Raw genomic sequence first — 56766 nt, forward strand, 5'->3', positions numbered from 1 at the left:
CGTCCACTTGCTTGAGCGTCACCATCAACCGGCCCCGCTCGCCTTCCACCGCGTACATCACCCGCCTGTAGCCCGGCGAGTTGTACCCCGGATACGCCACCACCTGCTTGACCTGCGTCATGCCCAGCACCGTGCCGACCTGCGCGGCGACTTGCTCCTGGGCACGGATAAATGCCTCAAGCACGAGGTTTTCCGGAACTGATTCATCGTGATTGCTGATGAGGTAAGCAGCCACGCACCCTACGGTCACCAGGACCAGCAGTTGCTTGACCGTTACCCCGAGAACTGTCGAGGGCAGAGGCATATGAGACCAGACCTGTTTTTGTTGTATGTGCCGGTAATCGGCATTGGTCGTTGATGATCAGACTCGCCATTCTAGTGAGGTCCTGGCTGAACGCCAGCGACATACGCGACCCGCACTGTCTTTTTTGCGCACGACGGCATGCGCCATTGAATCCCCACTGCGCTGCACATAGACTCCGGCCATGCGTTTACGTCATATCGAAGTGATTCAGGCCATCCTGCAGACCGGACACCTCGGCACCGCCGCCGAATGGTTGCAACTTCCCGTGGGCGATGTAGACGCGGCCCTCAAGGAGGCCGAGCAGCAATTGGGCTTCATGCTGTTTGCCAGTGTGCGCGGGCGTTTGCAGGCGACACGGGAAACCCTGGAACTGCAGGCAGAAATCGCCCATGTGTACGAAGCCCTGGAACCGGTGCAACGCCTGGCCAGCCGCTTGAAACACCATCACGCCCCCACGTTGCGCGCCTTGTGCACGCCGCCCCTGGCCAATCAACTGCTGCCCCAGAGCATCGCGCTGCTGCGCCGGCGCTTCCAGGACACGCCGTGCAACCTGTCGAGCCAGCCAACCCGGGAAATCGTGCGCAGCCTGCTGCTGCACGAGGCCGAGGTGGGCCTGAGCCTGCATGACCCGGAACATCCGCAAATCCACAGCACGGTGCTGGCCCAAGGCAAATTGCAATTGCTGGCGCCCCACGGCTGGCTCAAGCCCAAGCAGAAGTACATTGCGCTGCAGGACCTGGCCGGGCAAGCGATGATCGGGCTCGAAGGACACGACCCGCTCAGCCGCCTGCTGGACGCCAAGCTGCAAGCATTGCGCCCGCTGCCGGTGGTGCAGACGCGGGTGCAGACCTACCAGATGATGCGCAGCATGGTGGAAGCCGGCGAAGGCCTGGCGATTGTCGACCCGTTCACCGCCTTTGGCGCACGCGAGGCGGGCCTGGATACATGCCCGGTGTCGCCGCCGATCCTGGTCAGCCTGTATGCGCTGACACTCAAGGATGGCGTGACCTCGCCTGCGCTGAATGCGTTACTGGAGATCGTCACGCAAAAGGCCCAGGGCCTGCTGGAAAGTTAACGCCGCTCGGCATCGGTCTTGAACAACCGATACCAGAAAATCGCCACTTCACGGGTTTGCGGGTCGATGCCGCGATAGCGCAGGTGGTCGATCCCGCCCATCACGTAGCCGCAACGCTCATATAGTCGGCAGGCGCCCAGGTTGTTGTTCTGGGTCTCCAGCATCATGCCCGGCAGGTTTTTCTTGCGGCTCCAGAACTGCGCCACATCCAGCAGCGCCTTGGCCACCCCGTGCCGACGGGCAGGCAAGGCCACCGCCAGTTCGTCAACGTGGGCAAAGCCGTTCCAATTGGTGCTGACCACAATATGCCCGACCGCACGATCATCCAGGTAGGCCATGAAGATCGCACTGTCCGGCGCATCGCGAAAACTGGCGAATTCTTCCGGGTCGATGCCATAGCACTTGCGATACGGCACGATGCGCTCCACGGGCCATTGATCGACCCGCCTGCCCATCTCCGGTACGCCATAGGCACTGACCTCAAAGCTGAAATCATTGCCCCACACGTAGGCGTCGAAGCCCTCGTCGGCGACCCGCACACTGAGCCCTGGATACTTCGGGTTCATTACAGCTTGCATAAACATCCTTAACCCTTGATGCAATCGACGGTGTAACAACGACCACTGCCGTCATCTTCGTGTTGTAGCCCGTGAACATCGGCAACAAAACCGGGGAAACTGCTATCGAACGTCCGGGCAAACGCCAGGTAGTCGATGATCGACCGGGTCGACTCGGTAAAGCGCTCGCCTGGCATGATCAACGGAATCCCCGGCGGATAAGGCACCAGCATCACGGCTGCAATGCGTCCTGGCAAGGCATCAATGGACACGGCCTCCACCTCGCCCCTTACCAATTGGTCATAGGCGTCGGCCGGTTTCATCGCGATTTGCGGCAACACCGTGTACATGCGCTTGAGGTGCCTGGCGGTGGCGTTGCTGCGGTAACAGCCGTGCAATTGATCGCACAGGTCGCGCAAACCCAAGCCTTGATAACGCGCCGGGCCCTGGGCAAACACCGATGGCAAACAACTGGCGAGGCTGACATTCCCGTCGTAACTGCGCTTGAACTCCAGCAACTCGGTGAGCAAGGTACTCCATTTGCCCTTGGTGATGCCCATGGAAAACAACACGAGGAACGAATACAGCCCGGTCTTTTCCACCACCAGCCCACGTTCCCAGAGGAATTTGCTGACCACCGCGGCGGGAATCCCGCGCTCGCTCAAGGCGCCGCCGGCGGTGAGGCCGGGCATCACCAGGGTCACTTTGATCGGGTCCAGCAGCACGTAGTCTTCGGCCACGTCACCAAAGCCGTGCCAGTCATCCTGCGGCAGCAACAGCCAATCCGCGGTGGCGACGCGGTCGATGCCCGCCACCGACGGCGGCTGCCAGATGGAGAACCACCAATCTTCGGCGGCAATGTGTTGGCGCAGGTTAGCCAGGGCGCGGCGAAAACTCAGGGCCTCGTCGAACATTTCCTGCAGCAGCGAGCGCCCGGCCGGGCCCTCCATCATCGCCGAGGCGACGTCCAGGGAGGCGATGATGCTGTACTGCGGCGACGTGGAGATGTGCATCATGAAGGCTTCATTGAAACGGTCGCGGTCCAGTTGGCGCGCGCCGCAGTCCTGCACATGGATCATCGAGGCCTGGCTGAACGCCGCCAGCAGCTTGTGGGTGGAGTGGGTGGTGAACACCAGCGGGCTGTCCGGGGTACGGGAGGTGCCCATGCCGTAGCGCCCGGCAAAGAACTCGTGGAACGCCGCGTAGGCATACCAGGCTTCGTCGAAGTGCAGCACCTCGACACTGCTGCCCAATTGCTGCTTGATCAGCTCGGCGTTGTAGCACAGGCCGTCGTAGGTGGAGTTGGTGACCACGGCCAACTTCACCTTGGGGGGCCGGCCACGGGTCAAGGGGCTGGCGTCGATCTTGGCGCGGATCGATTCCGGGCTGAACTCGCTCAGGGGAATCGGACCGATGATGCCCAGTTCGTTGCGCGCCGGGCACAGGTACAGCGGGATGGCACCGGTCATGATGATCGAATGCAACACCGACTTGTGGCAGTTGCGGTCCACCAGCACCAGGTCATCGCGCCCGACCATGGAGTGCCAGACGATCTTGTTGGCGGTGGACGTGCCGTTGATCACGAAAAAGGTATGGTCGGCGCCGAAGTTGCGCGCGGCACGGGCTTCGGCTTCAGCCAGGGGCCCGGTGTGATCCAGCAGCGAGCCCAGCTCGGGCACCGAGACCGACAAGTCCGAACGCAGGGTGTTCTCCCCGAAGAACTGATGAAACGCCTGCCCCACCGGACTTTTGCGATAGGCCACGCCACCGCCATGGCCGGGGGTGTGCCAGGAATAGTTGGAGTCGGCGGTGTGTTGCACCAGCGCCTTGAAGAATGGCGGCAACAGGCCATCCAGGTAAGTGCGGGCAGCACGGGCCACCTGGCGGGCGAGAAACGGTACGGTGTCTTCGAACAGGTAGAGAATGCCGCGCAGCTGGTTGAGTTCGCTCATGGCATCGGCCGGGGCGTTTTCCAGGGTGACCTGCTCGCCCAGGGCAAAGATCGGCAGGTTCGGCGCCCGCAGGCGCGCCAGGCGGATCAGCTCGACCATGTTTTGCAGCAGGTGGGTATTCTCACCGGCGCCTTCGGCGGCGATCAGCATGCACGCCAGGCCGTGATGGGTCGACGCCACCAGCCGGCCTTCGGCGTAGTCCACGGCGGAAAAGATACTGAAGCCCTCTTGTTCCAACTCCCGGGCGATGCCGCGAACCCGGTCGCCGGCAACGGTGTCGGCCTTGATGTCGCGGTGCACGATAAGCACGGGGAACTTCAGGTCTTTGTACATGAGGGCGTGTAGTCCTGAGGGCTATGCACTCAAGGGTAGAAGCTCGGGGACGATGACGCGAATGAAGATTCTGAAAGCAACGGAGATCAACTGTGGGAGGGGGCTTGCTCCCGATGTCGGTATGCCAGCTCATATTTTATTGGCTGATACACCGCTATCGGGGCATGGGTATCTACACAACTTTGGTGTGGCCCTGAGCCTGTGGCGAGGGAGCTTGCTCCCGTGACGGTTCGGGAGCCGAGGACTATCTAACTGATGCACCGCGACATAAATGTGGGAGGGGCGGTGCGACGATTCGACTTGCCCCCGATGGCGGCCTCTGGGCCGACTATTTTTTGGATTGGACCGGGTACATATCCGTTGCTGCGGTAACGGCGGCTATGGGTTCCGCCCTTACGGCGGCTCACTTTTGAAAAGCGCAAAAGTAAGCAAAACGCTTCGCCCCACCACTCGGCACCTCGCCCAGGCTCGGTGTACCCGTAATCCGACAGTGATTTGGGGGGCCGCCGCCACGCGCCATCCATGGCGCGGGGCGGCTAAACCGGCATCCCTGCCGGTTTACCCCCCAAATCACTATCGAATTCCGGCCAGCGTGGTTTAACGGGGCGCATGAGATCAAGATCAAAAGCAAGATCAAGATCAAGATCAAGGGCGGCTCGCTTCGCATCGTGGTTACCGTTGGCGGCTACAACGTTGTGTAGATACCCATGGCTATCGGGGGCAAGCCCCCTCCCACATTTTGATCATACCTACGCAGGGCTATTGTTGTGTTAGCTGGGTCCACAACGCCGGCGCACCCGCCGACTTGGCGATAGCCTCCAACCGCGCCGCATGCTCGGCCAGATCCTGCTCGCTGGCGCGAATGATGGTGGTGGGCTTGCGATCGGCTGGCAGGCGGCGGATTTCCGAAGGGCGGTTGCCCGAGCCTTCCGCCGAGCCACTGCCGTCGGAGGCGTTGCCGGCCAGGGACAGGCTGGTCTGCCCGCCGGTCATGGTCAGGTAAACGTCGGCGAGAATCTCGGAGTCGAGCAAGGCGCCGTGGAGTTCACGGCCGGAGTTGTCGACGCCATAACGCTTGCACAAGGCATCGAGGCTGTTGCGCTGGCCCGGGTGACGCTCACGGGCCATCATCAGGGTGTCGAGGATCGAGCAGTGCTGGGAAATGTCCGCGCGATCCATCTGCCCCATCAGGGCAAATTCGTTATTGATGAAGCCGACGTCGAACGCCGCGTTATGGATGATCAACTGGGCGCCGTTGATGAACTCGAAGAACTCATCGGCCACTTCGGCGAAACGCGGCTTGCCCTTGAGGAACTCGTCGGTGATGCCGTGGACGCCGATGGCGCCTTCGTCACTGTCGCGGTCCGGTTGCAGGTAGACGTGAAAGTGACGACCGGTGAGGCGCCGACCCATGAGTTCGACACAGCCGATTTCAATGATCCGGTGGCCGTCGGTCACCGGCATGCCGGTGGTTTCGGTATCGAGTACAACAGATCGGATCGCCATCAGGGTTCAGCTCTCAACGGTGTGGTGTGCAGTGTGGTGTGAGTCAAGGAGCGCGATGTTAACACGTCGGCCAGCATCAGCTCTGCTTGTAGCCCCGCACTTCGTCCACACCTCTATTGGCAAGCTGGTCGGCGCGCTCGTTCCCCGGATGGCCGATGTGCCCACGCACCCATTTCCAGGTGATGTCATGGCGGTTGCATTGCTCATCGAGCAATTGCCACAGGTCGGCATTCTTGACCGGCTCCTTGGCCGCGGTCTTCCAGCCGCGCTTCTTCCAGTTGACCATCCACTCGTTGATACCTTTCATCACGTATTGCGAGTCGGTGACCAGCAGCACGTTGCAGCGGCGCTTGAGTTCTTCCAGGCCGCGAATGGCGCCCATCAGCTCCATGCGGTTGTTGGTGGTGTTGGCTTCGCCGCCCCACAACTCCTTCTCTACGCCCTTGCACACCAGCAAGGCGCCCCAGCCGCCGGGGCCGGGGTTGCCCTTGCAGGCGCCATCGGTGAAGAGTTCTACGCTATCGGTCATCGGTTACATCCATCAAGACGGGCAGGTCTGAAATCAAAAAAGTGCTACGGTTCGCTTTGCGTGCGGTTGACCTTGGCCATCGGCATCGGCACCAGTTTGCCCATGGGCTGGCGCAGCACCTGGCGCACCGGCCGCAGCCCGACCACGATCTTGCGCGCCACCAATAAATAGAAGCCGCCACCCGACAGTTGCCAGGCGCCCGCGCGACGTTCCCAACCGGCCAGGCGGCCTTGCCACTTGGCCGAGGCAAGCGGCGGACGATAGCACCCGAAGCGGCGTTTCTCCAGCGCGAAGCCCAGCAGGTTCAGCCAGTCCCCGACCCGTGATGGCGAGATGCAGCGCGCCTGGCGCAGGCCATCATGGGCGAACACATGGCGCAGGCCCCAGCTGCTCCAAGGGTTGATGCCGATAATCAGCAAATGGCCACCAGGGCGCACGCTGCTCGCCGCTTCACGCAGCAGACCGTGGGGTGACAGGCAGAAATCCAGGCCATGCTGCAACACCACCACATCGGCGGCGTGCTCGCTCAATGGCCAGGCCTGTTCTTCGCAGACAATCTCCACCCCCGGCAACGGCGCGCCCAGGCGCACATTGCGTTGCACCTGGGGCGCGGCAGGCGGGGTCTGGGCCGACGGACCGTAATGCACCAGGTAGCCGCCAAAGAAACGACCCAACTCGTCTTCGAGCATGCGCCGTTCTTCATCCAGCAGAAATTGCCCGATGGGCCCGGACAGCCATTCACGGGCTGCGCCGATCAGGGCCAGCCACTCAGGATCGGCCTGGGCGAACGCTTTATCAGTCATTGCATTCTCCAACTCGCCTAGACGTTCTAAGATGCACCAATGTGTTCAGCTTGGCGAATCGAAGAATGATACAGATCAGTGCCCTGCCCGCCTTCACCGATAACTACATCTGGTTGCTGCAGGACCCGCAGACCCAACGTTGTGCCGTGGTCGATCCCGGCGATGCCGCGCCGGTACTGGCCTGGCTCGAGCAAAACCCGACGTGGACCCTCAGCGACATCCTGATTACCCACCATCACCACGACCATGTCGGCGGTGTCGAGCAACTCAAGCGGGTGACCGACGCCAAGGTGTATGGTCCGGCCAACGAGACGATCCCGGCGCGGGACATCGCGCTGCAGGATAACGACCGCATCAACGTGCTGGGCTGGGACTTCGACGTCTATGCCGTGCCCGGCCACACCCTGGGCCATATCGCCTTCTACCACCAGGGCATGCTGTTCTGTGGCGACACCCTGTTCGCCGCCGGTTGTGGCCGCCTGTTCGAAGGCACGCCGGAACAGATGCACACCTCCCTCGAGCGCCTGGTCGCCCTGCCCGCCGATACCCTGGTGTACTGCACCCACGAATACACACAAAGTAACCTCAAGTTTGCCCAGGCGGTGGAACCGCAGAATGCCGACATCTCCGAACGGGTGGAAAACGTCCGTCAGCTGCGGGCCCGCGGCGAGATGACGCTGCCGTCCAACCTGGCCCTGGAAAAGCGTACCAACCCCTTCCTGCGTACCTCTGAAACATCCGTTAAACAAAAAGCGGACGAACGGAATGGCCGTGACAACCGCTCTGGGGCCGAGGTATTTGCTAGCTTGAGGGCGTGGAAAGATAAGTTCTAAAGGGATGCAATCTGATACGTAATTTCTGAATGGTTGACCGGAACCAAAGTGCTTTCTAGAATCGCCCGACATTTTTGCCCGGAACTTACTTCCAGCCAATGTCGTCATCTATTCGTAAAGCCAACCATTCAGACGCATTGACCCGCCTGGCTCAAGCTGTGGCGGTGGCTGTGTCCGCCACGCTGGCGGGCTGCCAATCGACAAATTTCGCCGCACAATCCACCGTGCAACCCAAGCCCAACCTTGCCGCCAAGATCAAACAGAAACCCGTCATCTGGCTTTCAGAGAAACCTGCTCCAGAAGTGCCCCAGGATGTCTGGGAACGCATGCGCCGGGGCTTTCAATTGCAGGACAACGTGGGTGTCAACCCGCGCATCGAGCAACAGCGCCTGTGGTTCGCCAGCAACCCGTCCTTCCTGGAGAACGCCGGTGAACGCGGCAGCCTCTACATTCATTACATCGTCGAACGCCTTGAAGAACGCAACATGCCCCTGGAGCTGGCGCTGCTGCCGGTGATTGAAAGTGCCTACAACCCGATGGCGTATTCGCGCAGCGATGCCGTCGGCCTGTGGCAGTTCATCCCCTCCACCGGGCGCTACTTCAACCTGCGCCAGACCCGCGCCTACGACGGCCGCCGCGACATCACCGCCTCCACCACAGCCGCCCTGGACTACCTGACCCGTCTGCACGACATGTTCAACGGCGACTGGCTGCTGGCCCTGGCCGCCTATAACGCCGGCGAAGGCACGGTGAGCCGGGCCATCGAGCGCAACGAGAAGCTTGGCCTGCCCACCGACTACTGGAACCTGCCCCTGCCCCAGGAAACCAAGGACTATGTGCCCAAGTTCCTGGCGCTGTCCCAGGTGGTGCTGGCCCCCGAGGCCTATGGCGTCAACCTGAACCCGATTGCCAACACGCCGTACTTCGAAGTGGTCGAAGTCAAGCAAAGCATGGACCTGTCGCGGGTTGCCGCGCTGGCCGAGATCGACGAAGACGAACTGTTCCAGCTCAACCCGGCGCTCAAGCAACGCACCACCCTGGATGGCCCGCAACACCTGCTGGTGCCGAGCTCCAAGGCACAATTGCTCACCAGCACCCTTTCGACGATGAAGCCGGAAGAATTGCTGGCGATGCGCCCGAAAAAGCAGGTGTTCGACGAAGTCGAGACCGCCCGGGTGGCCGGCCGCACCCGCAGCTACAAGGTGCGCAGTGGCGACAACCTCACGCTGATCGCCAAGGCGAACAAGGTCGACGTGCATGACCTGCAGCGCTGGAACAAACTCAACGGCCAGGCCCTCAAGGTCGGCCAGACCCTGGTGATGCAGGACACCCGCAAGCTGGTGGCCAAGGCCGACAGCAAGAAGCCGGTGCAGTACAAGGTCAAGAAAGGCGACTCGCTGTACATCGTCGCCAAGCGCTTCAACGTCGAGATGCAACATCTCAAGCGTTGGAACCCCCGTACTGGCCAGGCGCTGAAGCCGGGGCAGATGCTTGTAGTGTCTGGGCCGCGCTAAGGTTTTAAGAACACTGCAGAACCAATGTGGGAGGGGGCTTGCCCCCGATAGCAGTTTATAAGCCACCAGATTCATTGGCTGATCCACCGATATCGGGGCAAGCCCCCTCCCACACTGAATCTCCAGTGTTCCCAACTGGCTTTTTCCATCCGGAACAAGCTGTTACTGTACCGATCATAAAGCCCAAGCCGCCTGGATCGGATCCCTGACTTGAAGCGTCCCCTCCTTCTACTAATAAGTCTGGCCTTGAGCTTTGGTGCGAACGCGACAATAACCGAGAGCCACGGTTACACGCAGTTCGGCACGCTCAAGTACCCGGCCAAATTCACCCACTTCGATTGGGTAAACCCTGCAGCGCCGAAAGGCGGGACCTTGCGGGTCATGGCATTTGGCACCTTCGATACCCTCAATCCCTACACGTTCAAGGGTTCAAGCCCGGTTTCCACCCCCAACTTCCTGCAATACGGCGTCAATGAGCTGAACGAGCCGTTGATGGTCGGCACTGGTCAGTACGCGCCTTCCGGCGACGAGCCCACCTCCAGCTACGGGCTGATTGCCCAGTCGGTGGAATACAGCGAGGACCGCAGTTGGGTGGTGTTCAACCTGCGTCCGCAGGCGCGCTTCCACGATGGCAAGCCGATCACGGCCTATGACGTGGCATTTTCCTATCGCACCCTGCTGACCGAAGGCCATCCCCAGTACCGCACCAACCTGCAGGAAGTGGCGCGGGTGGACATCCTCAACCCTCACCGCATCCGCTTTGTGTTCAAGCGTGCCGGCAACCCATTGCTGATCCTGCGCCTGGGCGAATTGCCGGTATTGCCTCAGCACTATTGGAAAAACCGCGACTTCAAGGCGACCACCTTCGAGCCGCCCCTGGGCAGCGGGCCGTACCGTATCAGCAAGGTCACCCCTGGACGCCAGCTGGTGTTCGAACGGGTCAAGGATTACTGGGGCAAGGACTTGCCGGTCAACCAGGGTTTCTATAACTACGACAAGGTCGAAGTGGAGTTCTACCGTGACAGCGATGTGGCCTTCGAAGCGTTCAAGGCCGGCGAGTTCGACATTTATATCGAGCACCAGGCCAAGAACTGGGCCAATGGCTACAACTTCCCGGCGGTGAACCGTGGCGAAGTGATCAAGGCGCAGATCGCCCACCAGATCCCGACCCAAAGCCAGGGCCTGTTCATGAACACCCGGCGCCCGACCTTCAGCCAGACCAAGGTGCGCGAAGCCCTGGGGTTGATGTTCGACTTCGAGTGGACCAACCGCACCCTGTTCAGCAGCGCCTACAAACGCACGCTCAGCTATTACCCCAACAGCGAATTCGCCGCTACCGGGGTTCCAACCGGCCATGAATGGCTGATGCTCTCCCCCTACCGCGACCAGCTGCCGCCCAACCTGTTTACCCAAGCCTTCAGCCTGCCCCAGACCGACGGGCGCGGCATCCCCCGCGAAACCCTGCGCCGCGCCCTGGCGCTGCTGGGCGAAGCCGGCTGGAAGCTGTCGGGCCAACGCCTGCTCAACAAGGACGGGCAACCGCTGCGCTTCGAGATCCTGCTGGTCAACCCGAACCTGGAGCGCATCCTGCAGCCCTATGTCGAGAACCTGATCAGCATCGGCATCGACGCACGCCTGCGCACCGTCGACCGCGCCCAGTACAAGCAACGCCTGGATCAATTCGATTTCGACATGATCCTGATCACCCTCAACCAGACCTTGAGCCCCGGCCTCGAACAGTGGCAGTACTTCCACTCCAGCCAGGCTGCAATCAAGGGCAGCAAAAACTATGCGGGCATCGCCAACCCCGTTGTCGATCACCTGCTGGAACAACTGCTGGCGGCGCAGACCCGCGAAGAACAACTGGCCGCCGGCCGCGCCCTGGACCGGGTGCTGCTGTGGCAGCACTACAGCATTCCCAACTGGTACCTCAACTATCATCGCCTGGCGTACCGCAACCGGTTCGCCTTTGTCACCACGCCGCCCTACAGCCTGGGCCTGAGCGCGTGGTGGCTGAAAGCTTCGGAGAAAGCCCAATGATGTATTTGCGCAATGTACTGCTCGGCAGCCTGTTGCTGTGCACCACGGCCCACGCCGCGCCGCAACACGCACTGACGCTGTACAACGAGCCGCCGAAATACCCCGCCGACTTCAAGCACTTCGACTACGTCAACCCGAATGCGCCCAAGGGCGGCACCTTCCGCGAGTCGAGCATGGGCGGCTTCGACAGCCTTAACCCGTTTATCAGCAAGGGCGTGCCGGCCGACAACATCAGCCTGATCTACGACACCCTGGCCATGCAGAGCCTGGACGAACCCATCACCGAATACGGCCTGGTCGCCGGCAAGATCGAAAAAGCCCCGGACAACAGCTGGGTGCGTTTCTACCTGCGGCCCGAAGCGCGCTTCCACGACGGCCACCCGATCCACGCCGAAGACGTGGTGTTCACCTTCCAGGAACTGATGAAGGAAGGCTCGCCGATCTACCGCACCTACTACGCCGATGTCGATGAAGTGGTCGCCGAAGACCCATTGCGGGTGCTGTTCAAGTTCAAGCGCACCAACAACCGCGAACTGCCGCTGATCCTTGGGCAACTGCCGGTACTGCCCAAGCATTGGTGGGCCACGCGGGACTTTGCCAAGGGCAACCTGGAGGTGCCCCTGGGCAGCGGGCCGTACAAGGTGGCCGAGGTCAAGGCCGGGCGCATGATCCGCTACGAGCGGGTCAAGGACTACTGGGCCAAGGACCTGCCGATCACCAAGGGTTTCTACAATTTCGACAACCGCATCACCGACTACTACCGCGACAGTACCGTGTCCCTGGAAGCGTTGAAGGCCGGGCAGTTCGACTACTGGCTGGAATTCAGCGCCAAGAACTGGGCCAACGCCTACAACATTCCGGCCGTGACCGAGGGCCGGCTGATCAAGGAAGAAATCCCCAACGGCAATCCTACCGGCATGCAAGGTTTTGTGTTCAATACGCGCAAGCCGATGTTCCAGGATGTGCGCGTGCGCAAGGCCATCAGCCTGTTGCTGGACTTCGAGTGGAGCAACAAACAGCTGTTCAACGGCGCCTACACCCGCACCCGCAGCTACTTCGAAAACTCCGAAATGGCCGCCACCGGCCTGCCCGGCCCGGATGAGCTGAAGATCCTCGAGCCCCTGCGCGACAAGATCCCCGCCGAAGTCTTCACCCAGGCCTTCGAGCCGGCCAAAACCGACGGCAGCGGCATGATCCGCACCCAGCAACGCGAGGCCTACCAACTGCTGCAGGAGGCCGGCTGGCGCATCGTCGACGACAAGATGGTCGACACCACGGGCAAACCGGTGACCATCGAGTTCCTGCTGGCCCAGACCGAGTTCGAGCGCATCCTGCTGCCGTTCAAACGCAACCTGGCGGACCTGGGCATCGACCTGGTGATCCGCCGGGTGGACGTTTCGCAGTTCGTCAACCGTGTTCGCTCGCGGGACTTCGACATGATGGTGGGCAGCTTCCCGCAATCCACCTCGCCGGGTAACGAACAACGGGAATTCTGGAAGTCCTCCAGTGCCGACAAACCCGGCAGCCGCAACTACATGGGCCTCAAGGACCCGGCGGTCGACCAGTTGGTGGAAGAACTGATCGACGCCGACTCGCGCAACAGCCTGATCGCCCATGCCAAGGCCCTGGACCGTGTGCTGCAGTTCGGTTACTACGTGATCCCCAATTGGCACATCAAGACCTTCCGCGTGGCGTATTGGGACCACCTCGGCCATCCGAAAACCCCACCACGCTATGACGTGGGCACCGCCACCTGGTGGGCAAAACCCAACGTAAAACCTGCCGTCACCCTGGAAACGGCTACCGACACGAGCGCCGATGCGGCGAGCGGAGGCGATTAAATGCTGGCCTATATTGTTCGCCGCCTGTTGCTGATCATCCCGACGTTGTTCGGGATCCTGCTGATCAACTTCATTATTATCCAGGCCGCCCCCGGGGGGCCGGTGGAACAGATGATCGCCAAGCTCGAAGGCTTTGAAGGCGCCACCAGCCGCATTGCCGGCGGCGGTGCCGAAGTCTCGGTGGCCGGTTCCAGCAGCTACCGTGGCGCCCAGGGCCTGGACCCGGCGCTGATCAAGGAAATCGAAAAGATGTACGGCTTCGACAAGTCGGCGCCGGAACGCTTGTGGATCATGGTCAAGAACTACGCCCGGCTGGATTTCGGCGACAGCTTCTTCCGTGACGCCAAGGTCATCGACCTGATCAAGGAAAAGATGCCGGTATCGATCTCCCTGGGGTTATGGAGCACGCTGATCATGTACCTGGTGTCGATCCCCCTGGGGATCGCCAAGGCCACGCGACACGGCAGCCACTTCGATGTGTGGACCAGCTCGGCAATCATCGTCGGTTATGCGATCCCGGCCTTCCTGTTTGCGATCCTGCTGATCGTGGTGTTTGCCGGCGGCAGCTATTTCGACTGGTTCCCCTTGCGCGGGCTGACGTCCAACAACTTCGATGAGTTGAGCTGGGGCGGCAAGGTGCTCGACTATTTCTGGCACCTGGCGCTGCCGATCACCGCGCTGGTGATCGGCAACTTCGCGACCATGACCCTGCTGACCAAGAACAGCTTTCTCGACGAGATCAACAAGCAATACGTGATCACCGCCAAGGCCAAGGGCCTGACCAACCACCGCGTGCTCTACGGCCATGTGTTCCGTAACGCGATGCTGCTGGTGATCGCCGGCTTCCCGTCGGCGTTCATCGGGATTTTCTTCACCGGCTCGTTGCTGGTGGAAGTGATCTTCTCCCTCGACGGCCTGGGCCTGATGAGCTTTGAAGCGGCGATCAACCGCGACTATCCGGTGGTGTTCGGCACGCTGTTTATCTTCACCCTGCTGGGGCTGGTGGTGAAACTGATCGGCGACCTCACCTACACCCTGGTCGATCCGCGTATCGACTTCGCCAGCCGGGAGCATTGAGATGAATCTATCCCCCCTCAATCGCCGCCGGTTCGAGCGGTTCAAGGCCAACAAGCGTGGCTGGTGGTCGCTGTGGCTGTTCCTGATCCTGTTCGGGCTGAGCCTGGGCGCCGAGCTGATCGCCAACGATAAGCCCCTGGCGGTGCACTACGACGGCGACTGGTATTTCCCGGCGCTCAAGCGCTACCCGGAAACCACCTTCGGTGGTGAATTCCCCCTGGAAGCCAACTACAAGAGCCCGTATATCCAGGAACTGCTCAAGGCCAAGGACGCCTGGACCCTGTGGGCGCCGATCCCGTTCAGCTACCAGAGCATCAACTACGACCTGAAGGTACCGGCCCCCGCGCCGCCTTCGCGCGTCAACCTGCTGGGTACCGATGACCAGGGCCGCGATGTGCTCGCGCGGGTGATCTATGGCTTCCGTGTGTCGGTGCTGTTTGCCCTGACGTTGACGGTGCTCAGTTCGATCATCGGCGTGATCGCCGGCGCCTTGCAGGGCTTCTATGGCGGCTGGGTCGACCTGGCCGGGCAGCGTTTCCTGGAAATCTGGTCCGGTTTGCCGGTGCTCTACCTGCTGATCATCCTCGCCAGCTTCGTGCAGCCGAACTTCTGGTGGCTGCTGGGGATCATGCTGCTGTTTTCCTGGATGAGCCTGGTGGACGTGGTGCGCGCCGAGTTCCTGCGCGGGCGTAACCTCGAATACGTGCGTGCGGCGCGGGCACTGGGGATGCAGAACGGCGCGATCATGTTCCGCCATATCCTGCCCAATGCCATGGTCTCGACCATGACCTTCATGCCATTTATCCTCACTGGCGCCATCGGCACCCTGACCGCCCTGGACTTCCTCGGCTTTGGCCTCCCGGCCGGTTCGCCGTCCCTGGGCGAACTGGTGGCCCAGGGCAAATCCAACCTGCAGGCACCGTGGCTGGGCATGAGCGCGTTTGCCGTGCTGGCGATCATGTTGAGTTTGCTGGTGTTTATCGGCGAGTCCGCTCGCGATGCCTTCGACCCGAGGAAATGAGATGAATCAGGACAATCTGATCGAAATCCGCGACCTCTCCGTCGAGTTCGTCACGGGCGCGCATCACCACCGTGTGGTCAACAACGTCAGCTTCGATATCAAGCGCGGCGAAACCCTGGCCCTGGTTGGCGAAAGCGGCTCCGGCAAATCGGTGACCGCCCACTCGATCCTGCGCCTGCTGCCCTACCCGCTGGCCCGGCATCCGTCCGGCACCATCACCTATTCCGGCCAGGACCTGCTGACCCTGAAGGAAAAGACCCTGCGGCATATTCGCGGCAACCGCATCGCGATGATCTTCCAGGAGCCGATGACGTCGTTGAATCCGCTGCACTGCATCGAGAAGCAGATCAACGAAGTGCTCGGCCTGCACAAGGGCCTGACCGGCAAGGTCGCGACCCGGCGCACCCTGGAACTGCTGGAACTGGTGGGTATCCCCGAGCCGCACAAACGGCTCAAGGCCCTGCCCCATGAACTGTCGGGCGGCCAGCGCCAGCGGGTGATGATCGCCATGGCCCTGGCCAATGAGCCGGAGTTGTTGATCGCGGATGAACCGACCACGGCCCTCGACGTCACCGTGCAGTTGAAGATCCTGGAGTTGCTCAAGGAATTGCAGGCGCGTTTGGGCATGGCCTTGCTGTTGATCAGCCATGACTTGAACCTGGTGCGGCGCATTGCTCACCGCGTCTGCGTGATGCAGCAAGGCTGCATCGTCGAGCAGGCCGAGTGCGAGACGCTGTTCCAGTCGCCCCGACACCCTTACACCCAGGAACTGCTGGCGGCCGAGCCCAGCGGTGGCCCGGCCAGCAACGACGTCGGCCCGCCGTTGCTGGAAGTCGATGACCTGAAAGTCTGGTTCCCGATCAAGAAGGGCTTCTTGCGCAACACCGTCGATTACGTCAAGGCGGTGGACGGGATCAACTTCAGCCTGCCCCAGGGCCAGACCCTGGGCATCGTCGGCGAAAGCGGCTCGGGCAAATCCACCCTGGGCCTGGCGATCCTGCGCTTGATTGCCAGCAAGGGCGGGATTCGTTTCGAAGGCCAGCAGCTGGACACACTGACCCAGCAACAGGTACGCCCGTTGCGCCGGGAAATGCAGGTGGTGTTCCAGGACCCGTTCGGCAGCCTGAGCCCTCGCATGTGCGTCAGCGAGATCGTCGGCGAAGGCCTGCGCATCCACAGGATGGGCACGCCGGCCGAGCAGGAAGCGGCGATTATCGCGGCGCTCAAGGAGGTGGGCCTGGACCCTGAGTCCCGTCATCGCTACCCCCATGAGTTCTCCGGCGGCCAACGCCAACGCATCGCCATCGCCCGCGCACTGGTGCTCAAGCCGCGCCTGATCCTGCTGGACGAACCGACCTCGGCGCTGGATCGCACCGTGCAACGGCAAGTGGTGGAATTGCTGCGCAGCCTGCAGGCCAAGTACAACCTGACCTACCTGTTTATCAGCCATGACCTGGCGGTGGTGAAGGCGCTCAGTCACCAACTGATGGTGGTCAAGCAGGGGCAGGTGGTGGAGCAAGGCGATGCGCGAGCGATTTTCGCTGATCCGCAGCATGGGTATACGCGTCAACTGCTGGAAGCGGCCTTTCTGGTGCCCTGCCCGGAGCGCCTCTGAGCGATGAACACGCCCACCTCCTGCGTGGGCGTGCCTCGCCATTGGATCACCGTGGCCGCCTACTCGACCTACAGCAACTCGGGATGACGCAGGCTATCAAGCTCAGGTAAAAACCCCCGACCATGAAGTTCCGCTCAAGAGCGTTTTCTTGGGCAACCTTGAAACGGAACTTCATTCATGTACGAATTTGCCCCGCTGATTGCCGCTGCGGCGACCGAGCCACTGCCTGCCAGCCCCGTCTTGTTTGCCACCCAGGATGATCTGAAGCTGATCAACAGCCTGGTTGCACTGCTGTCCCCCGCCTTACCGCACAATTGGACGCTGCTGGGGCCTCCCCCGTTGATCGCGGTCGACCGCAACTCCAGGCTTGGCCAATGGATGGTGCTGTTCGGCAAGGCTATCAACCAGAGCGTGTTCCTGGCATGGGCCGACGCGCAGCACCTGGAGTATCGAAGCATCAAGGTCATGGGAGGCTCCCTGCACGCCAATGTCATTCACGAGGACCAACTGACTTCCAGGGCCTTTCATCTTCATGACGACCCAGGCTGGCTGGAAGTGTCCGCGCCGATCCTGGGCATCTGCGAGATCATTGATCCCAACCAGCTGGGCGTGCCCTATATCGACTTGCCAAACGGGCACAGTACGTTTGAATTGCCACTCGAGTTGACGCTGGCGTTCTACGGCTACACATTGCCCAAAAACCAGATCCAGGCGCGGATGATTGTCGATGAGCTGCAGGCCTACCATGCCTTTCCAACGATGGGTGACAATGGCCGCGCGCAGTCGGCGACACGCCATGAAATGCACGCCCAGCACCTGGATTTGCTGCAACTGGCCGATAACCTCGAGCAATGCATGGCCAGCGCGGCAGCCACGGATGAACCCCATGACAGCTACCTCGCTTACCGCCAGCGCCTCACGCTGAGGTCTGACTCTTTCGTAGCGCACACCTTGAAAGAAGCCGCGCAATTACTGCAGAGCGTGATCAATTCGATCGAGTTCACGCAGACGTTCCCGACTGCGCTGGGTCCCGATGAATACTTTATTTATTCCGGCGAGGATCATTCCCTGCGGGCCTCATCCGCGCAGATCCAGGGGACCAGTATCAGCCTGCGTACGCACCTGGGCGGTGCGCCAGTGGCGGGTCGGCTGATTCGCCTGGCGCAATATGCGTCGTTGCTGGGAGAACAGGTGGCCTCCAATAACAGCCTGAGCCTGGCGCAGCTCATGCACTTCTACGCCATCGAGGTCCCCCTCCAGGCCAGCGAGGTGCACGCCCTGATCGCGCGCCTGCGCCAGTCATCCGTGCCTGGGCAGCCGTACTGCAGTGAAGCGGCCCAGGATGCGCAATGGCTCAAGCGCAAACAAAACAGCCTGAGCGCCCTGAATAACTTCAATCGGCTGCAGACAGAGCTGGAGCGAGTCAGCGCTGGCAAACAACCCGATGAAAAGGTTGAGCTCGACGATACGGTCGAGCTGGACACTGACTCGATGTTCTACCAGTTGCTGGAGGAGAGCGCCGAAAAACTGCTGATGATGATCAAGCACAGATCATTTGTCGCCATTTGCGTGAAACGCGGTATCGACGACGAAAAGGCGCTGGTACTGCTGACTGAAGAGGGGTACGTGGGCGCGGACGACAGGGACGGCAGGCGCAGAAACCTCACGGACGATATCGTCTCCAGTCCAGCGCTCAAGCGCTGTCTCACGCCCTTGCAGGAGCTGGCCAAACAATTGGGTGGCGAGCTGCGCAGTGATATGAAGGCCACCCTCAAGCAGTTGATGAAGTTCCTGCGCATGCCCGAAGTGAAGACAGCGGAGCAGGCCCGGCAGGCGGCGCACTACCTGAGGGCCGTCAGGGCTGCGACACCACGGCTGGGCAACTACTGGCAGGGCCTGGGCCAGCCGCAGCCGTCATTGCTGACCTTATCCAGCACACAACGCCGACAGGTATACGAAGCGCAGCAGGCATTTGCACAGGCGCAGGGAGCGCCCCTGTTCAAGTGGCTCGGCGAACCTTGTTGGGCGGGCAAGAGTGCCCCCAGGATCCGTGCCGAAGCGGACATGCTGCTGAACCAGATGGTGCAGAGCCCGCGCAGCCAGCTATTGGTCGAGCGCCTGGACACCCTCGTCATCTGGTCCGATGCAGCACTGCATGGCACAACGCCGCAACAGCGCCGGCAGACGCTGCTGCTCAGCGCGCTGATCCTGAGCCTGGACGAACAGGCCGGCACACAACGCAACCTGGTCGGCGGGCTGGCCATCGACACCGATTACTACTGGGGTGACAACTGCGCACTGGTGCGCAGCAATCTGGAAGCCCTCCTGCGCCAGACCCTTCTGGAGGGTGCACCATTGGCCGCGCATTTGCTGCTCAGTGGCAGCGCGCCACAATTGCTCGTGCGCAACATCCCCGAAACCTTGCCTTACCTGTGTAACCAGAACTGGGTCGTGTTCAAGCAGTTCGTCGATTTCATCGAGCTGAAAACCCCTGGCGCCAGCCGGTACATGACACTTGAGAACATCATGACCCTGGTCCATAACCCTGCCACGACGCTCAACCGGGAATTCTGGGCGCTGCCTCCTACGGTCGATCCCGTCCTCGACTGGGCGCGTGCCAATGGCGTGGTGGATGCGACGGACACGGACCTGCCCTTTAAAGGCGAGCTCGCCGTGCGCACCTATGAGAAACAGAAGCGCACACTCAACGATGCCTTCGGATCGCTGCACACCCCCTATCCGGATCAGAAGGAGGCGGCATTGAGGTACCTGCGTGAGGTCTATCCGGATAACGCTCACCTGGACAAAACCGTGTTCATGCCGGCGCCCTTCCTTCCGCCCGGTATTCGCTATCCGCAAGTCAGCACCCAGGATATTTCCTTTTCCCTGGCCGAACTGTATCTGGCCGGTGAGTTAAAGCACATGGAACGCTGGAGGGCGATTCAGCCACAGGTACGTGTCAACAGGTTTTCGCCGCCCTTGAGAACGCTCAAGGACCACAACGCTGATGAAAACTTCCACGCCGCGCTCGAATCCATCCGTGAGAGTTATATCGTGTACATTGCCTACCTGCTGGCCTGCCTGCCGCTGCCCAGGCGTGTCAGCCTGGAGCAGGGAAACATCGCACTGTACCTGCTGCGCAAACCGTCCCCCGCTGCCCGGGACACGATGATCACCGCACATTTTGGATGCCTGTTGCGTGTTCGCTACCAGCGGGATCGCTACCTGCTGCAACTGCTGCCCAGGCAGATGCTGGTCACGCAGCTGGCCAACCCGCCATCCGGCTTGCTGAATGACCCGGTCGCCCCAGGCCCTGTTCAGTTGCAGATCGATTGGAGTGCTTATCTCACCGGTTCCGAACCCGTGGCGGGCGCCAGTTCGCAGGTCCTGCTCAATCCCCTGGACACCACCCTCATAACGGATACCCAGGGTGACCCCGCCCCCATACCGAAGTCCTGGCAATCGGCACGACTCGAAGCGATTGCCAGGATGGTCGTTGACCAGTGCCTGCTCAGTAACCACCGGGATCTGAGTGAGTCCACGCAGAACCTCAACAATGTGGAAAAGGTCCTGCTGATCAACAAACGCCGAAACGAGCGTTTGCACAATCTGAAACCCTATTAAGTCATCGGCTACCCAAACGCCAGGGTCTGTGCAACGATCCGTTTCTGATCTTGACTGCCCTGGAGTCGCGCCCATGACACCGTCCGCCCCTTTCCCCGCCGCACCGCGCTTCTGGCGCGACGAGCGCCTGCCGTTCATCGAAGCGCGCACCATCGCCGACGGGCGCAAGGTCACTTACACCCGTCACGCCCATGAGCATTTCTCCATCGGCGCGATCACCACCGGGCGCAGCTATTACCATTACGGCGCCGATACATTCCAGATCAGCGCCGGCACCGTGGTGTTGATGAACCCCGGCGATGTGCATGCCTGCAACCCTATCCACGACCAGCCCTGGTCCTATCACATGCTCTACCTCGATACGCCCTGGCTGACCGAATTACAGTACCAACTGGGCTTCAGCACCGACCAGGGTTATCGCGCTTTCAATACGCCGTATACCCGTGACCCGCTGCTGTACAGCGGCTTGCTGGCGTTGTACCGGATGCTGGTGAACGAGCAGGCCGAATTGCTGCAAAAGCAGAGCGCACTGGTGAGCTACTTCACTGAAGTCCAGCAGCGCCTGAACCCTTCACCCACACCGGTGCGCGAGGTCAACCACAAGCTGGAGCGAGCCGCCGAGTACATCCGTGCGCACTGCACCGAGGCGTTGAAACTCGAAGACATCTGCCAGGCGGCCGAACTGTCGCCGTCCTACCTGATCCGCGCCTTCAAGCAGTACTACGGGCTGACGCCCCACGCGTTCCTGGTCAACCAGCGCATCCAGTTTGCCCGCACCCAGCTGCGCAAGGGCGAGTTGATCGCCGACGTGGCACTTGCTGCGGGCTTTGCCGACCAGGCGCACTTCCAGCGCACCTTCAAGCAACATTTCGCCGCCACCCCCGGGCAATACCGCGAGGTGCTCAAGCCATCAGCAAATAACCCACACTGGCCACCAGCAACGCGGCCATCGAGCGGTTGAACAGGCGCACGCCGTGGGGATTGTCCAGGTAACGGCGTAGAAAGGTCCCGGCATAGGCCCAGCACGCCACCGACAGGTAGCAGATCACCAGGTAGAGACTGGCAAACAGCCAGACTTGCCGCCCATCGCCGTCGGCCACAAACAGGCCCATACCCGCCACACAGGCCAGCCAGGCCTTGGGGTTGAGCCATTGCATGATCGCGCCGTAGAGCATGGATGGCGCCGTCGCGCTGCCCTCCGCGTCGAGCTGGCCGTCGTCCACCGCCAGTTTCCAGGCCATGTACAGCAGGAACGCCACCCCGCCCCACTGGATCAACTGGGTCAGGATGGGCCAGCGCACCAGCACCTCGTGCAAACCCAGGCCGATCAGCACCAGCAGCAAGGTAAAGCCAACGGCGGCACCGAACACATGCTTCTGGCTGGCGACAAAACCGAAGCGCGCGCCTGAACTCAGGGCGACCACGTTGACCGGTCCCGGCGTGATGGACGTGGCCAGGGCGAAGGCGGCCATGGAAATGATCAAGCTCATTGCGGTTCCCTTTTCATGATGAGGCGTAAACAGGGTTCCACGGTATAAGGCCGGGTCAAATCGGTATTGAACAAAATCACCCTGGGGCGTGGACCACACAGTCTTCGACGCCACACACCCGCCCATCCTCAGCCAGGATCTGGACCTAGTGCAGTGGCTTGGGCAAAGGTGTGTGGATGCCGGCGTTCAACGCTGCGTGGGGATGCGAATTTCGCCATCCCGGCATTGGGTTTTCACACTGCGCGGGCAACCGGCGAAGGCCAGGTCCTTGGTCAGGCACACACGCACCTCCGACAGCACCTTGCCTTTGCAGATCACCGCCAGCCCATGGTTGCCCATGCGCGGGTTGCTTTCGCGAAACAGCGCCTCGATCTCGCGGGCCGGCAACGACGGCGGCGTGTTGAACGGCTGCAGTTGCGCAGGGATGGCAACCACGCCCAGCGCCGCATCGGTTTTCTCCAGGTATGCCAAGGGTTCCAGCCCGCTGCAGGTGCCGTGCTTGGCCCATTCGTGGGTGAGCAGCGAGCGCGTCGGGAACAGCGCCGCGCCCTTGTCCATCTCTTCGCGGCTCAAGCGTGATTGCGGCGCGCAGGTCGCCGGCCACCCTCCCCGCGCGTATTGCGGCCACAAGCCGTGCAGCACAAAGCCGTAGCCCTTGCCCGAACACTGCTCGTTGTCCGGGTGCGTCAGGCAGAAGGTCGGCGACCATGACAGCGACAACACATAAAAATCAAATTCCCCAGGCGTCCCTTGGCTACGCGGGGCCGCCATCGCCGTTGTGGCAAGTGCCAGCCACAGGATCATCCAGTATTTCATTGAGCTATTCCTTGGAAAATCATCCCGGCAGATTGGGATTTCGTTGCAGGACCTTGTCCAGGATCCGATCGGTCTTCAACGCCTCGATGGCCAGCGACGGATGCTCGGCTTCGCCGCGAATATGCGCGTTCATGGCCACTACGTGGTGCCATTGGATATGCGGGTGGCATGGCACTTCCAGCACCTCGTTGGTCTCGCCCTCCAGGTGCAGCGGCTGGTCTTCGAAGACCGAGAACTGGATGCGCCCACGGCTGCCGATCAACTCGACCCGGTCCTCACGGCGGTCGGCGACGAAGTTCCAGCAGCCCATGCCCAGCGCGCCCGAACTGAAGGTCCAGCAGGCCGTCACGGCGTCCTCGGCGGCATAGTGCCCGGCCTGTCGTGCCGTAAAGCCCGCGACCTCGACAATATCCCCGGCCAGGTACTGGAACAGGTCGAAACCGTGGCTGGCCAGATCGGCAAAGTAGCCACCACCGGCAATGCTCGGGTCGGTGCGCCAGTTGGCGGCGCTGGCGTCCTCGGCGGCCGGCGGTTTGCACAGGGTCCAGGTCAGCTGGCGTAACGTGCCGATGCGCCCGTCCTGCAGCCACGCGCGCACTTGCTGGAAGCGTGGCAGCGAGCGCCGGTAGTAGGAAACAAACAGGTGCAGCCCGGCGCGCTCGAAAGTGCGCTGCATCAGCGCGCTCTGTTCGGCGTTCAGCGCCATCGGCTTCTCGACGCAGCAATGCTTGCCGGCCGCCGCCACCATCAGGCTGTATTCCAGATGGCTGTCGGGCGGCGTGGCGATGTACACCGCGTCCACTTCGGGGTCGTTGATCAGTGCCTGGGCGTCGGTGTAGTAACGGGCAATCCCATGGCGCGATGCATAATCGCGCACCGCCTCCTCGCGCCGCCCCATCACGGCCACCAGCGCCGAACCTGGCGCTTTGTAGAAAGCGGGTCCACTCTTCAATTCAGTGACACTGCCACACCCGATCATGCCCCAACGTACGCTGCTCATCTGTTTTCCTCGTCCGTTTTCATCAATCGGGCAGTATCCACATCCCCACCGCGGCGCGCCATAACCACTTAGCATGACAATTGCATTACACTTTTATGACACTCATCCCGCTGCGGGGGCACAGACGATGAAAATACGCGCAACGGTCATTTGCGAACACGAGGGGCATATCCTCTTCGTGCGCAAGGCCAGGTCAAAATGGGCCTTGCCGGGCGGCAAGGTGGAACGGGACGAGCGCCCGGTCGGTGCGGCCGAACGGGAGCTGGAAGAAGAAACCGGATTGAACGTGGACGGGCTGCTGTACTTGCAGGAGCTGAAGGCCCGCGACACCGTGCACCATGTATTTGAAGCCTCGGTGGTGAATATCGCGGATGCGCGGCCGCTGAACGAGATCGTCGACTGCCAGTGGCACGCCTATGGCGCCGTGGACCAACTGGACACCACCGACGCCACGCGGCACATCGTCAAAGCCTTTCTCCGGCGTCTGTAATACAGCGCCCAACCTGCTATCCAGCCCCCTTCGTTAGACCAGGCCATTTGCTCTCTGCCGTTCGACAAAGGATCTGTCGAGCGGCAGCCGCTGTGTATGTCAAAGGCACCCACATGGCCTGGTGAAGGGCGGCAGGCGGAGGTATCAGTGGCGAGGGCGCTTCCCCTCACCGCTGGGGGCTAAGACTCAAAAACCGATCTGGGACGGGCCATTTCCTGCCACCGGTTCTTCTCCCGGGCGTTTCACCCGCGTTTGCTCTGCCATGTCCTCCGGTTGTACGCCGCCGAAATTGGTGATCGCATCCAAAGAGTTGGGTTGAGCAGCAGTCTGCGCGGGACCTACGATGTTAGAGCTATCGATCATCGTTCTTTACCTTCTTGCTCTACCCAACGGAATGTCGGGTTTCTCTGAGCTCTACCTTCGTGGCACTTTGAGATTTCCAGTTCCATCAGCCTGCTCACGACCGAGGTTCTTTGCCTGCCAACTTTGCTTGGGCCTTTGCCTGCCCGCGCCTGTACAAGGCCTCCACCAGCTGCTGCCGTTCATCCTGGGGCAAGGTATTGGCGAACTGCGCCAGGGTACCGTCCACCAACGCCCGCAGCGCCATATCGGCCTCCCGTGCCTTGGCCAGTTCCGCTAGCAACGCCTCACGATCCAGGCTCGGCGCTTCCAATTGCTTGATCACCCCCAGCCGCGCCTCACGCCCGGCCATGATCAGCGGCTGGCTGTCGTCACGATTGCGGCGCAGCAGTTGGCGCAGTTCCCTGCGCCGCTCCGGCGGCAACTTGACCATCGCCTGGCGCAGGCCATGCTGGTTGACCACCGCTTCGGCGGGCCGGGCGTTGGCCATCCAATGGTAGAGACCGCCGCCCACCCCGCCGATCAAAAATACGTTGAGCAGGATCGAGACAAACAACCACGGTTTCAGGGATCTGGCGGTCATTGTTCGGTTTCCTCGGCATTGACGCTGAAGACGACTTCCGCGTCGCCTTGATCAAAGACACTGGGCAGCACGTCGGAGGACAACATCGGCAGCGGCACACTCATGGACGCCACCAGCATCCCGGTGACGATGCCGGCAATGCCCGCACCGACAAGGCCGGCAGGCGATAACCAGTTGGCATGGCGTGACCAGAATGAGCGTGGGGCGGATTGGCGTATCTGCCGGACCAACGCCGGGTCGGGGAAGGCCAGGTGATGGCTGTCCAACTGGCTGTCGAGCCAACGCGCCTGCTGCAAGGCTACACGGGCATGGACGTTGCCGTGATCGAGCAACGCCTGGGCCGTTGCCCGTTCTGCCGCGGGCCAGCGCCGCAGGTCCGCCCCATAGACGTCGGCCAGGAACACAAAGCGTTCGGGTGTCATGATTTTCCCCTTCCTGGGCGGGCAAGCCCGGGTGTATCGGCAAGTTGGCTGCGCAACTGGCGTCGGGCCCGCGACAGCAGGCTCTCCAGTGCCTCGACGCTGATATTCATCAGGGCCGCGGCGTCGATGTTCGACAGCTCCTGGTAGTACTGCAACACGATGGCTTCGCGCTGGCGTTCGGGCAAGGCCGCCAACGCGGCGGCCATGCGTGTACTGCGGTCCTGGGTCTCCAGCTGCTCTTCAGGCGATGGCGAGCTGTCTGCCACCTCCACCGCCGCCTCATCGCTCAGCGGGCGCTCCTTGCGTCGCCGCAAGCGGTCGTGGCACAGGTTCAGCGCGACCCGATGCAACCAGGTGTCGAAACGCGCCTCGCCACTGCGCCAGTGGGCGGCCTGGCGCCAGATGCGCAGGAAACTTTCCTGGGCCACGTCCTTGGCCTCGTCGGCGTCCCCGAGGATCCGACTGGCGAGCGCCAGCAAACGCGGGAGCTTGCGCATCACCATCTCGTTGACGGCGGCAGGTTCGTTATTGCCGATACGCGCCAGCAGCTCAACGTCCGGATCAGTGTCTTTCAATCGGGCAGTTCTCAGGGCCAAGGGTCAGGGTTCAGCGGATCCAATGCCCTTCGCGCCAGTACCAGTTCGGGCCATGGGCTTCCCAATGGCCAGGCTCCCAGCGCCCATGACGCATCACGGGCTGCCAGTGGCCCGGCACCCAGCCGTAACCGCGCCCTTCCCAACGCCAGTGGCCAGGGTCCCAGGCATAGCCGGGGCGCTCGGCCGGGATCATTTCCACACGTTGAGGCGGCGGCGCCTGCTGGAGGATGATGTCGGTCTGGGCAAACGTCGGGGTGCTGACAAACGCGGCGAGGGCCAGCGGAGCAAGCAAGGCAAAACGCAATGTGGCCTGGGGTCTCATGGCAACTCCTCCATGCAACCCGCGAAAGTGCAGGTTGCTGATGGGTTGAACGGCGCGTGCGCAAAAATCCGTCGCGGGCTGCGCAGATTTTTTCAGCAGGGTGCGAGACCAGTATTGCTCAGGGGTTGGCGGGGCTTGATGAAATGTCTGAAAGGATTGCGACGGATTTTCGCCGGTCGCCGCGTTGAAGGATTAACCCCGGCCAACCCAAGAGGAAACACCATGTACCGTCGACTTACCCTGCTGGTTGCCGCTGTGCTGATCGTCAGCCTCAGCGGCTGCGTGATCGTGCCGGAACACCGTCATTGCTGCTGGCGTTACTACGGCGCAGTGGACGCGCCCAGCCATGCTGTCATCGGCTAGCTGGCCGCCGCCATGCCCGTCACACGACCTCTCGTCTGCTGCCTCGGCAAGCGCTTGACTCCCACCGTCGATCACACGACGCTCTGGGCACTTAGCCATCATTCGAGCCGTCCACCATGAGCATTGCCCCTCCGAGCCAGCCCGACAGCGACGTATACCGGACACTGCTGGAATCGACCAAGGCCATCCCGTGGCGTATCGACTGGCAGAGCATGACCTTCAGCTATATCGGCCCGCAGATCGAAACGCTGTTGGGCTGGACCCCGCAAAGCTGGGTCAGCGTCGACGACTGGGTCTCGCGCATGCACCCCGATGACCGCGAATACGTGGTGAATTTCTGCGTGTCGCAATCCCGTGCCGGGGTAGACCATGAAGCGGATTACCGGGCCCTGACGGTGAACGGCGACTATGTATGGATCCGCGACGTGGTGCACGTGGTGCGCAAGGACGGTGAAGTCGAGGCGCTGATCGGCTTTATGTTCGATATCAGCGAACGCAAGAAGACCGAAGAACACCTGGTGCGCCTGCAAAAGCAACTCGAGGAATATTCCTACCAGGATGGCCTGACCGGCATCGCCAACCGACGCATGTTCGACACCGTGCTCGAGCGCGAATGGGCCAGCGCCCAGCGCAGCCAGTTGCCGCTGTCGTTGATCATCCTGGATATCGATTTTTTCAAGCAGTACAACGACCACTATGGCCACATCAAGGGCGACGAGTGCCTGCGCCAGGTCGCGCATACCCTGTCACTGGCCGCCAACCGGCCGCGGGACTTCATCGCCCGTATCGGCGGTGAGGAGTTTGTGTGGTTGCTGCCGGAAACCGACGCGGCATCGGCGAAACAGGTGGCACAGCGCTGCCTGCACCTGATCTGCCAGCAACAGATCGAACATGGCTTTTCAGCGGTGTCGAACCTGCTGACCCTGAGCCTGGGCGTAGGTACGCGCATCGTCAAACCCGACAGCCCGATGCTGGGTTTTGTCGAAGATGTCGACAAGTTGCTCTACCGGGCCAAACGCAATGGGCGGATGCGTGCGGAGTATGCAGAAGGTGAAGTTTGACCCCGGGGGTTAAATCCCAGGCAAAAAAAATCCCAAGTAGCTGATGGAAACTTGGGATTTAAAATGCATAAACCGTGGGAGGTGAACGCCCGGCTATAGTAACCAGTGTAAAAAGCTGTAACAAGAAAATTTTATATCCTTTCGTCGGATTAAAAGCATTGTAAGTCCTTCAATAACCACATGTTTTTTAAGGTAGAGAGACATATAAGTGCCACTTTTTGGTGCAACTACTGTCGATATTTCCACTTATAAAAAAGGGTTATTAGTTAAGGCGGCGTAACACTCTTCGACCCGCTCTCCTCCAATTGCTGGCAGGTATCGCGAAGTTCGAGACCCGCGGAGGTGGCCACACTGGCGACCCGCTCAACCTGCCGGCAAAGTGCCAAACGCTCGGCCGCTTCTTCGCGCTGGCGATCCTCCTTGGCGTTGAGTTGCATGAAATAGCCCCCGAGCAACATCGCGACACACAGCACGCCAAGCGCAAAATAGCGCAGGCTGTTGGCTGAAGGGGGGGTTGCCGGGGTCACGGGCTTACCCTGCCCGGCTCTGTTTTGACAGCAAACCTGGAGCGCCTCGGGCAGCCCCGTCCCGGGACCGGCATCGCGGCGCGAATAAGCGTGTGCATACCTGTCTCCTCTACCAAGGGAGCAATTGTATGCAAATAGAAACATCGGTTTGTCGTGGTTTTGTAAAGCCTGCACTCGATTACTTGCGTGCCACTTTGTAACGCACGCAATCCTGGTAGAAACTCTGGCGAATCGCTTCGGGCTTGAGCCGTGAACGACTGTCATAGGTCTGTTCGGTGATGCCCATGGCCATCATGCGCATCCAGGATTTACTGAACTTGATGGTCTGGATCTTCTGCCGCGCGGCGTACAGCGACACCCCCGACAGCTTGAGCTCCTGGGCCCTGGCGGCCGTGCCGGCGCCCCAACTGCACATGTACCTGTCACCCTCGCGCAGCTCCCGTGCCTGCACGGCAGCCGCGCCGCCGGCCAGGGAGCAGGCGATCAGCATGATTCCAACAGTGCGCATTTGCTTCATCACCTAACCACCTGAAAATAAAAGCGATTCTGGCGAGAATTTTGTTACAAAGGGGCCATTAAATTGCCTTATCGTCGTGCCATCACCATTGGTAGGTCGCACTCGCCTGGACCGTGCGCTGCGAGCCGTACCAGCACCACGAGTAGGAATAGCACGACGCGACGTACTCTTTGTTCGCCAGGTTGGTGGCGTTCAGGGCCAGGCGCAGGTTGTCCTTGAGGTTGGCGATGTTCGGAATGTCGTAGTGCACCGCCGCATCGAACAGGGTGTAGCCCGGCACCTTCAGGGTGTTGGCGGTATCGCCCCAGGACGAACCGACATACCGCGCACCCGCGCCGGCGCCGAAGCCCTTGAGGTTGCCATCATGGAAGGTGTAGTCGGCCCACGCCGACGCCGTGTGGCGCGGTACCGCATAGGTGGTGGTGCCCTCGGCGTTGATGGCCGGGCCTACGCCGATATCGCTGATGGGGGCGTAACGCACGGTGTTATTGGACTTGCTGATGCGGTTATCCAGGTAGGCATAGGCCGCCGTGATGTCCAGGTTGTCATTAAGGCTGGCCTTGCCTTCCAGTTCAAAACCACGGGATTGCACTTCGCCGTCCTGGCTCTGGCAGCGACCGCTGCCGCACAGGTGGGTGGGGTCCGGGTCGGTGGTGAGGACGTTGGTCTGGCGCAGGTCGAAGATCGCCGCTGTGATAAAGCTGGTGCTGCCCGGCGGCTGGTACTTGATACCGATTTCATACTGCTTGCCTTCGGTCGGTTTGAATACCGATCCGCCGTAACCGGTGCCCGACTGCGGGTTGAACGACTCCGCATAGCTGGCATAGGGCGCCAGGCCGTTATCGAAGAGATAGACCAGGCCAATACGCCCGGTAAAGGCCTTGCTGTCCAGGGAGGACTGGCTCTTGGCCCCGGTGCGCAAGGTCCTGGTGGTGCTGTCGGTGCTGGCCCAGTCATAACGACCGCCGAGCAACAACACCCATTTGTCCCACTTCATCTGCTCTTGCAGATAGACGCCGGTCTGTTCGCTGCGCGACGTACCGTCGGTGGTGTACGCCGGTACCGGCACGGCCGCGCCATAGACCGGGTTGAAAATATCCAGGGTCGGCCCGGCGGTATACGTCCCTGAGCCCAACAGGGTGTCGGTGCTGGTGTTCTGGTAGTCGAGCCCCATCAGCAGGGTGTGTTGCAGTGGGCCCGTGTCGAATCTGGCCTGCACCTGGTTATCGAGGGTGTAGGCATCCATGTCGACGTCACTGGCAATGGTGGAACGTCGAATGGTGCGGTAATCCGCCATCAGGTAGTTGCTGTAGAGGCTGCGATAACGCCCTTCGCTGCGCAGGTAACGCGCGTTCTGGCGCACCGTCCACACATCGTTGACGTGATGCTCGAAGGCCCAGCCAATGGAGGAGTACTCGCGATCGCTTTTCTCGAAGTTCTTTTCGCCGTCGTAGAAGTCCACGTCGATGCTGCGCCCGGTCGGGCTGTGCAATACCGAGCCCCAGGCCGGCACCGAACCGTAGGACGCGCCCTTGGGGTCCTTCTGGAAATGCCCGAGCAAGGTCAGCGAGGTGTCTTCGTCCGGCCGCCAGGTAAACGCGCTGGACAACGATTGGCGACGGGTTTCGGTGTGTTCGACCTGGCCATCGGCATCGTCGAACAGCCCCGCCACGCGGTAGGAATACACGCCTTGATCGTCAATCGGCCCGCTCAAATCGAAGGTGGTGCGCTTTTTGTTAAAGGTGCCGTATTCGACGCCCACTTCATGGAAGGGCGTATCCAGCGGGCGCTTGCTGACCATATTGATCACCCCGCTCGGCGTGCCCTGCCCGTACAGCACCGACGCCGGGCCGCGCAGCACTTCGACACGCTCCAGGTCGAAGGCATCCTTTTGCGGCAAGGCATCACGGCTCGACGGCATGCGCAGGCCGTCGAGGTAAGTGGCCGGGGCAAACCCACGGATGGTCAATTGGTCGAGACGCGACGCCGTGGCACCGCGGGTTTCCGGGATGACCGCGGCGCTGTAGCGCAGGATCTGGTTGAGGCTCTCGGCGTTCTGCGCACGCATCTGGTCTTTGGTGACGATGGAGATCGACTGCGGGGTTTCGATCAGCGCGGTATCGGTCTTGGTGCCCGACAAACTGCGCGTAGCCACATAACCGGACACCGGCCCGGTAGGGCTTTCGGCCTGGTACGCGCCGCTGATGGTGGTGGCCTGCAACTCCATGGCACCGCCGTTATCCGGGATGGCTTCCAGGCGGTAGCGGTCGGCCGAGAGCTTCAGCGCCTGCAGGCCGCTGCCGGCGAGCAACTGGGTCAGCGCCACGTCGGTGGCGTACTGCCCGCTCAAGTCGTTGCTGCGTTTGCCGCGTGCCAGGCTCGCATCAAACGCCAATACCAGGCCCGCCTGCTCGGCCAGGCTGTTGAGCGCCTGGCTCAAGTCACCGGCCGGAATCTGGAAGCTGCGTACAGCGCTGCGGCTTTCTTCGGCGAAGGCGGATTGGACGTTCAGCAACGGCACGGCGGCGAAAGCCAACGCCACTGACAGGGCCAGTGGGTGCAAGGGGCGAGCAAGGCGCGACATGGGAAATCCTGGGTAATAGAGGTTCTATTAACCATGACGGCCAGGTCGGGAAATCGGGCAAGGATGAGAGCAGTTTTTATTTGAGCGGCGTAGATCGGTGTGTTGTGTTTCCCTCATTAACCCCACGCCACCACCAACAACCCCACCCCCAACGCCAGGCACAACGGCGAATAGAACCACGTATCCCACCGCGCAAACCGTGACCCGCCGACTTTCTTGAAAAAACCCACCAACTCCGAATCCCCAATCGCGCGGGCAAACATCAGCAGGGCAATCGCGCTGATTCCCCATTGCAGCGCCGCATGGGAGACCGCCGAAAAGTACAGCCCGGCCCGCAGGCACACCAGCAGCGCAATGCCGACCAAGCCCATCGCCACCAGAAAGGTACCCAGCGCCGAGGGCCTGAATGCAAGGCGAGGCCCGCTGGCGAATTCGCCGGGCAGTTGGGGGATGGCGGCGAGGCTGCCGAGTTTGCCGCCGGCAGCCCAGTACAGGTGCACCATGCTGATGCAGGTAAAAATGCCGACGATCCAGCGTGCGATGACAAAGCTCATGGCGGGCGCTCCCAGAAAAGGTGCGAGACAGGATAGTCGCCCTGGGATTTTTTGCAGGCATTTCGTCGGCGGCTGATGGTAAAGTGCCGCCCCATGAAACTCGCCCGCGCCGACCGCTCGCTCATTGCCTGGATGCTCTATTGCTGCGTCCTGTTCAATGTGTTCGCCTGCAGTATCGGTCACGGGCAGATGGTGGGGATGCAGCTCAATGGCATCGGCGGGCAGTTCTGTACCGTCGACCCGCGTACCCAGGCGCCCAAGCCGTCCAACTCCAGCGATGAGAACCTGCCGACGCTGGCCAAGGCGTTCGGTTGCCCGCTGTGCTCAACCGGCGGCATGGGCCCGGCGCTCAGTTCGAGCCTGAATGTGGCGGTGTTGCCACAACCCCATGCGCCACCGCCGGCCGTCGTACTGGCCGCTGATATCCCTGCCCGCTTCACCTGGCCCACGGCTAACCCGCGCGCGCCGCCCGCCTTCGCCTGATCCCTTTGCTTTCCCATCTGCACTGACCACCGGTTCCACACGGAATGACGGACGGCCGTGCGTTGTTTTCAAGCCAAGTTTTTCAGGATTCAACCATGAAACATCTACCCCTGTTGGCGGGCCTGTTCGGCTGCCTGCCTGTCTGCGCCTGGGCCCTCGAACTGGCTCCGACCACCATTGATGGCGAATCAACTGCCGAACCCGGCCTCACCCTGGATCAATCCAGCGGCGTGGCGTCGCGGCTGGGACTGAGCGTGCGGGAAACCCCAGCGTCGGTTGCCATCGCCAATCGCAACGACATCGAACGCCATGGCGCCAAGACGTTCCGCGATGCCGCCAACACCCTGCCCGGCGTCAACGCCAGCGCGCCGCCGGGTTTTGGCGGGTTTGTCTCTTACCGTGGGTTTACCAGCAGCCAGATCACCCAGATGTTCAACGGTATCAATGTCGCCACCGGCCTGGCCCGCCCCGTGGATGCCTGGATCTATGACCGCGTGGAACTGGTGGGCGGCCCCTCCTCCCTGATCAACGGCGCCGGCTCCGTCGGCGGCTCGCTCAACTATGTGACGAAGCTGGCCACCCGTGAGGAGCAGGCCGCCGAAGGTCAGCTCACCTATGGCAGCTACGACACCACCGGCATGGCATTCGGCGTCAATCACGCGCTGACCGAGCCCGGCGCCGAAGTGCAGCATTACGCGCGCCTGGATGTGAGCCGCAACACCAACCACAGCTACATCGACCGCGACCAGCGTGAGGCCTGGAGCCTGGCGTTTTCCCTGCTCAGCGACCTCACCCCCGACCTGTCCCATACCCTGGCCCTGGAATACCAGGATGAACAGGAAGACAGCCCTTACTGGGGCACGCCGGTGCTCAACCCCAAGGCCGGCGAGCTGAAGATCGACAAACACAACCGTTTCAATAACTACAACGTCGCCGACGGCCGTTACGAGCAGCGCACGATCTGGGCGCGCTCGATCATCGACTACCGGATCAACGACAGCACGACGCTGAAAAATACGCTCTACCACCTCGACAGCCAGCGTGATTACCGCAACCTCGAAACCTACCAATACAACGCCGGCAACAGTGCGGTAAACCGCTCGACCGCCTACCAGGTGCGCCACCAGGGCGAACAGCACGGCAGCCAGTTCGAACTGCGCCATGACGACCGTCTGTTCGGCCTGTCGACCACCTGGTCCGGCGGTTTTGAGTACAAGGTCAACAGCACCACCAACACGCCGCTGAATGTGCCGGGTAACAGCACCGTGGACCCGAACGGCTTCAACCCCGGGCACTTCTACGACATCCCGCGTACCCGGGAGAATTTTGGCAAGGACAAGACCAATGAGGTCACCACCAAGGCGCTGTTCGTGGAAAACCGCCTGGGCCTTACCGAAAAACTCTCGCTGCTGAGCGGCCTGCGTTACGACGCCATCGACCTGGATGTGACCAACCACCGCGCGATCACGGCCACCAACCCACGGCACTTCAAGCGCCATTGGGAACCGGTGACCGGTCGCGTCGGCCTGACTTACCAGTTCATCCCATCGGCCAATGTCTACCTGCAATACAGCACCGCCGCCGAACAACCGAGTACAACCACCCAGGTGTTCGATGTGTCGACCGGCAAACAATGGGAGGTGGGCAGCAAGTTCGACTACCTGGACGGCCGTGGCTCGGCCACCGTTGCTGTCTATAAGATCGAACGCAAGGACTTTGCCGTAACCGACCCGCAGGACCCGACCACGAGCATCCCGGTCGGCGCGCAGTCATCGAAGGGCATCGAGCTGGCCAGTTCATTGCGCATCACGCCCAGGCTGCTGGCGGAAGGCAACGTCGCCTGGGTGGATGCCGAATACGATGAGTTCAACGAGAAAATAGCCAGTGGCGCGGTGGTGTCGCGCAAGGGTAATACACCGACCAACGTGCCCAGGCGCGTCGGCAACCTGTGGTTGACCTATGACTTTGCCGAGGATTGGCAAGGCGGCGTGGATGCGCGCTACGTCGCCGAGGTGTATGCGGACAATGCCAACACCCAGACGGTACCGGCCTACACGCTGTTCGGGACGTTCCTGCGCTACCAGGTGGATTCACACACCTCGGTGACCGGCCGGGTGCGCAACCTGACCAATGAGGTGTATGCCGAGTTTGCCCATGTGTCCCCGGCGTATTACCTGGGGGCGCCACGGACATTCGAGCTGGCGGTGCAAACCAGATTCTGAAGCGACACTGCAAACAACATGTGGGAGGGGGCAAGCCCTCTCCCACATTATTTTTGATCTTCGCTCGGCAATAAGCGCGTGCTTACTTCAAGCTGGCTTCGACCTTCTGCGCCACATCCTCGGTCAACCAGGCCTTCCACACCTCCGGATGCTCCTTGAGGAATGCCTGGGCCACCTCCCGAGGCGCGGTGTGATTCTCGCTCATGGTCGCGAGGGCTTGGTTCAGCGGCCCAATCGGCAACTCGACCTTCTCGAAAAACCCGGCAATCTGCGGATGCTCCTTCTGGAACGGCGTGGACACGCCAATACTCAGCTTGGATGCCAACGACCGAGTGGGCTTCGGGTCGGGGTTATCCGCATCCGTCAGGGTCTTCCAGGCCTCGGCATCGAACGGTGGCTCCTCCAGCTGGATCAGCTTGTAGCGCCCCATCAACGGCGTCGGTGACCAGTAGTAGAACAACACCGGTTTGCCGCGACGGATGGACGAGGCAATTTCGGCATCCAGGGCAGCTCCCGAACCGCTGCGAAAGTTCACGTAGCTGTCATCCAGGCCATAGGCCTTGAGCTTCTGTTTGTTGACCACTTCCGAGGTCCAGCCGATGGGACTGTTGAGGAAGCGCCCCTTGCCGGGAGACTCCGGGTCCTTGAACACGTCCTTGTAGCGCGCAAGGTCTTTCACGCTCTTGAGGTCCGGTGCCAGGGGCTTGATACCTTTGGACGGATCACCCTTGACCACGTATTCCGGCACCCACCACCCCTCGGTGGCCCCCTTGACCGTATCCCCCAGGCCCACCACTTTGCCTTCGGCCTCGGCCTTGACCCATACCGGGCTGCGGCCGGCCCACTCTTCACCGATGACCTGGATGTCGTTCTTGGCCAGGGCGGTTTCCAGGGTGATGGTGGTACCGGGCAAGGTGTCGGTGGGCAAGTCGTAGCCCTTCTCGACGATGACCCGCAGTATTTCGGTGATCAGGCTGCCGCTTTCCCAGTTCAGGTCGGCAAAGTGCACCGGCGCTGGCGCGGCCGAAACGGGCAGCGAAGCCACTGCCAGACCCAGGGTCGTCAGCGATGCAGCCAACAGCGTTCTCAATCCTTTCATGCCCTTGCACCTCGCGATGTCGCAGCAAACAACGAACGGCTTTGCTGTCTATGCGCGAAGCCTCTGAATAGTTAAGTCAACTCAACTGTAGTAGAGGTTCCGGGAGATAGGAGATGTTCGCAGTATTTACCGATTATTCACTGGCCTTGAACGTCACCAGCTCACCCTTGCGCCATTTGGCGGCCTTGCCGGTCACGGCCTTGAGGGTCTTGGTCAGGCCTTCCTGCAGTTGTTCATGGGCCGCAAACACCAGCATCACACTGTGGCCTTCCTTGAAGACGATGCCCTGGCCTTCGGGCGAGGACACAAAGGCATAGTCGCCCAAGCCATACACCGTCAACTTGATGTCGCGGAACTTGAGTTCGAACTTGCCACCTTCGCGACTGGGCAATACCGCAGCACGGAAGTGGTCGCCCACCTTGAGTTCCAGACGGGGTTTGTCATCCACAACCATTGCCGCTTCGGTATCGATTTCGGCGATGTAGATGCCTTCCGGCGTCTGCTCAGTGATGTAAACAAAACGGGATTGAAACTGCTTGACCAACTTTGCGCGCAAATCACCCAGCACGAACAACGCGTGCATATCCAGATTACTGACTGCCAAGGAAACGCCCCCACATCGAAAAGAGCACTGTCCGCCGGAGCGGGCAGCACAAAGAAACGGCCATCTCGGCACGATCACACAACACATTCATGGAAAACTGAAGAAGACCCCGTTGCTGCGCCCAAAGCCCCGGACAGGCATGCACGATGGGCCTTGCGCAGGAACATCAGGCATCGCAGGAGATCACAGGTTCAATAACCAGAGAATACCGGTCGACCCGCTTCAGAGAATAACACTATTAAAAACGCAGTTTCCGACAGCTCATACAAACAAAAACACCTCGGCGTGGAACCAGACGCCGACTGCCGACGACAATACTAAAACAGCAACACGGGTCAAAACCACCTGTAACGCCGCTGGTGGGTCAACAAGATCGATCGACAGGAGCTGACCATGCAACGACGCCAATACGACGCTATGTCTTCCCGCACTCGTTCATCATGTCAGGACGAACAGCAATACTACTGCTTACGCAGTCCCAACGGGTACCCCGATTCCGTTCTTTACCAGGTTGTACCCGCCGGAAGAAACTTCTTCCATATCCGCGAAGTCACCAGTGGCAGGATCAGAGGCTTTCGCAGCGACCACATCGAGGCCTGTGAACTGGCCAAGCGGCTGGAGGCCTCACTGCACGGCGGAATCGTTTCGTCACCCGGATGACTTTACTGCGCCGCCGCCCTTCAACAACTGCCATACTGGCCTGTCCATTGGAATTTGCTCCCTCACGGGCCAGGTTTCATCAGTGCTGTTGGTTACCTCGAAGGGAAGGCGATACGTGACGGAATTTGATATTGGCGAATTTTTCATCCATGGCGACGCAAGGGAAGTCGACGGGGAGTTTCAAGCAGTGATCGTGATGCGCGCCAAGCCGCCGTTGACCACCGTCACCACGCATCAGGTCGAAAAAGACCGGTGGTTCAAGACCTTCGATACCGCCGCCAGCGCCGGAAAAGAATCCGCCCAGGCACTCAAGGCTGCAGTGGATTCAGGGGCACTGACCTCCTGACAATCCGATCGAACTCTACCGCGCCACAAGCCTCCCATGCATAACGATCCCGAAACCCGCACGGAGACTGACATGGACGCGCCAATACCGACACTCGAAACGTTATTTGAACAACTGGGCCTGGACTCAACCCCCGAAGCCATCGACGCCTTCATTGTCGCGCACCCGCTGAGTGACGACGTCAAGTTGATCGACGCGCCGTTCTGGACGCCGCAACAGGCACAGTTCCTCAAGGAAGAACTGCGTGAAGACGCCGATTGGGCCATGGCGGTGGATGAGCTGAACCAGCGCCTGCATCAACCGCAGTAATCCACACAATACCGGCTGCCTGGGCGCAATAGCGCTTGCCAGGCAGCTGGTATTTCCCCGTCTCACAGACGACCACAATCCCTAGCGCGCAGCCTTCGCCCCCTCCGGCTTATACCCCAGGCGCAAGCCCCCCCAATGCCGCCCCCGGACCATGATCGGCACCGACAAGTCGTGCATCAACTCGCCGGTATCGCGGGTGTAGGTCTGCAATAGCACCGCTTGCTGGTGGCTGCCGCAGCGGATCCCGGTGCGGTCTTCGAACTTGCGCTTGGTGCGGTTCTGCACCGCGTCGACCTGGGCATCGCCGGTCAGTGCCTGGGAGAACGCCTTGTTGTGCGTCGGCACATAGCCCTGGGGCGTGCAGGCAATGGCAAATACCAAGCCTTCATGGCGTGGCAGCAGTGCTTCCTGGATGGCCGGCAGCACCTGGTCGGTGTAGCCATCGAACCGGCTGTGGTACTTGCTCGGGCTGGTGTTGGGGATCAAGGTGTAGCTGCGGTCGAACAAGTCATCCAGGCTGATGCGGTTCTGCTGTACATCGGCTTCGAATTGCGCGGCAATCCGGCTCGCGCCTTCGCGCGCCAGGTCGTAGATGCGTTGGTGATAGTCATCGAGCCCGACTTCCGCCAGGCGCTCGCTGATCGTTTCGGCCTGCCCTTCCATCTGCACAGCGGCCTCGGCCAACTGGCGGGTCTGCTGGTCGCTCACGATAAGATCGCTGCGCATTTGCTCCACGGCGTGGAACAGGCTGTCGAGTTGGGCGCGGTTGTTGTCGGTGCCCTGGGCGATTTCATTGACCTGGCCTTCCACACCCGCCGCCAGGCCGGCAATGTTCTCCAGGTGCTCGCCGGCGTGCTCCACCTGCTCGACCCCGGTGTGCAAGTCTGCCGAGAGCTGGCGAATCTGCTCAACCACCTGGGCAGTGCGTTGCTGGATATCCGCCACCATCACCCCGACTTCATCGGTGGCCGTGGCCGTGCGGCCCGCCAGCCCACGTACTTCATCCGCCACCACGGCGAACCCGCGACCGTGCTCACCGGCCCGCGCCGCTTCAATCGCGGCGTTGAGCGCCAACAGGTTGGTCTGGCTGGCGATGGACTGAATCACCAGGGTCACCCGCTGGATTTCTTCACTGCGTTGGCTCAGGGCTTCAATCAACTCTCGACTGGCATTGGCGCGCTGGCTGAGCTGATGCATACGAATGATCGACTGGGCCAGCACTTCACGGCCTTCAGTGCTGCGCTGATGGGCCTGGCTGGCCGCCAGCAGGGCCTCGCGACTGAGTTGAGAGGTGACCTTTTCGGTGCTGATCATCACTTCGGCACTGCTGACGATCTGCTTGGCCGCGCCCAATTGCGATTGCACTCGAGCCGCCAGTTGCTTGACCGAATAGGCGACGCCGGCAGCGGACAGTGCGTTGTGGCTGGTGGTATAGGACAGATCGCGGGTCAGCTCGCCAATGGCATCGGCAGTGACGGGCGGTGTCGTGCGGGAGGTGCGGTTCATAAGGCCTGGCAGCCAGATCACCAGCAAGGCAATGGGCAGGCAGAGGTAGATCGGCAGGCTGGCAAACGCCAGGCCCAGCAGTACCAGCACCAGGACGGCGCTCTGCAGGAGCGGCATCAACCAGCCGGGCAACCCGCGCACCACCGGTTGCGGTGGCACTGCTGTGCCCATCAGAGCTCCGTCTCCAGCCATTGTCGTTACCCCACTGTTTGTCATTTTTGTCCCTGCATTAAACGCCACTATCCAGCCATTATCCATGGGCCTTTAGTGGGGTAGCCTGCAGCAGATCAATAGACGGGGCGTAACGGGTCTTTCTCCGGGGAACCGCCCAGGCGATCCCCCAGCTTCAGCGCATCAGGCCTGGCGCTGGTGCTTGTCGATCTGCTCGTGGCGCTCTTGCGCTTCGATGCAGTACTTGGTGGTCGGGCTGATCAGCAGGCGCTTGAGGCCGATAGGCTCGCCGCTGTCATCGCACCAGCCGAAGGAATCTTCCTTGATGCGTTCCAGTGCACGCTCAAGCTGCGGCAGCATGCGCTGGTCGCGGTCGATGGCGTTGACCAGCCAGGTGCGCTCTTCTTCAACGGAAGCGGCGTCGGCAGGGTCGGCCGGGGTGTCCAGGCTTTCAATGGCGATGCGGTTCTGCTCAATGCGCTCGTGGTGTTCCACCTTCATGTCCTGCAGCAACTTCTCGAAAAAAGCGTGCTGTTCGGCATTCATGTAGTCATCCGCCGGCATGGCCAGCAACTTTTCCTTTGTCATTGATTTCTCTATAAAAAATACGTGCATTAAGGCGAATAAGGGAGCGTTCCGGTCGACCTCTGCAGGTCTCGGAAAGGCGCCATCCATTCCAAGCGCCACCCGGCACTCAATTTACGAGGGGCGGCAGTCTAAGGCCGACTTGAGGGCACAGCAACTGAAATGACAGGCATTTTTACCGATATAACCCCCAAAGGCACCAGGACGGGCTTGGCGAATGGTTATCGGAGTGCGTTTATAGCAGGAAAGTTCGTACAGCAGCTATAAGCCGCAGGCTGCAAGCGACAAGCTGTAGAGCTCATCGGACTTGCAGCTTGCAGCTTGAAGCTCAGCGCTTGAGCTTGCGCTTGTTGCGGTACTGGTCGATCACCACCGCCACCACAATGATCAGGCCCTTGATGATGTCCTGGATATACGCATCCACCCCGACAAAGGTAAACCCGCTGGCCATCACCCCAAGGATCAGTGCGCCGATCACGGTACCGGTGATACGCCCTACCCCGCCCGCCAGGCTGGTGCCGCCGATCACCGCGGCGGCAATCGCATCCAGCTCATAGGACATGCCCATGCCCGCCTGGCCGGTGGCGGCGCGTGCCGAAGCCACCACACCCGCCAGGCCTGCCAGGAGACCGGCAATGCTGTAGACGATGATCAGGTGCCGCTTGACGTTGATCCCCGAGGTCCGCGCCGCCTGCATATTGCCGCCGATGGCGTAGGTGTACTTGCCGTACTTGGTGTAGCGCAGGGCGATATGGAAGATCACCGCCACCACCAGGAAAATGATCACCGGCATCGCGCCATGACCGATGGCCGTGTACGAATCCGAGAGCATGCTCACCGGCTGGCCTTCGGTGTAGTAACGCGCCAGGCCACGAGCCGAGACCATCATGCCCAGGGTCGCGATAAACGGCGGGATACCGGTGACGGCGATGATGCTGCCGTTGATCGCCCCCGCCAGCAGCCCCACACCCAACCCCATCGCCACCGGAATCCACACCGGCAAGTCTGTCAGCGAAGGGAACACCGCCCGGGAAAAGTCGGAGGTTTGCGCCAAACTGGCGGCAATCATCGCCGACAGCGCCAGTACCGACCCCGAAGACAGGTCGATCCCCGTGGTGATGATCACCTGGGTCACCCCGATCGCCAGCAAGCCGATGATGGACACTTGCAGGATCATCAGCACCAGGCGCTGGGAGTTCATCAGGAAGCTCTGGTCCCGCACGATCCAGCCAAACAGCTCAAACACCAGGCCGATGCCGATCAGCACCAGGAAGATGCTCAGCTCGGTGGGCAAGCGCCGACGGTGCTTGACCGGGGCCGTGGCAGGCTTGTTGTCCGTTATTGCGTTCATAGCCAATCACCTTCTTATTCTATGGCGCGGGCCAACCGCAGGCCCGCGCAGCTGTTCGTCAGTGGACCGCGGTCATACCGGAGGCCAGCTGCATGACTTTTTCCTGGGTCGCATCGGCGCGGTCCAAGGTACCCATCAGTTCGCCTTCGTGCATCACCATCACCCGGTCGCTCATGCCCAGCACTTCAGGCAGCTCGGAGGAAATCATGATCACCGCCATGCCTTCGCTGGCGAGGAAGGCGATCAGGCGATAGATCTCGGCCTTGGCCCCCACGTCGATGCCCCGGGTCGGTTCATCGAGGATCAGCAAGCGTGGGTTGGTCATCAACCAGCGCGCCAGCAAGGCTTTCTGCTGGTTGCCGCCGGACAGGGTGTCGATGCACTGCTCCAGGGACGGCGTCTTCACCCGCAGTTTCTTGCACATGTCCTCGCACAGGGCGCGCAGGGCTTTCTGCTGGATAAACCCGTTGCCCGAATAATGCGGCAGCACGGCCATTTCCATGTTTTCCAGCACCGACAGGCAGGGGAACAGGCCACTGAGCTTGCGGTCCTCGGTCAACAGCGCAAAGCCTTTTTCGATGGCCATGTGCGGGTCGCTGATGCGCACCGCCTCGCCATCCAGGGTGATCTGCCCACCGCTGCTGGGGGTGATGCCGAAAATGGTTTCCGCCACATTGGTGCGCCCCGAGCCCATCAGCCCGGCGATGCCGAGGATCTCACCGGCATGCAGGTCGAACGACACGCCCTGGAACACCCCGTCCAGGCGCAGGTCGCGCACCGACAGCAGCAGCTCGCCAATGGGCGTCTCGCGCACCGGGAACAACTGGCTCAGCTCGCGACCTACCATCATCGAGATCAGGCTGTCGCTGTTCATGCTGTCGGCGCGTTGCAGGCCGATGAACTGGCCGTCGCGGAACACCGCCACTTCATCGGCAATGGCGAACACTTCGTTCATTTTGTGCGTGATGTAGACAATGCCTTTGCCCTGGGCCTTGAGGTCGGCAATGATCGAAAACAGGTGGGCCACTTCCTTCTCGGTAATGGCCGATGTCGGTTCATCCATGATCAGGATGTCGGAGTCGTAGGACACAGCCTTGGCAATCTCGACCATCTGCCGCTCGGCGATGCTCAGGTTGCCCACGTGCTCCTCGGGGTCCAGGTTGATGCGCAGGCGCGCCAGCAACTCGGCGGTGCAGCGATGCATTTCGCGGTGGTTGACCATGTGCAGGCTGTTGAGCTGCTCGCGGCCGATCCAGATATTCTCGGCGATGCTCATGTGCGGCATCAGGTTGAGTTCCTGGTGGATCATCGCGATCCCGGCTTTCTGCGCCGCCAGCGGCGTGTCAAACACGATGGGCTTGCCGCGCAGGCGGATTTCACCGGCGTCGGGCTGGTAGATGCCGGCGATGATCTTCATCAAGGTCGACTTGCCCGCACCGTTCTCGCCCATCAGCGCCAGCACCGTACCGGGGCGTACACGCAGTTGTACGTCGGCCAGGGCCACGACGCCGGGAAAGCCTTTGCTGATGTTGACGATTTCCAACAGGTAGGGTTCGTCCAGCGGCAACGGCTGGATCCCGGGAGGCTGCGAGACAGTGGCTTGAGCGAGCATAAGACGGTACTCCATCAGCAGGGCGGGCACGACCGCCCTGCCGGTTCATTGTTGTTATGTCAGGGCTACTTGAACGTGGCGACGTTTTCCGGGGTGATCAGCTGGAACGGGATGATCACGTTCTGCTCGACCGGTTCCTTCCTGGCCATCTTGCGCGCCGCTTCCACCGAACCCACTGCCTGACCCTTGGCGTCCTGGAACGCGGAGGCGGCCATGTCACCCTTGGTGATCGCATTCAAGCCATCCGGCGTACCGTCGACACCCGCGATCAGCACACTGCCCTTTTCCTTGCCGGCCGATTTCAGCGCCATGGACGCGCCGATGGCCATCTCATCGTTGTTGGCCAGCACCGCATTGAACTCGCGGCCCTGGGTCAGCCAATCGTTGACCAGGGTCATGCCCTTGTCCCGCAGCCAGATACCGGTCTGTTCCTGTTCGATCTTGATGTCCGGGTACTTGGCCAACACTTCCTTCACGCCCTTGGTGCGGTTGGTGGTGGAGTTGTTCGCCAGGTCGCCCAGCAGGATCACGATCTTGCCCTTGCCGCCGAGCTTCTCAGCGATGTATTGCATTTGCAGCTTGCCGGCCTCGACGTCATCGGAGGTCACGGCCACCACGTCCTTGGGCAAGTCCTTCTGGTCGGGACGGCGGTTGACGAACACCAGCGGGATGCCGGCCTTGGTCGCGGCATTGATGATGTTCTTGGTAGAGGCCGTGTCGACCGGGTTGACGATAATGGCGTCGACTTTCTGGCTGATGAAGTTCTCCACCTGGCTCAGCTGCTTGACCACATCGGCACGGGCGTCTTCGAACTGCAGCTGCACGCCGTCACCCTTGGGATAGGACTTGGCCTGCTTGTCCATGTCTTCGCGCAGGTAAGTGAGGAAGGTGTCATCGAAGGCGGACATGCTCACGCCGACCTTGATGTCGGCGGCACTGGCAACACCGCTGGCCAGCAGCATGGATAAAGCCAGCGCGGTAAAACGGATCGGGGTCTTCATGAACGGTCTGTCTCCACTTTCTTGTTGGTTTTTTGGACGTTGCGTTTATCAGAGCTCGGCAGGCACGCGTACGACCGGTGCGCCTGGAATGCAGCAGACCAGCGCGCCCTGGTTTTCGACGCACAGCACATTAAGGAAGGAGAAGTAGAACGGCCGGGCGCGGGGCAGGCCGCGGGGCGTGTGGGCAGGGCGTAAAACTCGCAGTACAGCGTTGAAGATTTTCATCTGACGGTACCTGGTTGTTTTTGATCTTGTTTTTGTTGAGTCGTGCGAATCGAGTCCGAACGTACTTTATGCAACCTGGAAAAGACTTTATTGGAAAATAATTTCCATATCAACCTGTTTTAGAATTTTATTCTATTTTTGTTGAAACCACCTGCTGGCGCTCGGCGCTGAGGCGTGCGGCGTCCAATATACGCGTGGTTTCCAGCGCATCATAAGCGTCCACGGGCAACGGGCCCTGCCCGTTTACCGCCGCTTGCAACTGGCGATAGAACTGGGTCCAGCAGCCCTTCTCCGACGGCACTCGCTCACGTTCCGGCCCCTGTTCGAACCAGCCCCAGCGGCGATGTTCTTCTGCGCCCCAGTGTTCGCCTTCGGTTTTCGGCGACTTGCCGGCCATCAGCGCCTCTTCCTGGCCATCCAGCCCGTCCACGGTGTAGCAACCCGAGGTGCCACTGACGCGAAAACGCGGGGCCTGGCTGTTCTGCAGGGCATTGCCCCACAAATGGGAAACCACCCCGTTAGCGTGGGTCAGGGAGACGAAGAAGCCGTGGTCGACAGTGGGGTATTCAGGGGTGAACTGTAACTGCGCAAAGACCCGGTCCACCGGACCGAACAGTTGCAGCGCCTGGTCCACCAGATGGCTGCCCAGATCGCGCAACCAGCCGCCGCCGCTGGCATTGCCCACGGCCTGCGGGCTGTAGCGCTCGACGCGGGATTCAAAACGGGTGATCTCGCCCAGGGCACCGGCGTCGATCAATTTGCGCAGGGTCAGGTAGTCCGAGTCCCAGCGCCGGTTCTGGTAGACGCTGAGCAACACCTCATGGCGCTCGGCAGCCGTGATCAGCGCCTGGGCCTGTTCGGCGTTGGCGGCAAAGGGTTTGTCACTGACCACCGCCACGCCGTGCTCGATGGCTTCCAGCACCAGCGCCGGACGGCCCTTGAGGGTGGTGGAAATCACCAGGGCATCGACGCCGGCTTCGACGATCTGGCCGATGCTGTCAAAGGCCTGGACGCCGGGGTGGTCGGTTGCCAGTTGCTGGCGACGTTCGGGTGAGCGGGTGACGACACCGACAAACGTTGCGCCGGGCAAGGTCGCAATCAGCGGCGCATGAAAGAAGCGCCCTCCGTGGCCATAGCCGACAAGTCCGATTCTCATGATCAACTCCTGAATTGAATTGGAAACCAATCAACTGTGGGAGGGGGCAAGCCCCCTCCCACATTTTTGACAGAGTTCCTTCAGTGATTTAGCCGTAGAAGTGTGGGCGATCCGGCAGGCTGACCTTGACGATCTGCTCACTGCCCTGGGCCTCGATGCACGCATCCGCCGCCACCGCCGCCGCAAAGCCATCCCACGCCGACGGCCCGCCGACCTGACCGGCGCGTACGCTGTCAATAAAGGCCTGCAATTCCACGTCATAGGCCCCGATAAAACGGTCCTTCCAATCCATCAGGATCGCGTTCGACAGCTTGGCCCCACTGCGCAACTGCACCTGGGACGGCTCCGGCAGTTTGGCGATGCCGGTCTCCCCCACCACTTCGCACTGGATGTCGTAGCCGTACTGGCAGTTCACAAACACTTCCACATCGATACGGGTGCCCTTGGCGGTTTCCAGCAGCACGATCTGCGGGTCGCGCAGATGGGCCAGGGCCTTGCTGGTCTTGCGCGGGAACACCACCTGCACCGACACGTAGTCGTCGTTGAGCAGCCAGCGCAGGACATCCAGCTCGTGAATCAGGGTGTCGGTAATCGCCATGTCGGTCTTGTAGTTCTCGCCCACCGTCGGGTTGCGGTGCGCGCAGTGCAGCATCAACGGCTCGCCGATCTGGCCGCTGTCGATCACCGCCTTGAGGGCGCGATAACCTTCGTCATAGGGGCGCATAAAGCCCACTTGCACCAGGCGCTTGCCGTAGGCCACTTCGGCGTCGACGATCCTGCGGCAGCCTTCAGCCGTCACCGCCAGGGGCTTCTCACAGAACACTGGTTTGCCGGCGGCGATGGCGGCGAGCACGAATTCCTCGTGGCTCGGGCCCCAGGACGTGACCAGGATCGCCTCGACCTGCGGCGAGTTGATCAGCCCATGGCCATCCGCGTACACCTCGGCGTCCAGCTTCAACTCCGCGACCACCTTGGCGGCCTGCTCAAGGTTGATGTCGGTCACCGCCACCACCTGGCTGTTGAGCAGGGTCTGGCTGCAACGACGAATATGATCGCGGCCGATGGCGCCGGTACCGATTACACCAAGCTTCAAAGACATACAAACGCTCCTCTTGTTATTAGTACTGCCGGGCCTTGGCCAGGTGTTCATTGAGTTTTTTCGCCGCCGCGTTGGTGCGCTCGCTGGTGGACACCTGCGCCACCCCCACCCGCCACCACGACAGGTAGCCGTGGACCATGGTCTTGGGCAACACCTTGATGTCGATCAGGGTCGAGATGCTTTGCGTGCGCGCATCGGCCAGGGCCGCTTCCAGCTGCTCCACCGTGCTGACCTTGTAGGTCTTGCAGCCATAGGCCGCCGCACTCATGGCGAAATCCACCGGCACCAGGCCGCCGTCGAGCTTGCCGCTCTCGGGGTTGCGGTAGCGGAACTCGGTGCCGAAGCTGTCCATGCCGTTGCCGATCTGCAGGTTGTTGATGCAACCGAAGGCCATGTTGTCGAGCAGCACCACGTTGATCTTGCGGCGTTCCTGGATCGAGGTGGCCAGCTCCGAGTGCAGCATCATGTAGGAGCCATCGCCGACCAGGGCATAGACCTCCTTGGTCGGTTCGGCGAGCTTCACGCCGAGGGCGGCGTTGATCTCATAGCCCATGCACGAATAACCGTACTCGACGTGGTAGGTGTTGACGCCCTTGCTGCGCCAGGCACGCTGCAGGTCGCCGGGCAGGCTGCCGGCCGCGGCGACAATGATCGCGTCGTCGGCCAGGGTCTGGTTGAGGACGCCGAGCACCCGGCTCTGGGTCAGGCACGAGCCGGTCAGTTCGATAAATTCACGCAGCACGGCGCGGTCCAGGTGGTCGTCGACTTCCGGTACGAAATCATCGCCGTGGTACTCGACCTGATGCACACGGTCCACTTCGGCGTCCAGCTGCGCCTTGGCGTCGGCGATCTGCTCGCCCCAGCCGGAACGGTAATCACCAAGGGCATCGGCCAGCGCTTCGAGGGCGACCTTGGCGTCGGCCAGCACCTGCACGCCGTCGAGTTTCAAGGCGTCGCAGGGGCTGATATTGAGGTTGAGAAACTTCACCTCGGCATGCTTGAACAGCGACTTCGACGAGGTGGTGAAGTCGGTGTAACGGGTGCCGATGCCGATGATCAGGTCGGCCTCGGGCGCCAACAGGTTGGCGGCCAGGCAGCCGGTTTCGCCGATGCCGCCCACGTTCAGTGGATGGCTGGAGACCACCGCGCTCTTGCCCGCCTGGGTTTCGGCGAAAGGAATATCAAAGCGCTCGGCAAAGGCTTGCAAGGCAGCATTCGCACCAGAGTACTTCACGCCGCCACCGCAGATGATCAGCGGCTTGCGCTTGCCCCGGAAAGCCGCCACCCCATCGCTGGTCATCGCGGCGGTGGCCGGGCGGCGGTCGATACGGTGCACGCGTTTTTGCAGGAAGTAATCGGGGTAGTCCCAGGCCTCGGCCTGCACGTCCTGGGGCAGCGCCAGGGTCACCGCGCCGGTTTCGGCGGGGTCGGTGAGCACGCGCATGGCATGAATCGCCGCCGTCATCAGTTGCTCGGGGCGGTTGATGCGGTCCCAGTATTTGCTCACGGAGCGGAAGGCATCGTTGGTGCTGATGCTGAGGTCGTGGAACTGCTCGATCTGTTGCAGCACCGGGTCAGGCTGGCGGCTGGCGTAGACATCGCCGGGCAGCAACAGCAACGGGATACGGTTGGCGGTGGCGGTCGCCGCAGCGGTGAGCATATTCGCCGCACCTGGGCCAACGGAGGCGGTGCAGGCGTAGATCTTGCGACGCAGGTGCTGCTTGGCAAAACCGATGGCGGCATGGGCCATGCCCTGCTCGTTACGACCCTGATGCACCACCAGGTCGCCGCTGTCCTGCTCCAGGGCCTGGCCCAGGCCCAGCACGTTGCCGTGGCCGAAAATGGTGAACACGCCGGCGACGAACTTGCTCTGCACGCCATCGACTTCGATGTACTGGTTGTCCAAAAACTTTACCAGGGCCTGGGCCATGGTCAGTCGGGTGGTGGTCATGTCGCGCCCCTTATCGTTTCTGCAGGTGGGCGATGCTTGCCCCCAAGGCCTGCTGGATATCCGCCAGCTCGTGCACGCTTGTCGCAAACGGTTCGAACGACAGGTAGCCGCTGTAACCGCTGCTGAGCAAGGTGTCGATCTGCGCGGTATTGCCGAGGATATCGCCCTCGCCCACCAGCACGCGGTGGCCGTCGCGGATCGAATTGAGCGGCGCCTGGGCGTCTTCCACGCCGGAGATATGCACCAGCCCGGTCAGCTCCGGGAAGAACTCATGCTCGCTGGCCAGGTGGTGGTGGAAGGTGTCGTGCACCAGGCGGAATACATCCAGGCCGCCGATGGACTGGATCGCATCCACCGCCACGCGCTTGCGGCGCATGGCACATTCTTCAAAGCCCAGGGGCTCGATAAACCCGAGAATCCCGTACTCGCGCAGGATCGGCGCCAGTTGGCTCAACGCGGTGCGCAAACCGGCGGCGCGCTGGGCTTCGTTGCGGGTGTCGCCGGGTTCGTTGAACGGGCACATCACCAAGCCTTGCGCACCACATTCGCGGGCATAGGTGGCGAGCGCTATCGCCTGGGCGCGGCGCTCGTCATTCCACACGTCAAAGGGGTACAGCGCGTTGATCGACAGCACCGTGATGCCCTGGGCCAAGCACAATTCGCGCACGCGGCCGGCCGGGGCGCCGTATTCGATCTGGCGATCCTTGAGGTCGTTGCGAATCTCGATGGCATCGCATTTCAAGGCCACGGCCAGCTGGATGAAATCCGGCAGGGACAGGTTGGGCGCGACCATACGGTTGAGGGCAAAGCGTAGAGGCGACTTCATTGTTGTTCTCCGTCCAACACCGTTCAAAGGTCCAGCAGCCAACTGTGCTGCGGGTCGTTGTGGAAATGCCAGGCGCGTTTGGGGCCGGCCATCACGTTCAGGTAGTAAGACTCGTAGCCATACGGCACGCTGACCGGGTGATAGCCCTTGGGCACCACCACCAGGTCGCTGTTTTCCACGGCCATGGCCTGGTCGATGCTGCGGTCGTCGGTGTACACCCGCTGGAACACAAAGCCCTGGGGCGGGTTGATCTGGTGATAGTAGGTCTCTTCGAGAAAGCTCTGGTGCGGCAGGTCGTCGGTGTCGTGCTTGTGCGGCGGGTAGCTCGACGAATGCCCGGACGGCGTGCGCACCTCCACCACCAGCAGCGAATGGGCCGGGTCGGTATCCGGCAGGATGTCGCACACGTAACGGGTATTGGCGCCTTTGCCGCGGACGCTGCGCTTGCACTGTTCGGGGCGGATCAGGCGTGGCTCGAAACCCGGCGCACCCGGTGCGGCGCACACGGCAATCTGCACGTCGCTTAACGCGGTGACCTGGGCATCGGTACCCGGCGGCAGATAGGCGGCGAACGGCGATTTGTCCTCGAACACCGACTGGCGATCACCGAGGTTCTGCCAGTTGAAGCCCTCGCCTTCGATAGTCACCCGGCCGCTGAGCAGCACCAGGCACAGCTCTTTATCGCCGGCGGTGACCGGCAGGGTTTCACCCAGGCTCAAACGGTAGGCGGCAAAGCCTACGTATTCCAGGCGGCCCTCTTCCAGGGCGACCATGGTCTGCCCACGTTTATTGCTTTTTACCAGCAAGCTCATGGTTGGGTCCTCTCATCGAGAAGCGCACGCAATGTGTCATAGCCCTTTTTCGCATAGACGTAGCTGGGCGCCACGGCCGGGTCCTGCTCGGCTTCCACCACCAGCCAGCCCGCGTATTTCGCGGCCAGCAGCACATCGAGCAACTCGGCAAAATCGATATCGCCGTCACCGGGCACGGTGAAGGTGCCGTTGACGATGCAATCGGGGAAGCTCCACATCTGGTTGCGCGCCAGTTGCACCACGGCTTTGCGCACGTCCTTGAAATGCACGTGGCAGACGCGGTCGATATGCTTGCGCAACACCTCGATGGGTTCGCCGCCGCCCATGTAGCAGTGGCCCGAATCGAACAGCAGGCCGACTTCCGGCCCGGTACGGCCCATCAACTGATCGATGTCTTCAGGCGATTCGACGTACGCACCCATATGGTGGTGGTAGGCCAGGCGCACGCCCTGGGACAGGGTGAAACGCGCCAGCTCGGTGAGCTTGTCGGCGTAGTCCTGCCAAGCCTGTTCGCTGTGGAAACGTGGGCGCTCGATCAGGCGAATGCGCGAACCCTGGATCGAATCGGCCACCTCGCCGTACACCAGCACCTTGGCGCCGTTTTGTTTCAGCAGTTCGACATGGCCGGCGATGGCCTCGATTTCTTCAGCCACCGAGCCACGGGCCAGGCGACTGGAGTACCAGCCAGAGACCAGCGCCAGGTCATAGGGGCGCAAGACGTCGCCGACGCCCTTGGCGTCCTTGGGGAATTTGCCGTTGAGCTCGAAACCTTCGTAGCCGATTTCCTTGCCTTCGCTCAGGGCGGTGCTCAGCGGGGTTTCACCGCCGAGGGCCGGAAGGTCGTCGTTGCTCCAGGAGATCGGGTTGATGCCAATTCGGATTGCGGGCATGGCTGCACCTTTATTATTTTCAGGTATCACTGAGATCTGCTTTCTGCTTTCTGTGGGAGGGGGCTTGCCCCCGATAGCGAAGTGTCAGGCAACACTGTTGTAACTGCACCACCGCCATCGGGGGCAAGTCGAATCGTCGCACTGCCCCTCCCACATTGGATTGCATTTCAAATTAAGAACTGGGTTCAGCCTCGGGCACTGCGCCAGGCGTTGATCAACTGCTCAAAGGTCGCCTGGACCTGCTGGATCAACGTCTCGTCATCGATCTCCCCCGCCATCCACAAACGGCTCGGTTCCTGGAAGATCGTGCGGCCCACGGCAAACCCACGGCAGGTGCTGCTCTGGCTGGCTTGCTGGAAGCCGGCGGCCAGGCATTCGGCCGAGGCATTCAGGCCCAGCAACACCACGCCACGGCAGTACGGGTCGCGTTCCTGGATCAGTTCGTCGAGCTTTTTCCAGTCCTCGGCCGACTGTGCCTCGATCTTCCACCACGCCGGGTAGATGCCCAGGTTGTACAGGCGCTTGAGGCTGCGGTAGAGCACGTCCGGGTATGTGGACGGATGATCCTTGGGCGGGATGACCTCCAGCAGCAGTTCATGGCCGCTGGTCACCGACGCCTCGTACACCGCCTTGAGCTGCGCTTCCTGTTCCAGGCGCAACAGGGGCTCGTCGTCGGGGTGGTATTGCACCAGGCACTTGATGATCTGTTCCTGGGGCCAGGCAATCAGGTTGCTGCCGATCGAGCGGCCATGTTCGAACGCCAGGGGCCGCGAGTTCTGCACTTCCACCGGACGCGCGATCCACCAGCCGCGCCCGCTGGCGGCATTGAGCGCGTCCTGGCCGAAGCGCTGGTCGGCCAACAGGCCCACATCGGCCTCGACGCCCTGCTCGGCGAGCTTTTTCTCCACGCGTTCGATGGCCTGGATAAACAGCTGCTTGATCTCGCTGATCCGGGTCAGGTCCTGGCCGCCGCGTTGCGCCAGGTCCACCAGTTGCCAGCGGTGATCGAAGGCAAAGATGAACAGCTGCTTCCAGGCCTTGCGCGGCACGGTGACGCGGTGCAGGCGTTGCAGGGTCGCGTCCTGGTCAGGCCGGGTGATCGGCACCGGGCTGTTGAACAGGTAATCCAGTTCGGCCGGGGTCGGCATGGCCGGCGCACAGGCGTGGCGCGAGACCACGAGACCGCCACAGGCATTGGCCAACTGGCTGCAACGCTCATCGCTGGCGTCATTGATCCAGCCGCTGAGAAAACCCGACATAAAGGCATCGCCGGCGCCCAGCACGTTAAGCACTTCAACCCGCACGCCAGGGTAGATGGCGCCCTCTTCCAGGCGCGCCGGAATCGCGCCGTGGATCACCGTGCAGCCTTGCGGGCCGAGCTTGACCACCAGGGTCGCCGGGGTCAGGTCACGCACGGTGCGCAGGGCGGTGAGCAGATCTTCGCTGCCGCCGGCGATCAGGAATTCTTCTTCGGTGCCGACGATCAGGTCGAAACGCGGCAGGATTTTCTGCACATGCTGGCTGACGTTCTGGTCGGCGACAAACCGGGTTTCGCCGTCGGCCTTGCCCGCCAGGCCCCACAACACGGGGCGGTAGTCGATATCCAGCACGCGCTTGACGTTGTGCTTGGCCGCATAGTCCAGGGCCTGGAGGCTGGCCTTGTACACGCCGTCGGTGGAGAAATGCGTGCCGGTGATCAGCAAGGCCTTGCTCGAGGCAATAAAGGCTTCGTTGACGTCTTCGGCGCGCAGGGCCATGTCGGCGCAGTTTTCGCGGTAGAACACCAGCGGGAAGGTTTCGCGGTCCTTGAGGCCCAGCAGCACCATGGCGGTGAGGCGTTCCGGGTCGACCTTGATGCCGCTGACATCGCAGCCTTCGCGGGCCAGGGATTCCACCAGGAAACGGCCCATATGGTCGTCCCCCACCCGGCTCAACATCGCCGACTTGAGCCCCAGCCGGGCAGTGCCGAACGCGATATTGGCGGACGAACCGCCGAGGTATTTGGCGAAGCTGGACACGTCCTCAAGCCGCGCACCTACTTGCTGTGCGTAGAGGTCGACGCCCAGGCGCCCGAGGCAAATCAGATCCAATTGACGCCCACTGGCAAAACGAGTCTGGCCCATGCTGGCTCCTGTTATTTTTATCAGCCTGCGTTGTGCCGCCGTGGCGACGGCAAACGCTCTTGGTGGGAGCAGACTAGAACGTCCGGCGGCAGCAATCAATATTTATTCCATAATTATTTTTAGTGGAATATTTTTTCCAATACGTCAGCATAGGCGCACGCCAGCCGCCGTGCATCGTTTCAGCAGGCCACGCGGGCCGTGATGCCGGGGTATTTTTTTGCGCCTACCCTGTAGACTTGCGCCACCCATCAGCGCATCAGAAGAACACGCCAGAAGGATTGCCCATGTCCCGCACCGATCCCGAGACCACCCTGGAAGACACCATCGCCAGCCCTCCGATCAACGCCGAACGCCTGTTGCAGCTGATCACCGACGAATACGAAAGCCTGCCGCGCCAGCTCAAGCGCATCGCCAGCTACATGAGCCAGCAGAGCGACCGGATCATGGTCGACCGCATCAGCGACATCGCCCGCGAATGCGAAGTGCACCCTTCGGCGATCGTGCGGTTTTCCCAGCGTTTCGGCTTCAGTGGGTTCAGTGAGATGCAGGCGCTGTTTCGCGAGGCCTACACCCACAAGACCACACCGGTGCAGAACTACCAGCAGCGCATCCGCAGCATGATCGCCAACAAGTCGCAGAAAGCCAGCGGCGGCGACCTGGCCCGCGAGTGCGTCAATGCAACCCTGTCGGGTATCGAGCGCCTGGGGCTGGAGCTCGATGACGTGGCTTTCGACAAGGCCGTGGACCTGGTGGTCAACGCCGACAACATCTACGTGGTCGGCGTGCGCCGTTCATTCGCGGTGGCCGATTACCTGGTCTACAACCTGCAGCACACCAACAAGCGTATTCACCTGATCTCCGGCCTGGGCGGCAGCTATCGCGAGCAGATGCGCAGCGTGCGTGCCAATGACCTGGTGATCGCCATCAGCTTCACGCCCTACGGCAAAGAGACCCAGCACTGCCTGCGGATCGCCCAGCACCATCAGGCCAAGACCCTGATCATCACCGACAGCAACCTATCGCCCCTGGCCAAGCGGGCCAACGCGGTGCTGCTGGTGAATGAAGGCTCGTCGTTTGCCTTCCGTTCGTTGAGCGCCACCTTGTGCCTGTGCCAGGCGTTGTTTATTGCCGTGGCGTACCGGCTGGAGTTGAAGGTGGATGAGATTCACGAGCAGGTCGGGTTTGATGACTGACCGGCAGTAATTGGGCTAACGCGCGCCCATGAAAGCGGATCTGCGCCAGGGTCAACGCGGTGTAGCCGATGATGACCGCCGGCGGCAGGATCGCCTCGACGCAGAACGTGCCCAGGGGCTGTAACGTCAACCCGACGGCAGCAGCACGGGAACAGAACTCGCCCTCCTCGACACCGCTCGGCAACCACAATACAAAGTGCAGGCCAGCCTGTTGCCCACTGATCGTACAGTGCGCTCCAAGGCAGTCGAGCAACACATCGCGCCGCGCCTGATAGGCCTGGCGCGAAGCCCGCAAGTGGCGCACGAAAGCGCCGCTGCCGAGAAACTCCAGCAACCCCGACTGATCGCTGGCGCCCACCGACTGCCCGGTGAGTTGCAGGGTGCGCAGCAAGGCCGCGCGCAGTGCCTTGGGCACCACCATGAAGCCGACGCGCAAACCGGGGAACAGGTTTTTGTTGAAGCTGCCGCAGTAGATCACCCGGTCATGGGCGTCCAGGGATTTGAGCGCCGCCAGCGGTGCGCTGTGGTAGTTGTATTCGCTGTCGTAGTCGTCTTCCACCACCCAGGCCTCGGCACGGGCAGCCCAGTCCAGCAGCGCCAGGCGGCGCGACACCGACAGGGTCATGCCCAGCGGTGCCTGGTGGGCCGGGGTGACGTAGGCCAGGCGCGCCGTGTCAGGGAGTTGCGCGGTATCCAGCCCTTCGGCCGTGACCGCAATCGCCTGGACCTGCGCCCCCGCCAGCCCGAACAGGCGGCGCGCGGGTGGATAGCCTGGATCTTCGACGCAGGCGGTGTCACCGGGCTTGAGCAGCGTGCGCGCGATCAGGTCAAGGGCGTGACGAATGCCGCTGGTGACGATCACTTCATCCGCCTCGCAGTGCATGCCGCGATAGCTGCGCAGGTAGTCGGCGATGTGCGCGCGCAGTTCCGGCAGCCCGGCGGGATGGCCCGCTTCCAGCGCCCCCGGCCCTGCCGATAGCAGTCCCCGGGAAATACAGCGGGCCCAGGCCTTCAGATCAAACAGGCTGGCGTCCGGGCGCCGCGCGACAAAAGGCACATGGCTCTGCACGCCGGACTCGGGGCGATCAACCGCCACTTCGCGACGAGGCATCGCGCGTGGTGCAGGTGCGGCAATGAATTGCTCGGGGATCACCGCACACACCCGCGTACCGGAGCCGGCCACGCGCTGCACATAGCCCTCGCCGTGCAGGCGGTCGAATGCCGCCTCCAGGGTGCCACGGGATAATTGCCAGCGTTCGGCGAGGCTGCGGGTGGACGGCAAGCGACTGCCCGCCGGCAGCTGTCGGTTCAGGATCGCTGCACGCAGGGCCTCGTAGGCACCCTGCTGCTTTCCCATGTCCAAGCTGTCGGGGCGCGGCAGGTCCAGGGCGGAAGGAGTTTTTCCTCGGCTCATAGTGGTCCAATCATTTTTGCCACAAGCGGCCCTGAGGATTAAACCACAAAGCCGCTAGAGTCCGGGCTCTACTCCTTGCACAGAAGCCTCCCATGACGCAACGCGCCCTCTCCCCGTGGTTCTGGCTGATACTGCTGACCGTGCTGATCGGCCTGCCACGTATCACCCTGGACATGCACCTGCCTGCCCTGCCCGCCATGGCCGACTACTTCCAGACCAGCGACAGCCAGTTGCAACTGACCCTCACGCTGTACACCTTCGGTTCAGCGATCTCCCTGCTGATCAGCGGCCCGTTGACCGACCGTTTCGGCCGCCGTCCCGTATTGCTGGCGGGACTGTTTCTGTACGTGCTGGCTACCGTGGCCTGCGCCCTGGCCGACAGCATCGGTGTGCTGATCATCGCCCGCCTGTTCCAGGCCCTGGGCGGATGCTGCACCACGGTGATCGGTCGGGTGATCGTGCGCGACTATTTCGACCGCGATGAACAGGCGCGCCTGCTCGGCCTGATTTCCATGGCCATGGCCGTGTCCCCGATGGCCGCGCCGGTGCTGGGCAGCCTGATGTTGCCCTTCATCGACTGGCGCGGCCTGTTTGTACTGCTCGGCGTGATCGGTGCAGTGCTCTACCTGGTGGTGTACCGCCGCCTGCCCGAAACCCGCCCGGCCGATGTCGCCGCCGCGCCGCCGGGCAACCTGCTGCGCCTCTACGGCCAGTTACTGCGCGACCGCTATTTCCTGCGCTATTCCCTGGCGATCGGCTGTGTGTACAGCACCTATTTCCCGTTTATCAGTGAGTCGTCGGCGCTGCTGCAGCGGGGTT

General features: G+C 61.7%; 54 protein-coding genes (2 of these 54 only partly in view). 20 read left to right on the plus strand and 34 right to left on the minus strand.

Annotated elements, in window-relative coordinates:
* Positions 1-304 carry the 5' portion of a hypothetical protein gene (locus B9N88_RS24035; protein ID WP_027606490.1) on the minus strand. 41 nt of this gene lie to the left of the window's left edge, so the window shows 304 of its 345 coding nt (coding positions 1-304); the start codon lies at positions 302-304; its stop codon lies off the left edge, out of view.
* Positions 305-485: 181 nt separating this feature from the next.
* On the opposite strand from B9N88_RS24035, the gene B9N88_RS24040 reads away from it, so the two are divergent.
* A complete protein-coding gene (locus B9N88_RS24040) occupies positions 486-1379 on the plus strand; it encodes a LysR substrate-binding domain-containing protein (protein WP_027606491.1) in 894 nt (297 codons plus the stop codon).
* Here B9N88_RS24040 and B9N88_RS24045 read toward each other — a convergent pair.
* From B9N88_RS24045 to B9N88_RS24070, 5 genes are all read right to left on the minus strand, one after another.
* Entirely contained in the window at positions 1376-1945 is a 570-nt protein-coding gene (locus B9N88_RS24045) for a GNAT family N-acetyltransferase (protein WP_027606492.1), read from the minus strand. The genes B9N88_RS24040 and B9N88_RS24045 overlap by 4 nt on opposite strands.
* Positions 1946-1965: 20 nt before the next feature.
* Positions 1966-4221 carry an Orn/Lys/Arg family decarboxylase gene (locus B9N88_RS24050; RefSeq protein WP_027606493.1) on the minus strand — a complete coding sequence of 752 codons (2256 nt, stop codon included), beginning with the start codon at positions 4219-4221 and terminating at the stop codon, positions 1966-1968.
* Between the two features lie 759 nt (positions 4222-4980).
* Complete coding sequence (gene dnaQ / locus B9N88_RS24060; RefSeq protein WP_177327732.1) at positions 4981-5721, minus strand: DNA polymerase III subunit epsilon; 741 nt, start codon at positions 5719-5721, stop codon at positions 4981-4983.
* An 82-nt stretch (positions 5722-5803) separates the two neighbouring features.
* Positions 5804-6256 (minus strand): ribonuclease HI, encoded by a 453-nt coding sequence (gene rnhA / locus B9N88_RS24065; protein WP_003173571.1) that lies wholly within the window; start codon positions 6254-6256, stop codon positions 5804-5806.
* 44 nt (positions 6257-6300) lie between these two features.
* A complete protein-coding gene (locus B9N88_RS24070; RefSeq protein WP_027606495.1) occupies positions 6301-7059 on the minus strand; it encodes a class I SAM-dependent methyltransferase in 759 nt (252 codons plus the stop codon).
* Positions 7060-7124: 65 nt separating this feature from the next.
* On the opposite strand from B9N88_RS24070, the gene gloB reads away from it, so the two are divergent.
* From gloB to B9N88_RS24115, 9 genes are all read left to right on the plus strand, one after another.
* Complete coding sequence (gene gloB, locus B9N88_RS24075; protein ID WP_027606496.1) at positions 7125-7892, plus strand: hydroxyacylglutathione hydrolase; 768 nt, start codon at positions 7125-7127, stop codon at positions 7890-7892.
* 98 nt (positions 7893-7990) lie between these two features.
* Positions 7991-9406, plus strand: a complete 1416-nt coding sequence (locus B9N88_RS24080) for a lytic transglycosylase domain-containing protein (protein WP_027606497.1) — start codon at positions 7991-7993, stop codon at positions 9404-9406.
* A 210-nt stretch (positions 9407-9616) separates the two neighbouring features.
* Complete coding sequence (locus B9N88_RS24085; protein ID WP_027606498.1) at positions 9617-11446, plus strand: extracellular solute-binding protein; 1830 nt, start codon at positions 9617-9619, stop codon at positions 11444-11446.
* The gene (locus B9N88_RS24090; protein ID WP_027606499.1) at positions 11443-13287 is read left to right on the plus strand and encodes an extracellular solute-binding protein; all 1845 of its coding nucleotides are present in this window, start codon (positions 11443-11445) and stop codon (positions 13285-13287) included. The genes B9N88_RS24085 and B9N88_RS24090 overlap by 4 nt, the downstream gene beginning before the upstream one ends.
* Positions 13288-14364, plus strand: a complete 1077-nt coding sequence (locus B9N88_RS24095) for a microcin C ABC transporter permease YejB (protein ID WP_027606500.1) — start codon at positions 13288-13290, stop codon at positions 14362-14364.
* Between the two features lies 1 nt (position 14365).
* Positions 14366-15385, plus strand: a complete 1020-nt coding sequence (locus tag B9N88_RS24100; protein ID WP_027606501.1) for an ABC transporter permease — start codon at positions 14366-14368, stop codon at positions 15383-15385.
* 1 nt (position 15386) lies between these two features.
* Positions 15387-17000: an ABC transporter ATP-binding protein gene (locus B9N88_RS24105; protein WP_027606502.1), complete on the plus strand. Its 1614-nt coding sequence runs from the start codon at positions 15387-15389 to the stop codon at positions 16998-17000.
* A 177-nt stretch (positions 17001-17177) separates the two neighbouring features.
* Complete coding sequence (locus B9N88_RS24110; RefSeq protein WP_027606503.1) at positions 17178-20624, plus strand: hypothetical protein; 3447 nt, start codon at positions 17178-17180, stop codon at positions 20622-20624.
* A 73-nt stretch (positions 20625-20697) separates the two neighbouring features.
* Positions 20698-21585 carry an AraC family transcriptional regulator gene (locus B9N88_RS24115; protein WP_027606504.1) on the plus strand — a complete coding sequence of 296 codons (888 nt, stop codon included), beginning with the start codon at positions 20698-20700 and terminating at the stop codon, positions 21583-21585.
* Here B9N88_RS24115 and B9N88_RS24120 read toward each other — a convergent pair.
* From B9N88_RS24120 to B9N88_RS24130, 3 genes are all read right to left on the minus strand, one after another.
* On the minus strand, positions 21527-22114 hold the full coding sequence (locus B9N88_RS24120; RefSeq protein ID WP_027606505.1) for a LysE family translocator: 588 nt from the start codon (positions 22112-22114) through the stop codon (positions 21527-21529). The genes B9N88_RS24115 and B9N88_RS24120 overlap by 59 nt on opposite strands.
* 186 nt (positions 22115-22300) lie before the next feature.
* Positions 22301-22930 carry a ribonuclease T2 family protein gene (locus B9N88_RS24125; protein WP_027606506.1) on the minus strand — a complete coding sequence of 210 codons (630 nt, stop codon included), beginning with the start codon at positions 22928-22930 and terminating at the stop codon, positions 22301-22303.
* 19 nt (positions 22931-22949) lie between these two features.
* Complete coding sequence (locus tag B9N88_RS24130) at positions 22950-23930, minus strand: Gfo/Idh/MocA family protein (protein WP_027606507.1); 981 nt, start codon at positions 23928-23930, stop codon at positions 22950-22952.
* Between the two features lie 127 nt (positions 23931-24057).
* Here B9N88_RS24130 and B9N88_RS24135 point away from each other — a divergent pair, with 127 nt between their 5' ends.
* A complete protein-coding gene (locus B9N88_RS24135; protein WP_027606508.1) occupies positions 24058-24420 on the plus strand; it encodes an NUDIX hydrolase in 363 nt (120 codons plus the stop codon).
* A 186-nt stretch (positions 24421-24606) separates the two neighbouring features.
* On the opposite strand, the gene B9N88_RS32595 is transcribed toward B9N88_RS24135, so the two are convergent.
* The 5 genes from B9N88_RS32595 to B9N88_RS24155 all read right to left on the minus strand — a co-directional run bounded on the left by B9N88_RS32595 (position 24607) and on the right by B9N88_RS24155 (position 26703).
* The gene (locus B9N88_RS32595) at positions 24607-24783 is read right to left on the minus strand and encodes a hypothetical protein (protein ID WP_155954379.1); all 177 of its coding nucleotides are present in this window, start codon (positions 24781-24783) and stop codon (positions 24607-24609) included.
* A 94-nt stretch (positions 24784-24877) separates the two neighbouring features.
* Positions 24878-25363, minus strand: coding sequence for a periplasmic heavy metal sensor (locus B9N88_RS24140; RefSeq protein WP_027606509.1), 486 nt, complete (start codon positions 25361-25363; stop codon positions 24878-24880).
* Positions 25360-25785: a hypothetical protein gene (locus B9N88_RS24145; protein ID WP_027606510.1), complete on the minus strand. Its 426-nt coding sequence runs from the start codon at positions 25783-25785 to the stop codon at positions 25360-25362. Before B9N88_RS24145 ends, B9N88_RS24140 begins: the two co-directional genes overlap by 4 nt.
* Positions 25782-26360 carry an RNA polymerase sigma factor gene (locus B9N88_RS24150; RefSeq protein WP_027606511.1) on the minus strand — a complete coding sequence of 193 codons (579 nt, stop codon included), beginning with the start codon at positions 26358-26360 and terminating at the stop codon, positions 25782-25784. Before B9N88_RS24150 ends, B9N88_RS24145 begins: the two co-directional genes overlap by 4 nt.
* A 31-nt stretch (positions 26361-26391) precedes the next feature.
* Positions 26392-26703 (minus strand): YXWGXW repeat-containing protein, encoded by a 312-nt coding sequence (locus B9N88_RS24155; RefSeq protein WP_027606512.1) that lies wholly within the window; start codon positions 26701-26703, stop codon positions 26392-26394.
* A 222-nt stretch (positions 26704-26925) separates the two neighbouring features.
* On the opposite strand from B9N88_RS24155, the gene B9N88_RS32700 reads away from it, so the two are divergent.
* Both B9N88_RS32700 and B9N88_RS24160 read left to right on the plus strand, forming a co-directional pair.
* Positions 26926-27066 carry a hypothetical protein gene (locus tag B9N88_RS32700; RefSeq protein ID WP_166655323.1) on the plus strand — a complete coding sequence of 47 codons (141 nt, stop codon included), beginning with the start codon at positions 26926-26928 and terminating at the stop codon, positions 27064-27066.
* Positions 27067-27182: 116 nt separating this feature from the next.
* On the plus strand, positions 27183-28127 hold the full coding sequence (locus B9N88_RS24160; RefSeq protein ID WP_027606513.1) for a GGDEF domain-containing protein: 945 nt from the start codon (positions 27183-27185) through the stop codon (positions 28125-28127).
* A gap of 266 nt (positions 28128-28393) precedes the next feature.
* On the opposite strand, the gene B9N88_RS24165 is transcribed toward B9N88_RS24160, so the two are convergent.
* From B9N88_RS24165 to B9N88_RS24180, 4 genes are all read right to left on the minus strand, one after another.
* A complete protein-coding gene (locus B9N88_RS24165) occupies positions 28394-28654 on the minus strand; it encodes a hypothetical protein (RefSeq protein ID WP_027606514.1) in 261 nt (86 codons plus the stop codon).
* Between the two features lie 178 nt (positions 28655-28832).
* Positions 28833-29162: a hypothetical protein gene (locus B9N88_RS24170; RefSeq protein ID WP_027606515.1), complete on the minus strand. Its 330-nt coding sequence runs from the start codon at positions 29160-29162 to the stop codon at positions 28833-28835.
* Between the two features lie 91 nt (positions 29163-29253).
* Positions 29254-31755: a TonB-dependent siderophore receptor gene (locus B9N88_RS24175; protein ID WP_027606516.1), complete on the minus strand. Its 2502-nt coding sequence runs from the start codon at positions 31753-31755 to the stop codon at positions 29254-29256.
* 116 nt (positions 31756-31871) lie between these two features.
* Positions 31872-32309, minus strand: coding sequence for a DUF3995 domain-containing protein (locus tag B9N88_RS24180; RefSeq protein ID WP_027606517.1), 438 nt, complete (start codon positions 32307-32309; stop codon positions 31872-31874).
* A 93-nt stretch (positions 32310-32402) separates the two neighbouring features.
* Between B9N88_RS24180 and B9N88_RS24185 the strand changes: the two genes are divergently transcribed.
* A complete protein-coding gene (locus B9N88_RS24185; protein WP_027606518.1) occupies positions 32403-32792 on the plus strand; it encodes a DUF2946 domain-containing protein in 390 nt (129 codons plus the stop codon).
* Positions 32793-32887: 95 nt separating this feature from the next.
* On the plus strand, positions 32888-35014 hold the full coding sequence (locus tag B9N88_RS24190; protein ID WP_027606519.1) for a TonB-dependent receptor: 2127 nt from the start codon (positions 32888-32890) through the stop codon (positions 35012-35014).
* Between the two features lie 82 nt (positions 35015-35096).
* On the opposite strand, the gene B9N88_RS24195 is transcribed toward B9N88_RS24190, so the two are convergent.
* The gene (locus B9N88_RS24195) at positions 35097-36113 is read right to left on the minus strand and encodes an ABC transporter substrate-binding protein (protein WP_027606520.1); all 1017 of its coding nucleotides are present in this window, start codon (positions 36111-36113) and stop codon (positions 35097-35099) included.
* Positions 36114-36246: 133 nt separating this feature from the next.
* Positions 36247-36696, minus strand: coding sequence for a hypothetical protein (locus B9N88_RS24200; RefSeq protein WP_051429370.1), 450 nt, complete (start codon positions 36694-36696; stop codon positions 36247-36249).
* Positions 36697-37110: 414 nt separating this feature from the next.
* Between B9N88_RS24200 and B9N88_RS24205 the strand changes: the two genes are divergently transcribed.
* From B9N88_RS24205 to B9N88_RS24215, 3 genes are all read left to right on the plus strand, one after another.
* A complete protein-coding gene (locus B9N88_RS24205) occupies positions 37111-37377 on the plus strand; it encodes a hypothetical protein (RefSeq protein WP_081744443.1) in 267 nt (88 codons plus the stop codon).
* A gap of 115 nt (positions 37378-37492) precedes the next feature.
* Positions 37493-37723, plus strand: coding sequence for a hypothetical protein (locus tag B9N88_RS24210; protein ID WP_027606522.1), 231 nt, complete (start codon positions 37493-37495; stop codon positions 37721-37723).
* Positions 37724-37795: 72 nt separating this feature from the next.
* Entirely contained in the window at positions 37796-38032 is a 237-nt protein-coding gene (locus B9N88_RS24215; protein ID WP_027606523.1) for a DUF2789 domain-containing protein, read from the plus strand.
* Between the two features lie 81 nt (positions 38033-38113).
* Here the strand turns inward: B9N88_RS24215 and B9N88_RS24220 are convergent, their stop codons facing one another.
* From B9N88_RS24220 to iolC, 13 genes are all read right to left on the minus strand, one after another.
* Positions 38114-39796: a methyl-accepting chemotaxis protein gene (locus tag B9N88_RS24220; protein WP_371263380.1), complete on the minus strand. Its 1683-nt coding sequence runs from the start codon at positions 39794-39796 to the stop codon at positions 38114-38116.
* Positions 39797-39892: 96 nt separating this feature from the next.
* Positions 39893-40297, minus strand: a complete 405-nt coding sequence (locus B9N88_RS24225) for a TraR/DksA family transcriptional regulator (protein WP_003191666.1) — start codon at positions 40295-40297, stop codon at positions 39893-39895.
* 325 nt (positions 40298-40622) lie between these two features.
* Positions 40623-41645 (minus strand): ABC transporter permease, encoded by a 1023-nt coding sequence (locus tag B9N88_RS24230; RefSeq protein ID WP_024076018.1) that lies wholly within the window; start codon positions 41643-41645, stop codon positions 40623-40625.
* A 58-nt stretch (positions 41646-41703) separates the two neighbouring features.
* Complete coding sequence (locus tag B9N88_RS24235; protein ID WP_027606525.1) at positions 41704-43257, minus strand: sugar ABC transporter ATP-binding protein; 1554 nt, start codon at positions 43255-43257, stop codon at positions 41704-41706.
* A 65-nt stretch (positions 43258-43322) separates the two neighbouring features.
* On the minus strand, positions 43323-44258 hold the full coding sequence (locus B9N88_RS24240) for a sugar ABC transporter substrate-binding protein (protein ID WP_027606526.1): 936 nt from the start codon (positions 44256-44258) through the stop codon (positions 43323-43325).
* A gap of 48 nt (positions 44259-44306) precedes the next feature.
* On the minus strand, positions 44307-44483 hold the full coding sequence (locus B9N88_RS32705) for a hypothetical protein (RefSeq protein WP_162844258.1): 177 nt from the start codon (positions 44481-44483) through the stop codon (positions 44307-44309).
* A gap of 127 nt (positions 44484-44610) precedes the next feature.
* The gene (locus B9N88_RS24245; protein WP_027606527.1) at positions 44611-45639 is read right to left on the minus strand and encodes a Gfo/Idh/MocA family protein; all 1029 of its coding nucleotides are present in this window, start codon (positions 45637-45639) and stop codon (positions 44611-44613) included.
* 88 nt (positions 45640-45727) lie between these two features.
* Entirely contained in the window at positions 45728-46738 is a 1011-nt protein-coding gene (locus B9N88_RS24250; protein WP_027606528.1) for a bifunctional inositol 2-dehydrogenase/D-chiro-inositol 1-dehydrogenase, read from the minus strand.
* Between the two features lie 19 nt (positions 46739-46757).
* Positions 46758-48689, minus strand: a complete 1932-nt coding sequence (gene iolD, locus B9N88_RS24255; RefSeq protein WP_027606529.1) for a 3D-(3,5/4)-trihydroxycyclohexane-1,2-dione acylhydrolase (decyclizing) — start codon at positions 48687-48689, stop codon at positions 46758-46760.
* A gap of 10 nt (positions 48690-48699) precedes the next feature.
* Complete coding sequence (locus B9N88_RS24260; protein WP_027606530.1) at positions 48700-49515, minus strand: TIM barrel protein; 816 nt, start codon at positions 49513-49515, stop codon at positions 48700-48702.
* A 23-nt stretch (positions 49516-49538) separates the two neighbouring features.
* On the minus strand, positions 49539-50327 hold the full coding sequence (gene iolB / locus B9N88_RS24265) for a 5-deoxy-glucuronate isomerase (protein WP_027606531.1): 789 nt from the start codon (positions 50325-50327) through the stop codon (positions 49539-49541).
* Positions 50324-51217 carry a myo-inosose-2 dehydratase gene (gene iolE, locus B9N88_RS24270; protein ID WP_027606532.1) on the minus strand — a complete coding sequence of 298 codons (894 nt, stop codon included), beginning with the start codon at positions 51215-51217 and terminating at the stop codon, positions 50324-50326. Before iolE ends, iolB begins: the two co-directional genes overlap by 4 nt.
* Before the next feature lie 185 nt (positions 51218-51402).
* Positions 51403-53340 (minus strand): bifunctional 5-dehydro-2-deoxygluconokinase/5-dehydro-2-deoxyphosphogluconate aldolase, encoded by a 1938-nt coding sequence (gene iolC / locus B9N88_RS24275; protein ID WP_027606533.1) that lies wholly within the window; start codon positions 53338-53340, stop codon positions 51403-51405.
* A gap of 284 nt (positions 53341-53624) precedes the next feature.
* Here iolC and B9N88_RS24280 point away from each other — a divergent pair, with 284 nt between their 5' ends.
* A complete protein-coding gene (locus tag B9N88_RS24280) occupies positions 53625-54533 on the plus strand; it encodes a MurR/RpiR family transcriptional regulator (protein ID WP_010211026.1) in 909 nt (302 codons plus the stop codon).
* On the opposite strand, the gene B9N88_RS24285 is transcribed toward B9N88_RS24280, so the two are convergent.
* The gene (locus B9N88_RS24285; protein ID WP_027606534.1) at positions 54463-55947 is read right to left on the minus strand and encodes a MocR-like pyridoxine biosynthesis transcription factor PdxR; all 1485 of its coding nucleotides are present in this window, start codon (positions 55945-55947) and stop codon (positions 54463-54465) included. The two genes, B9N88_RS24280 and B9N88_RS24285, sit on opposite strands and share 71 nt — an antisense overlap.
* A gap of 92 nt (positions 55948-56039) precedes the next feature.
* On the opposite strand from B9N88_RS24285, the gene B9N88_RS24290 reads away from it, so the two are divergent.
* On the plus strand, positions 56040-56766 hold the 5' portion of the coding sequence (locus B9N88_RS24290) for a multidrug effflux MFS transporter (RefSeq protein WP_043293615.1). The gene runs 497 nt beyond the window's last position; only the first 727 of its 1224 coding nucleotides appear in the window; its start codon is at positions 56040-56042; its stop codon lies beyond the right edge, outside the window.

This window comes from Pseudomonas sp. LAMO17WK12:I1, assembly GCF_900177315.1.
Taxonomy (GTDB): domain Bacteria; phylum Pseudomonadota; class Gammaproteobacteria; order Pseudomonadales; family Pseudomonadaceae; genus Aquipseudomonas; species Aquipseudomonas marginalis.

Excerpts from the sequence above, each read along its gene's own strand:
- B9N88_RS24225 (WP_003191666.1), bottom strand. The coding sequence starts at position 40,297 with ATGACAAAGGAAAAGTTGCTGGCCATGCCGGCGGATGACTACATGAAT.
- B9N88_RS24240 (WP_027606526.1), bottom strand. The coding sequence starts at position 44,258 with ATGAAGACCCCGATCCGTTTTACCGCGCTGGCTTTATCCATGCTGCTG.
- B9N88_RS24195 (WP_027606520.1), bottom strand. The coding sequence starts at position 36,113 with ATGAAAGGATTGAGAACGCTGTTGGCTGCATCGCTGACGACCCTGGGT.
- B9N88_RS24260 (WP_027606530.1), bottom strand. The coding sequence starts at position 49,515 with ATGAAGTCGCCTCTACGCTTTGCCCTCAACCGTATGGTCGCGCCCAAC.
- B9N88_RS24200 (WP_051429370.1), bottom strand. The coding sequence starts at position 36,696 with ATGCACGCGTTGTTCGTGCTGGGTGATTTGCGCGCAAAGTTGGTCAAG.
- B9N88_RS24100 (WP_027606501.1), top strand. The coding sequence starts at position 14,366 with ATGAATCTATCCCCCCTCAATCGCCGCCGGTTCGAGCGGTTCAAGGCC.
- iolB (WP_027606531.1), bottom strand. The coding sequence starts at position 50,327 with ATGAGCTTGCTGGTAAAAAGCAATAAACGTGGGCAGACCATGGTCGCC.
- B9N88_RS24155 (WP_027606512.1), bottom strand. The coding sequence starts at position 26,703 with ATGAGACCCCAGGCCACATTGCGTTTTGCCTTGCTTGCTCCGCTGGCC.
- B9N88_RS24170 (WP_027606515.1), bottom strand. The coding sequence starts at position 29,162 with ATGCGCACTGTTGGAATCATGCTGATCGCCTGCTCCCTGGCCGGCGGC.
- B9N88_RS24115 (WP_027606504.1), top strand. The coding sequence starts at position 20,698 with ATGACACCGTCCGCCCCTTTCCCCGCCGCACCGCGCTTCTGGCGCGAC.
- rnhA (WP_003173571.1), bottom strand. The coding sequence starts at position 6,256 with ATGACCGATAGCGTAGAACTCTTCACCGATGGCGCCTGCAAGGGCAAC.
- B9N88_RS24145 (WP_027606510.1), bottom strand. The coding sequence starts at position 25,785 with ATGACACCCGAACGCTTTGTGTTCCTGGCCGACGTCTATGGGGCGGAC.
- B9N88_RS24045 (WP_027606492.1), bottom strand. The coding sequence starts at position 1,945 with ATGAACCCGAAGTATCCAGGGCTCAGTGTGCGGGTCGCCGACGAGGGC.
- iolD (WP_027606529.1), bottom strand. The coding sequence starts at position 48,689 with ATGACCACCACCCGACTGACCATGGCCCAGGCCCTGGTAAAGTTTTTG.
- B9N88_RS24040 (WP_027606491.1), top strand. The coding sequence starts at position 486 with ATGCGTTTACGTCATATCGAAGTGATTCAGGCCATCCTGCAGACCGGA.
- B9N88_RS24215 (WP_027606523.1), top strand. The coding sequence starts at position 37,796 with ATGGACGCGCCAATACCGACACTCGAAACGTTATTTGAACAACTGGGC.
- gloB (WP_027606496.1), top strand. The coding sequence starts at position 7,125 with ATGATACAGATCAGTGCCCTGCCCGCCTTCACCGATAACTACATCTGG.
- B9N88_RS24285 (WP_027606534.1), bottom strand. The coding sequence starts at position 55,947 with ATGAGCCGAGGAAAAACTCCTTCCGCCCTGGACCTGCCGCGCCCCGAC.
- B9N88_RS24090 (WP_027606499.1), top strand. The coding sequence starts at position 11,443 with ATGATGTATTTGCGCAATGTACTGCTCGGCAGCCTGTTGCTGTGCACC.
- B9N88_RS24245 (WP_027606527.1), bottom strand. The coding sequence starts at position 45,639 with ATGAGAATCGGACTTGTCGGCTATGGCCACGGAGGGCGCTTCTTTCAT.
- B9N88_RS24050 (WP_027606493.1), bottom strand. The coding sequence starts at position 4,221 with ATGTACAAAGACCTGAAGTTCCCCGTGCTTATCGTGCACCGCGACATC.
- B9N88_RS24130 (WP_027606507.1), bottom strand. The coding sequence starts at position 23,930 with ATGAGCAGCGTACGTTGGGGCATGATCGGGTGTGGCAGTGTCACTGAA.
- B9N88_RS24070 (WP_027606495.1), bottom strand. The coding sequence starts at position 7,059 with ATGACTGATAAAGCGTTCGCCCAGGCCGATCCTGAGTGGCTGGCCCTG.
- B9N88_RS24120 (WP_027606505.1), bottom strand. The coding sequence starts at position 22,114 with ATGAGCTTGATCATTTCCATGGCCGCCTTCGCCCTGGCCACGTCCATC.
- B9N88_RS24135 (WP_027606508.1), top strand. The coding sequence starts at position 24,058 with ATGAAAATACGCGCAACGGTCATTTGCGAACACGAGGGGCATATCCTC.
- B9N88_RS24280 (WP_010211026.1), top strand. The coding sequence starts at position 53,625 with ATGTCCCGCACCGATCCCGAGACCACCCTGGAAGACACCATCGCCAGC.
- B9N88_RS24080 (WP_027606497.1), top strand. The coding sequence starts at position 7,991 with ATGTCGTCATCTATTCGTAAAGCCAACCATTCAGACGCATTGACCCGC.
- B9N88_RS24230 (WP_024076018.1), bottom strand. The coding sequence starts at position 41,645 with ATGAACGCAATAACGGACAACAAGCCTGCCACGGCCCCGGTCAAGCAC.
- B9N88_RS24235 (WP_027606525.1), bottom strand. The coding sequence starts at position 43,257 with ATGCTCGCTCAAGCCACTGTCTCGCAGCCTCCCGGGATCCAGCCGTTG.
- B9N88_RS24125 (WP_027606506.1), bottom strand. The coding sequence starts at position 22,930 with ATGAAATACTGGATGATCCTGTGGCTGGCACTTGCCACAACGGCGATG.
- B9N88_RS24250 (WP_027606528.1), bottom strand. The coding sequence starts at position 46,738 with ATGTCTTTGAAGCTTGGTGTAATCGGTACCGGCGCCATCGGCCGCGAT.
- iolC (WP_027606533.1), bottom strand. The coding sequence starts at position 53,340 with ATGGGCCAGACTCGTTTTGCCAGTGGGCGTCAATTGGATCTGATTTGC.
- B9N88_RS32700 (WP_166655323.1), top strand. The coding sequence starts at position 26,926 with ATGTACCGTCGACTTACCCTGCTGGTTGCCGCTGTGCTGATCGTCAGC.
- B9N88_RS24140 (WP_027606509.1), bottom strand. The coding sequence starts at position 25,363 with ATGACCGCCAGATCCCTGAAACCGTGGTTGTTTGTCTCGATCCTGCTC.
- B9N88_RS24185 (WP_027606518.1), top strand. The coding sequence starts at position 32,403 with ATGAAACTCGCCCGCGCCGACCGCTCGCTCATTGCCTGGATGCTCTAT.
- B9N88_RS24205 (WP_081744443.1), top strand. The coding sequence starts at position 37,111 with ATGCAACGACGCCAATACGACGCTATGTCTTCCCGCACTCGTTCATCA.
- B9N88_RS24180 (WP_027606517.1), bottom strand. The coding sequence starts at position 32,309 with ATGAGCTTTGTCATCGCACGCTGGATCGTCGGCATTTTTACCTGCATC.
- B9N88_RS24095 (WP_027606500.1), top strand. The coding sequence starts at position 13,288 with ATGCTGGCCTATATTGTTCGCCGCCTGTTGCTGATCATCCCGACGTTG.
- iolE (WP_027606532.1), bottom strand. The coding sequence starts at position 51,217 with ATGCCCGCAATCCGAATTGGCATCAACCCGATCTCCTGGAGCAACGAC.
- B9N88_RS24220 (WP_371263380.1), bottom strand. The coding sequence starts at position 39,796 with ATGGATAATGGCTGGATAGTGGCGTTTAATGCAGGGACAAAAATGACA.
- B9N88_RS24175 (WP_027606516.1), bottom strand. The coding sequence starts at position 31,755 with ATGTCGCGCCTTGCTCGCCCCTTGCACCCACTGGCCCTGTCAGTGGCG.
- B9N88_RS32595 (WP_155954379.1), bottom strand. The coding sequence starts at position 24,783 with ATGATCGATAGCTCTAACATCGTAGGTCCCGCGCAGACTGCTGCTCAA.
- B9N88_RS24160 (WP_027606513.1), top strand. The coding sequence starts at position 27,183 with ATGAGCATTGCCCCTCCGAGCCAGCCCGACAGCGACGTATACCGGACA.
- B9N88_RS32705 (WP_162844258.1), bottom strand. The coding sequence starts at position 44,483 with ATGAAAATCTTCAACGCTGTACTGCGAGTTTTACGCCCTGCCCACACG.
- B9N88_RS24110 (WP_027606503.1), top strand. The coding sequence starts at position 17,178 with ATGTACGAATTTGCCCCGCTGATTGCCGCTGCGGCGACCGAGCCACTG.
- B9N88_RS24190 (WP_027606519.1), top strand. The coding sequence starts at position 32,888 with ATGAAACATCTACCCCTGTTGGCGGGCCTGTTCGGCTGCCTGCCTGTC.
- B9N88_RS24105 (WP_027606502.1), top strand. The coding sequence starts at position 15,387 with ATGAATCAGGACAATCTGATCGAAATCCGCGACCTCTCCGTCGAGTTC.